50 protein-coding genes and 1 tRNA gene (2 of these 51 only partly in view) are annotated in these 57671 nt (G+C 52.3%); 32 read left to right on the top strand and 19 right to left on the bottom strand.

Translation table 11 applies throughout. The features are described 5' to 3' along the window. The 6 genes from SH668x_RS11145 to SH668x_RS11170 form a co-directional block, all read left to right on the top strand. Positions 1-177, top strand: the 3' portion of a protein-coding gene (locus SH668x_RS11145) for an IS110 family transposase (RefSeq protein ID WP_437185134.1). It extends 891 nt beyond the left edge of the window; the window shows 177 of its 1068 coding nt (coding positions 892-1068); the start codon falls outside the window, past its left edge; the stop codon is at positions 175-177. An 867-nt stretch (positions 178-1044) separates the two neighbouring features. Further along, the gene (locus SH668x_RS11150) at positions 1045-1272 is read left to right on the top strand and encodes a hypothetical protein (protein ID WP_437185135.1); all 228 of its coding nucleotides are present in this window, start codon (positions 1045-1047) and stop codon (positions 1270-1272) included. 84 nt (positions 1273-1356) lie between these two features. Continuing rightward, the gene (locus SH668x_RS11155) at positions 1357-2106 is read left to right on the top strand and encodes a DDE-type integrase/transposase/recombinase (protein WP_437185136.1); all 750 of its coding nucleotides are present in this window, start codon (positions 1357-1359) and stop codon (positions 2104-2106) included. 61 nt (positions 2107-2167) lie between these two features. Further along, positions 2168-2323 (top strand): hypothetical protein, encoded by a 156-nt coding sequence (locus SH668x_RS11160; protein ID WP_437185137.1) that lies wholly within the window; start codon positions 2168-2170, stop codon positions 2321-2323. Between the two features lie 20 nt (positions 2324-2343). Continuing rightward, the gene (locus tag SH668x_RS11165; protein ID WP_437185138.1) at positions 2344-2475 is read left to right on the top strand and encodes a hypothetical protein; all 132 of its coding nucleotides are present in this window, start codon (positions 2344-2346) and stop codon (positions 2473-2475) included. A gap of 96 nt (positions 2476-2571) precedes the next feature. Continuing rightward, the gene (locus SH668x_RS11170; RefSeq protein WP_437185139.1) at positions 2572-2889 is read left to right on the top strand and encodes a hypothetical protein; all 318 of its coding nucleotides are present in this window, start codon (positions 2572-2574) and stop codon (positions 2887-2889) included. Positions 2890-3342: 453 nt separating this feature from the next. On the opposite strand, the gene SH668x_RS11175 is transcribed toward SH668x_RS11170, so the two are convergent. From SH668x_RS11175 to SH668x_RS11185, 3 genes are read right to left on the bottom strand one after another with little or no spacing between them, the layout of a single operon-like run. Continuing rightward, positions 3343-4611, bottom strand: a complete 1269-nt coding sequence (locus SH668x_RS11175; RefSeq protein ID WP_437185140.1) for an SUMF1/EgtB/PvdO family nonheme iron enzyme — start codon at positions 4609-4611, stop codon at positions 3343-3345. A 57-nt stretch (positions 4612-4668) separates the two neighbouring features. Beyond that, positions 4669-5355 (bottom strand): type II secretion system protein, encoded by a 687-nt coding sequence (locus SH668x_RS11180; RefSeq protein ID WP_437185141.1) that lies wholly within the window; start codon positions 5353-5355, stop codon positions 4669-4671. After that, positions 5352-6200, bottom strand: coding sequence for an EF-hand domain-containing protein (locus SH668x_RS11185; RefSeq protein ID WP_437185142.1), 849 nt, complete (start codon positions 6198-6200; stop codon positions 5352-5354). Before SH668x_RS11185 ends, SH668x_RS11180 begins: the two co-directional genes overlap by 4 nt. A gap of 370 nt (positions 6201-6570) precedes the next feature. Here SH668x_RS11185 and SH668x_RS11190 point away from each other — a divergent pair, with 370 nt between their 5' ends. From SH668x_RS11190 to SH668x_RS11200, 3 genes are all read left to right on the top strand, one after another. Beyond that, the gene (locus SH668x_RS11190) at positions 6571-7380 is read left to right on the top strand and encodes an IS5 family transposase (RefSeq protein WP_437185075.1); all 810 of its coding nucleotides are present in this window, start codon (positions 6571-6573) and stop codon (positions 7378-7380) included. Positions 7381-7465: 85 nt separating this feature from the next. Next, entirely contained in the window at positions 7466-8569 is a 1104-nt protein-coding gene (locus SH668x_RS11195) for a hypothetical protein (RefSeq protein WP_437185143.1), read from the top strand. A 376-nt stretch (positions 8570-8945) separates the two neighbouring features. Next, positions 8946-9134, top strand: a complete 189-nt coding sequence (locus SH668x_RS11200) for a hypothetical protein (RefSeq protein WP_437185144.1) — start codon at positions 8946-8948, stop codon at positions 9132-9134. Between the two features lie 199 nt (positions 9135-9333). Here the strand turns inward: SH668x_RS11200 and SH668x_RS11205 are convergent. Beyond that, positions 9334-9420, bottom strand: a tRNA-Ser gene (locus SH668x_RS11205). A 254-nt stretch (positions 9421-9674) separates the two neighbouring features. Next, positions 9675-10256, bottom strand: a complete 582-nt coding sequence (locus tag SH668x_RS11210; protein ID WP_437185145.1) for an anthranilate synthase component II — start codon at positions 10254-10256, stop codon at positions 9675-9677. A 129-nt stretch (positions 10257-10385) separates the two neighbouring features. Here SH668x_RS11210 and SH668x_RS11215 point away from each other — a divergent pair, with 129 nt between their 5' ends. The 4 genes from SH668x_RS11215 (at position 10386) to SH668x_RS11230 (ending at position 13941) form a co-directional block, all read left to right on the top strand. Further along, positions 10386-10787: a hypothetical protein gene (locus SH668x_RS11215; RefSeq protein WP_437185146.1), complete on the top strand. Its 402-nt coding sequence runs from the start codon at positions 10386-10388 to the stop codon at positions 10785-10787. 192 nt (positions 10788-10979) lie between these two features. After that, positions 10980-11810, top strand: a complete 831-nt coding sequence (locus tag SH668x_RS11220; RefSeq protein WP_437185147.1) for a transketolase — start codon at positions 10980-10982, stop codon at positions 11808-11810. A 98-nt stretch (positions 11811-11908) separates the two neighbouring features. Then, positions 11909-12877 (top strand): transketolase family protein, encoded by a 969-nt coding sequence (locus SH668x_RS11225; RefSeq protein ID WP_437185148.1) that lies wholly within the window; start codon positions 11909-11911, stop codon positions 12875-12877. Positions 12878-13101: 224 nt separating this feature from the next. Then, a complete protein-coding gene (locus SH668x_RS11230; RefSeq protein WP_437185149.1) occupies positions 13102-13941 on the top strand; it encodes a GNAT family N-acetyltransferase in 840 nt (279 codons plus the stop codon). Between the two features lie 52 nt (positions 13942-13993). Here SH668x_RS11230 and SH668x_RS11235 read toward each other — a convergent pair whose 3' ends face one another. Next, positions 13994-15394, bottom strand: coding sequence for a phage portal protein (locus tag SH668x_RS11235; RefSeq protein WP_437185150.1), 1401 nt, complete (start codon positions 15392-15394; stop codon positions 13994-13996). 84 nt (positions 15395-15478) lie between these two features. Between SH668x_RS11235 and polA the strand changes: the two genes are divergently transcribed. Then, entirely contained in the window at positions 15479-18322 is a 2844-nt protein-coding gene (gene polA / locus SH668x_RS11240; RefSeq protein ID WP_437185151.1) for a DNA polymerase I, read from the top strand. Between the two features lie 446 nt (positions 18323-18768). Then, positions 18769-19344 (top strand): sigma-70 family RNA polymerase sigma factor, encoded by a 576-nt coding sequence (locus tag SH668x_RS11245; protein ID WP_437185152.1) that lies wholly within the window; start codon positions 18769-18771, stop codon positions 19342-19344. A 128-nt stretch (positions 19345-19472) separates the two neighbouring features. Here the strand turns inward: SH668x_RS11245 and SH668x_RS11250 are convergent, their stop codons facing one another. Together SH668x_RS11250 and SH668x_RS11255 are read right to left on the bottom strand one after the other, a co-directional pair. Then, a complete protein-coding gene (locus tag SH668x_RS11250; RefSeq protein ID WP_437185153.1) occupies positions 19473-20474 on the bottom strand; it encodes a M14 family zinc carboxypeptidase in 1002 nt (333 codons plus the stop codon). A 110-nt stretch (positions 20475-20584) separates the two neighbouring features. Continuing rightward, on the bottom strand, positions 20585-21271 hold the full coding sequence (locus SH668x_RS11255) for a hypothetical protein (RefSeq protein ID WP_437185154.1): 687 nt from the start codon (positions 21269-21271) through the stop codon (positions 20585-20587). An 835-nt stretch (positions 21272-22106) separates the two neighbouring features. Here SH668x_RS11255 and SH668x_RS11260 point away from each other — a divergent pair. After that, positions 22107-26189, top strand: a complete 4083-nt coding sequence (locus tag SH668x_RS11260) for a hypothetical protein (RefSeq protein ID WP_437185155.1) — start codon at positions 22107-22109, stop codon at positions 26187-26189. A 234-nt stretch (positions 26190-26423) separates the two neighbouring features. On the opposite strand, the gene SH668x_RS11265 is transcribed toward SH668x_RS11260, so the two are convergent. Together SH668x_RS11265 and SH668x_RS11270 are read right to left on the bottom strand one after the other, a co-directional pair. Next, positions 26424-28145 (bottom strand): flotillin family protein, encoded by a 1722-nt coding sequence (locus tag SH668x_RS11265; protein ID WP_437185156.1) that lies wholly within the window; start codon positions 28143-28145, stop codon positions 26424-26426. A gap of 104 nt (positions 28146-28249) precedes the next feature. Beyond that, positions 28250-28849: a hypothetical protein gene (locus tag SH668x_RS11270; protein ID WP_437185157.1), complete on the bottom strand. Its 600-nt coding sequence runs from the start codon at positions 28847-28849 to the stop codon at positions 28250-28252. A gap of 367 nt (positions 28850-29216) precedes the next feature. Here SH668x_RS11270 and SH668x_RS11275 point away from each other — a divergent pair, with 367 nt between their 5' ends. Beyond that, positions 29217-30641, top strand: coding sequence for a hypothetical protein (locus SH668x_RS11275; protein ID WP_437185158.1), 1425 nt, complete (start codon positions 29217-29219; stop codon positions 30639-30641). A gap of 94 nt (positions 30642-30735) precedes the next feature. Here the strand turns inward: SH668x_RS11275 and SH668x_RS11280 are convergent, their stop codons facing one another. From SH668x_RS11280 to SH668x_RS11295, 4 genes are all read right to left on the bottom strand, one after another. Continuing rightward, complete coding sequence (locus SH668x_RS11280; protein WP_437185159.1) at positions 30736-31695, bottom strand: tetratricopeptide repeat protein; 960 nt, start codon at positions 31693-31695, stop codon at positions 30736-30738. Between the two features lie 444 nt (positions 31696-32139). Beyond that, on the bottom strand, positions 32140-32868 hold the full coding sequence (gene rnc, locus SH668x_RS11285; protein ID WP_437185160.1) for a ribonuclease III: 729 nt from the start codon (positions 32866-32868) through the stop codon (positions 32140-32142). 463 nt (positions 32869-33331) lie between these two features. Continuing rightward, positions 33332-33778, bottom strand: a complete 447-nt coding sequence (locus SH668x_RS11290; RefSeq protein ID WP_437185161.1) for a response regulator — start codon at positions 33776-33778, stop codon at positions 33332-33334. Between the two features lie 72 nt (positions 33779-33850). Continuing rightward, a complete protein-coding gene (locus tag SH668x_RS11295; protein WP_437185162.1) occupies positions 33851-35095 on the bottom strand; it encodes a DEAD/DEAH box helicase in 1245 nt (414 codons plus the stop codon). A gap of 223 nt (positions 35096-35318) precedes the next feature. Here SH668x_RS11295 and SH668x_RS11300 point away from each other — a divergent pair, with 223 nt between their 5' ends. From SH668x_RS11300 to SH668x_RS11350, 11 genes are all read left to right on the top strand, one after another. Further along, complete coding sequence (locus SH668x_RS11300) at positions 35319-36575, top strand: hypothetical protein (protein WP_437185163.1); 1257 nt, start codon at positions 35319-35321, stop codon at positions 36573-36575. A gap of 289 nt (positions 36576-36864) precedes the next feature. Beyond that, the gene (locus SH668x_RS11305; protein WP_437185164.1) at positions 36865-37335 is read left to right on the top strand and encodes a universal stress protein; all 471 of its coding nucleotides are present in this window, start codon (positions 36865-36867) and stop codon (positions 37333-37335) included. A gap of 224 nt (positions 37336-37559) precedes the next feature. Continuing rightward, entirely contained in the window at positions 37560-38606 is a 1047-nt protein-coding gene (locus SH668x_RS11310) for a M42 family metallopeptidase (protein ID WP_437185165.1), read from the top strand. 185 nt (positions 38607-38791) lie between these two features. Further along, on the top strand, positions 38792-39874 hold the full coding sequence (gene rlmN, locus SH668x_RS11315) for a 23S rRNA (adenine(2503)-C(2))-methyltransferase RlmN (protein ID WP_437185166.1): 1083 nt from the start codon (positions 38792-38794) through the stop codon (positions 39872-39874). Positions 39875-39941: 67 nt separating this feature from the next. Further along, the gene (locus tag SH668x_RS11320) at positions 39942-41720 is read left to right on the top strand and encodes an adenylate/guanylate cyclase domain-containing protein (RefSeq protein ID WP_437185167.1); all 1779 of its coding nucleotides are present in this window, start codon (positions 39942-39944) and stop codon (positions 41718-41720) included. Between the two features lie 222 nt (positions 41721-41942). Beyond that, positions 41943-42245, top strand: a complete 303-nt coding sequence (locus tag SH668x_RS11325; protein WP_437185168.1) for a hypothetical protein — start codon at positions 41943-41945, stop codon at positions 42243-42245. Between the two features lie 51 nt (positions 42246-42296). Continuing rightward, positions 42297-42917 (top strand): thermonuclease family protein, encoded by a 621-nt coding sequence (locus SH668x_RS11330; RefSeq protein ID WP_437185169.1) that lies wholly within the window; start codon positions 42297-42299, stop codon positions 42915-42917. Positions 42918-42950: 33 nt separating this feature from the next. After that, the gene (locus tag SH668x_RS11335) at positions 42951-43820 is read left to right on the top strand and encodes a carbon-nitrogen hydrolase family protein (protein ID WP_437185170.1); all 870 of its coding nucleotides are present in this window, start codon (positions 42951-42953) and stop codon (positions 43818-43820) included. 221 nt (positions 43821-44041) lie between these two features. Beyond that, positions 44042-45439: a Si-specific NAD(P)(+) transhydrogenase gene (gene sthA, locus SH668x_RS11340; RefSeq protein ID WP_437185171.1), complete on the top strand. Its 1398-nt coding sequence runs from the start codon at positions 44042-44044 to the stop codon at positions 45437-45439. 235 nt (positions 45440-45674) lie between these two features. Further along, the gene (locus SH668x_RS11345) at positions 45675-46538 is read left to right on the top strand and encodes a S1 family peptidase (RefSeq protein ID WP_437185172.1); all 864 of its coding nucleotides are present in this window, start codon (positions 45675-45677) and stop codon (positions 46536-46538) included. 96 nt (positions 46539-46634) lie between these two features. Beyond that, complete coding sequence (locus SH668x_RS11350; protein WP_437185173.1) at positions 46635-47447, top strand: class I SAM-dependent methyltransferase; 813 nt, start codon at positions 46635-46637, stop codon at positions 47445-47447. Positions 47448-47594: 147 nt separating this feature from the next. Here the strand turns inward: SH668x_RS11350 and argJ are convergent, their stop codons facing one another. Beyond that, positions 47595-48788 (bottom strand): bifunctional glutamate N-acetyltransferase/amino-acid acetyltransferase ArgJ, encoded by a 1194-nt coding sequence (gene argJ, locus SH668x_RS11355; protein ID WP_437185174.1) that lies wholly within the window; start codon positions 48786-48788, stop codon positions 47595-47597. 540 nt (positions 48789-49328) lie between these two features. Between argJ and SH668x_RS11360 the strand changes: the two genes are divergently transcribed. From SH668x_RS11360 to trpA, 4 genes are all read left to right on the top strand, one after another. Next, positions 49329-49556 carry a hypothetical protein gene (locus SH668x_RS11360; RefSeq protein ID WP_437185175.1) on the top strand — a complete coding sequence of 76 codons (228 nt, stop codon included), beginning with the start codon at positions 49329-49331 and terminating at the stop codon, positions 49554-49556. 59 nt (positions 49557-49615) lie between these two features. Then, on the top strand, positions 49616-50524 hold the full coding sequence (gene xerC / locus SH668x_RS11365) for a tyrosine recombinase XerC (RefSeq protein WP_437185176.1): 909 nt from the start codon (positions 49616-49618) through the stop codon (positions 50522-50524). A gap of 185 nt (positions 50525-50709) precedes the next feature. Further along, complete coding sequence (trpB, locus tag SH668x_RS11370) at positions 50710-51915, top strand: tryptophan synthase subunit beta (protein WP_437185177.1); 1206 nt, start codon at positions 50710-50712, stop codon at positions 51913-51915. Positions 51916-52027: 112 nt separating this feature from the next. Next, positions 52028-52846 (top strand): tryptophan synthase subunit alpha, encoded by an 819-nt coding sequence (trpA, locus tag SH668x_RS11375; protein WP_437185178.1) that lies wholly within the window; start codon positions 52028-52030, stop codon positions 52844-52846. Positions 52847-52931: 85 nt separating this feature from the next. Here trpA and SH668x_RS11380 read toward each other — a convergent pair whose 3' ends face one another. The 4 genes from SH668x_RS11380 to wbaP form a co-directional block, all read right to left on the bottom strand. Next, complete coding sequence (locus tag SH668x_RS11380) at positions 52932-53363, bottom strand: response regulator (RefSeq protein ID WP_437185179.1); 432 nt, start codon at positions 53361-53363, stop codon at positions 52932-52934. Between the two features lie 387 nt (positions 53364-53750). Then, positions 53751-54464 (bottom strand): PAQR family membrane homeostasis protein TrhA, encoded by a 714-nt coding sequence (trhA, locus tag SH668x_RS11385; protein ID WP_437185180.1) that lies wholly within the window; start codon positions 54462-54464, stop codon positions 53751-53753. A 245-nt stretch (positions 54465-54709) separates the two neighbouring features. After that, on the bottom strand, positions 54710-57118 hold the full coding sequence (locus SH668x_RS11390) for a polysaccharide biosynthesis tyrosine autokinase (RefSeq protein ID WP_437185181.1): 2409 nt from the start codon (positions 57116-57118) through the stop codon (positions 54710-54712). 282 nt (positions 57119-57400) lie between these two features. Next, on the bottom strand, positions 57401-57671 hold the 3' portion of the coding sequence (wbaP, locus tag SH668x_RS11395) for an undecaprenyl-phosphate galactose phosphotransferase WbaP (protein ID WP_437185182.1). Its footprint extends 1109 nt past the window's final position; the window shows 271 of its 1380 coding nt (coding positions 1110-1380); its start codon lies off the right edge, out of view — the gene reads right to left on this strand; its stop codon occupies positions 57401-57403.

Below are 57671 nucleotides of genomic sequence, written 5' to 3' on the forward strand. Positions count from 1 at the left end.
ACGTATCAGGTGCTCCGCAAAGACGGACGTCTTCGGGAATGGTACAAGAAGCTCAAGAGACGACGGGGAAGTGGCGTGGCCCGGGTGGCGGTGATGCGGAAGCTGGCCACGGTGATCTGGCACATCCTCAGCAAGCAGCAAAGTTACTTTGAGTGTCGAGCCATTGCCACAGCCTGAGCAGACAGAATCGATGCGTCATCATCCTTCCAACCTGAATCAAAGGAGACCAATTACTTCCAGGTCCACCCCGGTTGTTCGATCCAGGTGAGTGACATCGCCTGAGATCCCTCCCGATCAGTCCAACTCGTACGGAACCGTGGATGTCGCTGCTGATCACGAACAGGTCCAGCAGGCAGGCACGTCCCTTTGAATGGAGTAGGCTTTTCGGAGAGGAATTCGCATCTCGATAATTTTGCGTCTGCTCAATGCAGCAGAGCGATCCATGATTCTCATGGATCGTGCCTCGCGAAGGAATGTGTGTGGAGCAATCGCATCCGACAAGAACGATTGCAACATCCCGTAGCAACGACAACCGGTGAGATGATCACTCAAGACAAAACGCAATCCAGCCCACAGAACATGAACTTCGAAACAAAGCCCAGAACTTTGCCGCTCGATTTACAGACTCACACCAGGAAAACTCTCTCCCGCTTGACAATCTCTTTCAGGAACGGTTCCGTAGGTCTTCCAACGTTTCACTTGAAAAACCGCTGGATGTCGACGGAAGTCGTTGGTGCCAAAGAGCGTTGCAAGATCGAAAGGAAGCGGCGATTGATCGCCACAATTTCCAGATTTTACAGAGTTTTATGAATGATTACGAATCATTCTCGGACAGTTTTCGGACAACCATTTCAATATTCGGTCTCATATCCTCTGCTACTTTACACGCCGTCTCTGACGGCTTTTTCTGTTTGTAGCGACACCCGATTTCGGGTCTCTCAAATGGACGTATTTAGGTCGTCTCTGGCTGCTGTTTTCAGGAACAAGGCGCTGTACAAACAAACTGTAAATCCAGTCCAGATTACAGATTTAGACAATAGCGGAATGTCGACCATTTTCCACCCACTCTTGGCCCTCATTGCCTCTGTGACCGATCGTGAATTGGCCCGGTATGTCGAGTTCCTGAAGGAAGAGAACAAGATTCTGCGAAGCAGGGTGCCCGGACAGGTGCATACGAAGCCACATGAGCGGGAACGGCTGCTGACACTGGGGAAGCAGCTGGGGCGGGCCATTGATTCACTACTGACGATCGTCAGTCCATCCACGTTCTAGCGCTGGCTGCGGGAGGAGGGGGAGCCCAAGCGAAAGAAGAACCCCAAAGGAGGACAGCGGAAACCACGAGAACTTCGAGAGCTGGTGATCCAGATCGCGAAAGCGACAGGCTTTGGGTACACGCGGATCATTGGTGAACTCCGGAAGCTGGGCATCAAAAAGATCAGCCGCCAGACGGTTCGCAACATCCTGAAGGAGGAGGGAATTGTCCCCGGTCCGGATCGGACATCCGATAGCTGGGACAACTTCATCGAGAGACACGCGAAGACATTGTGGGCAGTGGATTTCTTCAGCGTGAAGACCGTGACCACACGAGGGTTCAAAGAGATGTATGTTCTGGTGTGGCTGTGCATGACCACCCGGGAAGTCATCGTGTCGGAATCGACACAGCATCCGAATTCCGCCTGGGTGACCGAGCAGACCGGCCGGTTCCTGGACCAGACGCTCAATCGTGACGATAAGCCCAGCATTGTGATGCATGATCAGGACACGAAGTTCACCAAGGAATTCGCGGAAAAACTCAAGCAGCACGGTGTGCGGACCAACAAATTGCCGAAGGCATCCCCGAATTTGAACGGACGCTGTGAGAGGGCAATTTTTACCCTAAAAAACGAGTGCTTGCGCAGGTTCATTATTTTCGGCAAGCGGCATCTGGACCATTTACTGACCGAGTTTACCGAATACTACAACACGACCCGTTCGAGTATGGTCCGGGATCATCTACCGCCGGTCCGCAGTGAACCGGAATCGGTCGAGACTTTGAAACTCGATCAGATTCAGGTGAAGTCCTATGTCGGCGGACTGGTGCAGGGGTTTGAGAGGCGGGCTGCATAAGCCATTGACGGCGGGAAATGGCTCAGGCATGCTCAACGCCATCTTTTAATAGAGTGATGCCATGAGCGATCAAGATGATGTTTTTGCCGGAAAATTCCGAACGGGTTCTCCATCCGTGATGAAGCCAATGCTCTTGTCGCTCTCGCGTTCCGGAATGGTCCGCTGGAAAATCTGCATGCCGGAAAGCATTCCGAGCTTCTGGATGATCCGTCGCTGAGCCGGATCACCGACACCGAGATGAAGGTTCTGGTGATCAATGCCTGCGAGAAAGTCGAGCAGCTTCTCCGGCTCAAGCAGACCGATCCCGTGGATTACGACCGCACGGTCAAATCGGCCAGTTTCATCTACTGCCGAAGCTGGAACCGGTAACCTGTTTCCTTCGGAGTGAAGGTGGCTATCAACTTCCGTGATCTTGACTCTTCAGCAGGAATCGTGGCATGGGATTCGGGAACAAGGAGAACCGTCATGGCCAAACGACCACAATCCCCAGCGAAAGAAACAGCACCTGCCCATCATCAAGGCCGCGCTGCCACGATCCGTCAGGGGAACCTGAAATGTGTCATCTGGCGGAACGAAAGCGAAAGAGGGGCGTGGTACAATACAGAGCTGGTTCGGACATTCCGGGACGAGAGCGGCTATCACGATACGAACAAGATCCCGGCTGAAGACCTGCTCCGCGTCGCGTTTCTGGCCCAACAGGCGTTCGGCAAGGTTCAGGAGCTGAGAGCAGGCGACCGCGACGCGGCGAATACTGATGGCCCGGATGAACCCGCTCCGTACTGAGCTGGCCTAGTTCACCTGCTCGACACCGTGGTTCCGGCACAGCTTCAACAGAGCGGTGATCTACACTGAAGGCATTTGGATCATCTGGTTGCCGAGTTCGCCGAGAACTATACCCAGCGCCGAAGTCACATGTGACGCGGGCACTTGCCACCGGTGAGAGAAGAGCCAGAAGAAGTGGAGACGCTGCGTCTGAACGAGGTCGAAGTGAAATCCTTCGTCGGTGTGCTGGTGAAGGGGTTCGAACGCAAGTCCGCTTAAAGGGCGTCTCTCATCGTCAATCACGACGAGATACAAGCCCTCCCGCCAAACTGCCACTCAGAATTCCGACAACGAGTTGTCGGGGTACGGCCCCTTCGTGTACTACGATTCGCTAAGCGGATGGGCCTGCTCACTTTTCTGAGGTTATTTTCCGTCACAACTGCCAAGCAAGAACGAAAATTCTCACGGTTCACATCAATTGGACAGCAGGCCCGCATGAACTGTCTCGACTTTGACGCCTGAAAAATCGCCTGTGTTGTTCGTTGAATATTGTTCAGGACGCGAGTCGTGGAGTGTGCAGACCACTCGGAACCCAACGAAAGGATTGGCCTTCCAAGGCGGGAGGTTGGGGTAATCGATATGACACACTTCACCAACGAAGCGCCAATTAGAACCTCGTACCACTTTCAGAAAACCTCGTTCTGGCCCCGGTGGATTGACCTCCGGACTTCTCGAATAGTATCCGCGTGAAAACCAGTCCGCGGTCCACTCCCATGCGTTTCCGCGCATGTCGTAAATTCCATATCGGTTCGCGGGATACGAGCCAACGGGTTGGAGGGGGAGCGGTGGATTGATTCCGGCTGCATTTCCCGAACTATCTCTGGGCTGACGCACCGCGTTGAACTGATATGGTCCCTGCCGTTGTTCACGGCAGACGTACTCCCATTCGGCCTCTGTTGGAAGTCGGTAGGACCGTCCTGCCTTAACCTCGTCAGGGTTAGTCGACAGGGTTCTCGCAAATTCGTCGGCCTCGTACCAAGTGAGATTGGTCACCGGGAAGGCGCCATCGGTCTCTGAAGTAAGGACGGGTTCGGCAGAGTCCGCATTGCCGGGGAGTCGCCCCATGACTTGGCGGTACTGGCTGCGGGTGACCTCATGAATGCCCATCAGGAAGTCCCGATCGAGCGTGACGCGATGGGGGGGAACGTCAGCTGGTGCCCTCCCCATTCCAGTGTCTTCGATTCCCATCTCGAACGTCCCGGCGGGAATTCTTTTGAGTGTCATCCCGATTGAGTTCACGACTATCTCAGGAGGGGCCCCCATAGGGCTCTTCTTTGCGGCGTACTGGCTCCCCTCACCATCGAAGTGGTTGCGTTTGAGGTCGTCGTCAAAGGTTCTAGCGAGGACTTCAGGAGGCGTGTCACGCGCATGCATGACGTGCCAAAGTCCACTGTCGATCTGATCGGAGACAAATCTCACAGATCCATCCATGAACGAGAGATTCGCTCCGCCGGGATGTTGGCTACGCGCTGTCGCCTGGTCGTTCACATCGATGTAGTGGACACACGGCATCCTCTCCCGAGCCAGGTGTTCTGGCCCCAGAATTTGGTGCAGAGCACCGCACCCCATGATGTCGTCGGCTCGTTCCCATTGCTGGTTCGGTCCGTAATCATCACCTCCGGCTCCATGAGCGTAGGTGATACTCCCCCCGATCTGTCCAAGTGCCCATACCCCCCCGTGCATCAAGTGGATGAATTCCAGCTCGAATTTCTTCCAAGGCCACTAGATTGGCTCTTCCGTTCAAGAATGACTTACTGGAGAAGTTCGTATTAATACCTGCGATGCCATTATGCCATTATTCCATTTCTGGTATCGTCGAGTTGAGATATCAGTGATCGTTACGTGCTGGTCCCCTCTTGGCGAAATCGTCGACGGGGGGTATGGGTGGGGATTCTGTGTTCCTCCGTTAATCGCGTAGCTTCCACGTGCAAATTGGATCGCCTCCAAAGACCGGCCGGGGGGCAGAAAATCGTATTTGTTCTCGGCGGTTGAATATGAGTCGCTACTGCAGGTCATGACGGGAAGCGACGTGGTGCGAATCGCGAGATTTTTCGCCGATCCGATGGAGGAGGTATGATCTTGGATCGCAACCATTTCCGGCTGCGAAAGAAACGGAAGAAGGAGAATTGCCCAATTCTCCATTGTGATGAGGTCAATGTGCTTTGACTCGTGAAGCAACATCGACTCGCCCACTTGCTCATTCCATCGCGCCGCCACCGGCAAGAATTGATGGACCTCTTCATATTGGTGTAAGGCCATCGTCAACGTACGCAGGTGGTCCCGACAAGCGGCCTGTCGAGACTGCTCTCTCAACGACTGCAACCACGGAAAGCCCAGACAAGCCAGCAGGGCCAATATCGACAGCACGATCAGAACTTCGACTAACGTCAAACCACTCCGAGGTGCCGTTGGAAAGCGATTGTTCATTTGGCCCTGTCCTCGGGTTGTGGGGGATTACTTGACATTGCAATGCTCGGGGATGACGTAGTTTTCTTCGGCATCAATAGCCAGATGGCGATCAGCACCCACATGGCGGCGTTGACGGCGCCGATGATGTACCACTTGCGGTTGGGATCGACCGGTTTGGCAGGTTCCTTCTTGGGCTTGTACTTGGCGACGACAGCAGGATCGACCTGACGCTCTGCGGGCTTGGTCATCCCCAGCGAGGCCTGCGAATCACGGAACTCATCGTAGTTGAGATGCCCGTCCCGATTCCGGTCAGCGTACCGCACCGCTTCTTCCAGCTTCATCACTAACGACTGTTTGTCGTATTCTGACAGGTTCGCAGGGAATGACTTCAACGATTCAGCCACGAACTCTGCCGGTTCGACCACGCTATCCCGGTTCTTGTCGAACAGATTGAACGCCAGATTGGTCGGCACTTTGCTGATGTTGAGCTGGAATCGGAATTCTTCTGTGTCTAGACGGCCATCGTGGTTTTTGTCGAGCTTGTCGAAGAAGACCTTCGAGACACCGATGAATGCCAGCCCCTCTCGCGGATGGAACTCTTCTAAACTCAAGAACCCATCTTGATCCCGATCCTGCTGATCCATCCAGATCAGTGTGTGATTCCCCAACGGTGAACCCCGGAACTCGACGAATGAGATTTTGCCGTCCCCGTTGGTGTCATAAGCGGGGAACAGCGATTCGTTGTACTTCTGCTCCCAAGGGACAACGCGGCTCATCGCGTCGTCGGCGCTCACAAATCCATCCTGATCCGCAACGGTTTCCATGAACTTTGAAAGCTGATCCCTCCAGCTGTTGAGCAGCACCTCGTTCCCCGCTTCGGCAAGTTCGGCAACGCTGAGCGATCCATCGTGGTCGGTATCCAGCTGCGTGAAGTGCCTGTCCGCTTCCTGCGGAGTGCGTGGGACATAGGGGCGACGGGCATTCTCTTCAAGGTTATTACGATGGTCCCGGTCCCCGTCGATCTCCTCAATATTACCACGCCAGTTGAAGAGGTCTCCGTTCTCTTTGCGCAGCCGCGTGCCGTCGAGGTAGGCGACGCCGTAGGCGAACAGGATCCCTCGCTCCAGCTAGAGCTGACTGACGAAACCATCGTGGTCGTAATCGAACTCGTTAATATAAGGAGCCTAGAGTCTGTTATGGACTTAAGTGTTGGTTTTGAAGTAGTTTCCGTGGATGAGCAAGCCCCGGATGCCTTACCCCAGTGACGTCACGGACGACGAATGGGCCTTTTTAGCCCCCTATTTGGCGCTGGTGAAAGAGGACTCGCCGCAGCGGGTTCACTCCCTTCGAGCCGTGTTCAATGCCATGCGGTGGCTGGTACGCACCGGGGCGCAGTGGCGGTTCATGCCCCATGAGTTCCCGCCTTGGCCCGTGGTCTATCAGCAGGCTCGCCGTTGGCTGGAGGCTGGCGTGTTTGAGCACATCGCTCATGACCTGCGGGAAGTGGCTCGCGTGGCTCAGGGACGCGATGAGCCCCCCTCAGCAACGATCTTAGATGCGCGAGTCATCCAATCCACTCCCGAGAGTGGTGCCAGAGCCGGTTACGATGGCGGCAAACGGCGGAAGGGCTCGAAGGTTCACGTGGCCATTGACACGCTCGGGCACCTTCTCGCCTTGAAAGTGACCCCAGCCAATGAACAGGAGCGAGCCCAGGTTTCCGACTTATGTGTCGCTGTGCAGGAGGCGACTGATCAGGCCATTGAAGTCGCCTATGTGGACCAAGGTTATACTGGCGAGAACGCGGAAGAGGCTGCCGCTGAGCAGGGAGTGGAACTGCGCGTCGTGAAACTCCCTTATGCCAAGAAAGGATTCGTATTATTGCCACGTCGGTGGGTCGTGGAGCGGACCTTTGCCTGGCTAGGACGATCACGGAGGCTGGCACGTGACTACGAACGACTGGCAGAAGTCTTGGCCGGATGGCACTGGGTGGCCATGGTCGCACTGCTGCTCAAATACACGCCGATCGTCGTCCAGAGTTCATAACAGGCTCTAGTGAATTGAAGAAAATCAACGAGTGCCCTTGCACTACTGCACCTAGGTCTACTCTTCTGCAAAGGATTATTTAAAAATGATAGTGACAGTTAGATTTGCATCTGTGCTCCTCGCTTTAGTCGCGACACTATCCGCATCAAGTGGAATATCAGCAGCCTATTCGATGCAGCCCGATCGTTCGAGCGCGATTCGCGGCTTCATCAAGAAAGAACTACAACAAACGCGGTTTGTAGACGAGCAGCAGGATCAGATCCTTGCATCCGTAGCGAAGCTTCTACAGGAAGAGGAGATTTCGACGAGCTTACTTCAGATCTCCGAAGACCGATTTACTTATTTGCTTCAAACAATTGAGGAGTGCAGAACCACAGCGAACGGAGGGCTTGAGGAACTCCTAAAAATTCCACCTTCGCGATTGACACTCGAGGTTTACGTGTCCAGTGTCAGATCATCGATCAGATATTGTTGCCTCATGCCAAACTTCGGTGCACCTTCGGAAGAAGCTGTCAGGCAAGTTGACGAATTAAGCGGCCTTCTCAGAACCCGGATGCTCACTCAATTTCCCGGCATAGACCAATGTGAGAACTGGTCAAAATATTGTGAGCCAAAGATTTCACAAATCACTCAATGGCAACGGTTCGATATTTCGCCGATTCTCAAAACCGAACTACCCGACGACAAATATCAACAGCTCAAAAACCAAATTCTCCCGACCGATGGAGTAATTGCGGACGAACAGTGGAGCGACCTCTCTGAGAGTGAGAAGAATAAAGCTATTATATCCGGAGCTCCAAATCGAGCGGTGCACGAGTTATCGGACACGATAACTTCCTGGTTCTCTGAGGAAGTTCCTGAAGCAGTTTTAGCTCAAGCCAATACCGAAGCGGAAGATCTGGTTGATCCTAAACACGCAAAGCTTGTCTCACAGCTGCAGGATGAGCGAATGCAGTTGACAAAGGAGTGGAGGCTGGAGCAATTAGAACGAGTGGAAGACCTTGTGGCAGAGCAGCGAAAACGGGTGGAGGAGTCGGCGGGGCTTCCAGTTGAAAAGTTTCAGCCAGGCGAAGAACGAGACCCAACCGGATTTCGCTGGCTCATTGTTGGAAACATAGTATTCATACTCGTGATTGGACTCCTCGCCATTCTTCGTAATCGTTTCCGTCGAAGTGAGTCTTTAAATTGAATTGCCGAATTCTTTCTACCTCATTCTTTGTGGGAGCGATGTGCGCTGCATTGCTGGTCGCTCTAATCCCAAGAAATCCTCAGCGGCCCAATGTGGCAAGGAGGGACGAATTTGCAGCTGCGCCGAATTCCATGCATGTGATTTCAGCAGGGTTCGATGAGTTTGATGGGTTCGAGAAATCGACGTACGACATGTTGCTGGAGTCAGAAATGATGAGGTCTCCATTTGCTGCCTCGTTAGACGCAAAAGAGGCCACTGACTTCCTTGTTCTGTTGTCACTTGTCGCAAAGCAGCACGCAGCAGGCGACGAATTTATTATCATTCCTCCACGAGCGCATTTCATAACCCCGTGCGGGACGCCTGAATACATGACATTTTGATCACCATTGAGGGTTGTGAAACCGGCTCAGGAGAAACGATCGAAGTCGCTTATGTGGATCAGGGCTACACCGGTGAGAAGGCGGAAGATGCTGTTGCCCAACAGGGTGTCGAACTCCGAGTGATCAAGCTGCCTTACAACAAAAGAGGGTTCGTGCTGCTTCCGAAACGCTGGGGTGTTGAATGAACGTTTGCCTGGCTCGGAAGATCTCGAAGGCTTGATCGAGACCAAGAACGACTGACGGAAGTCCTGGCTGGATGGCTGCGTCGCCCCGTATCTCTGCCAAAAGGTTGACATGATCAATGGCGAAATCGACAGTGCCAAACGAAATCGCTGCCGTAAACTCTTCGTTAAGAGGAGATTACGGCAGCGAGTAAATCATCAGCGGAGAGGGGGGGATTCGAACCCCCGGTACCGTTTCCGGCACTCCGGTTTTCGAAACCGGTACATTCGGCCGCTCTGCCACCTCTCCGTTTGAGCGAAACTGTTCAACTCTGATTCTGTCAATCAGACAACAAACTTTCGAAGGTCGTCTGAGTTCTGAACCGATCACCACACAAAGGCTGGATTGGTCGAATCAATCGCTGGGCGAGGAGCATACCAAACCGCCAAAATTAAGCAAACCTTCACAACAAACACATTGCTGAGGGACCAGACATAAATTTGCACCCGTTTAGCGGATCTTCTGGACATGAGGAGGCTTGGCGGCGGATGGAAACATCGCGTTTATAACGTCAAAAAGTTGCGAAGGAGTTGAATGCCGTAGTCGGAAAGAAAGCTTTCAGGATGGAATTGAACTCCGTGGATTGGAAATTCTCGGTGACGCAGTCCCATCAACTCGGCTGGATGGTCGTTGTCTCGCGTCCATGCGCATCCGATCAGTTCGGGGGGGAGCGTCTCCTCGGGGACAACGAGGCTGTGGTATCGAGTGAAGGTTGTTGGGCTGGGGATGTCAGCGAAGACCCCCTGCCCGTCATGATGAATGCTGGACACCTTTCCGTGCATCAGGCGTTTCGCGCGGATGACTTGTCCCCCGAAGACGTCGCTGATGGACTGGTGGCCCAAGCAAACTCCCAGCAACGGAATTTGAGGGCCGAAATGCCGGATTACCTCTCGGGAAAGACCTGCCTCTGCGGGTGTGCAAGGTCCCGGGGAAATAATGATGCGATCAGGGGCAAGCTCAGTGATTTCGTCGATCGTCGTTTGATCGTTGCGGCGCACCACGATCTCAAGTGACGCGTCGATTTCACCAAATCGCTGCACGATGTTGTATGTGAACGAATCGTAGTTATCGAGAACGAAAATCATGGAGGCTCAGAATGATGAGGCTGAAAGGGTGGTCACTGCGTGGATGACTCATTCGAGACGGTTTCAGAGCGAACAGAATATCGATTTGCAGTCCATCAGGCACCAAAGTAATAGGGAATTTCATTGCTGATGGCGCGATTGGAAGAGACCAGCGGACGATTCGAAGTAGCGACTTTGACGGTTGATGCTCTCCGACGAAGGTCGCTGCGACTGTTTCAAATCGTCCAGATTGGCAATACAGAAGCGACATTTGACAACATCAATGTGGAACTTGATGTAATCTTCGAGGTCATCGGGGGCAATCTGCAGCAAGTAGCTTCCGAGTTGCGTCCTGGTGGGACAACTCAATCTGGACCGGCTCCAGATTTCTCCAATAGTGTGCCCTCCCTGGTCCCTTGCGCTGATCAGTTTGGCAACCCGTGGGTGAAGGCTCAGGTCTTCCCTGAGAAGGGTCTCGATTTGACTCGATCTTTCTACAGAAAGAGTCTCGTTGAGATAGGCCAGAAGTTCATGGTCGGTAGGTGTCGCTGAAGGGAGCAACTGACTGATCCGTTTAAGGTTTCGTAAAATCCACTTCCAGGAATTGGTTGCGATGCCGTTGGACGCTCGGTAGCATACCTTCACCAGTTGAAAGAAGACAATTTTGATCTGGTGTCGATTGTACACATGCCGTCGATTTGTGCGGTAAAAACTTGCAAGTAAACTAATTCAAAGGGATGTAACGTGGCTGAATTGAGCGTCGAACAGCTGAAGACGAAGGCCCTGAGTATTCGTCGCGACATCATTCGGATGACGACAGAAGCGGCCAGCGGCCACCCCACGAGCAGCCTCTCGGCTGCCGATATGGTGACAGCGCTGTACTTCGGCGGGTTCTTGAAAGTCGATCCAAAAAATCCAAAAGACTCAAATCGGGATCGATTTATTCTGAGCAAAGGCCATGCTTGCCCTGTGCTTTACGCAGCGATGGCTGAACGCGGCTATTTCCCAATCGAAGAAACAATGACACTTCGTAAGCTCGGCAGCCCATACGAAGGACATCCAAACGTTCGCCGTCTCCCAGGAATTGAAGCGAGCACAGGATCACTCGGCCAAGGTCTCTCCTTGGGGGTTGGTCACGCTTTGGCTGGGAAAATGGACAAACTGGATTTCAACGTCTACGTCATGATGGGCGACGGTGAAATGGGCGAAGGACAGGTCTGGGAAGCGGTTGCATCCGCTGAAAAATACAAGCTCAACAACCTGACCGCGATTGTTGACCAGAACGGGTACCAGCAGACTGGCGCGACAAAAGACGTGCTCAACATGCTGGAATTCGCTCCGAAATTCGAAGCGTTCGGCTGGCACGTCCAGACGATTAACGGCAACGATATGGGTGAAGTCGTCGCCGCACTGCAAGCTGCAGCGAAGATCACTGACCGACCCAAGTGCATCGTTTCCCGTACACAGAAGGGCTTTGGAATTCTTCCATTGCTCAAGGAAGAGGGAGACATGAATTACCACGGTAAGCCACTTTCCAAGGCTCTGGCTGAGAAGGCCCTGGAGCTGTTGAAGTAGTTCACCAGTCAGATTGTAGACCGCTCCATGTGATTCTGATGGAGCGTTGACTTCGCATTCGTAATTCAAATTGCACGTTGCATATACAGGAAACAGCTATGTATCTCGGTGAATATTCAGGTTTGAAGATGGGTCCGGCGACCCGTGATGCCTTCGGCGAAGCTCTGAAGGATTTCGGTTCAAAGAATGAAGCGGTTGTGACTGTCGACGCAGACGTCGGTAACTCAACCCGTACTGAAGTGTTCGCACTCGCCTTTCCGGAGCGAGCTTTCAACGTAGGTATCGCTGAAAGTAACGTCGTCGGTGTTGCGGGTGGCCTGGCTGGCTCGGGGAAGATTCCGGTCGTCTCCAGCTTCGCCTGCTTCCTGATGAATAACGCTTTCGATCAGATTCGTATGTCGGTCGCATTTCCAAACCAGAACGTCAAGCTGGTTGGAACTCACTCCGGAATTTCGATCGGTGAAGACGGTCCATCTCAGATGGGTATTGAAGACGTTGGTTTGGCCTGCAGCCTGCCAGGTCTGATCGTCGTTGTCCCATCAGACGCAGTGTGCACCACAGCGGCCACAAACGCGATTCTGGCACACAATGGTCCTGCCTATTTGCGTGTAGGACGTGGAAAAGTTGCCACGATTTACACTTCAGGGATTGACTTCCAAATCGGCAAGGCAATTGAACTGAACGCCGGTACCGATGCGACAATCATCGCCAATGGTCTGATGGTCGGTGGTGCATTGGATGCTGCGAAGAAGCTAGCCGAGAAGGGCCTGAAGATTCGCGTTCTGGATATGCACACTGTGAAGCCTTTGGATGTCGAAGCGATCACCAAGGCCGCGAAGGAAACCGGTGCGATCGTCGTTGCCGAAGAGCACCTCCACCATGGTGGACTCGGTTCCGTTGTGGCACAGGCTGTCGTTGAGAACCACCCAGTGCCAATGGAATTCGTGGACGTTGGCGATCAATACGCTGAGAGCGGCGATCCGCAAGGTTTGTTGGACAAATATGGTCTGACAGCCGATGCTATTACCAGTGCCGTGTCGAAGGCGATTTCACGCAAAACCAAATAGTTTGGATTGCATGTAAGTTGGTCTTTTGTCCGACTGATTTGATAACTTCAGTTTAGCCAGTGGGGCGGTTTCGCTACCCCACTGGCTGATCTGTATAAAGACTGACTACCTTGGTCCATTTCCGCCCTTTCCGGAATAGCGATCCACCGCACCTGCTGAATCTTTTTAGGCAGGCGCGGCCGGGCAGAGCGTTCGCACAGCCTGATTCGACCCACGCTTTGGAGATGGCGGTCTTTGGCCTCCCCTACTTCGATCCGAATGGATTGATTATCGCGGAGCAGGATGGTCAGATCATCGGCTACGTTCACGCCGGTTTCGGATTTACCGACGATCGCAGTGGATTGGATCATTCAGTCGGTATTATCTGCTGCATCATGGTTGAAACCAGCCAGCAGCAGAAAGGGACTGGCCGAGAGCTTGTTGCCCGAGCTGAAGCGTATCTCGCACAGCATGGTGCCAAACGAATTCAGGTTGGGCAGTCCCGAGGAAGAGATCCCTTCTACTTCGGGATCTACGGAGGTGCTCGCCCCAGTGGATTCATGGAGTCCAATCCATCTGTTGGAACGTTCTTCCAGTCTCTTGGATACCTGCCGATCCAGACAATCCCCATCTTTCAAAGGGACTTGTCGGACCGAAAAGATCCGATGAACATTCGATTGATGACGATTCGTCGTCAGACCGAGCTGAGAGTTTCGGATCAACCGGATCATCCAACCTGGTGGTGGTACACCCGGTTCGGAAACATTGAATCCATGCTGTTTCAACTCGTCGATCGCAAAACAAGCTCACCGGTTGCAGCGATGACCGTCGTCGGACTCGATCACTACATTCGCTCCTGGAATGAACGCGCCATCGGGCTCGTCGACATTTATGTCGAACCTGCGTATCGCGGGCAAGGTTACGGTCAAGCTCTGGTCGTTGAAACCATCCGACGACTGCGAACCGAGATGATCACCCGCGCCGAAATCCATATTCCGCAGGATTTCCCGGATGCGATGGGAGCGATTCTTTCTTCGGGGTTCAAGCAGGTCGACACCGGGATTGTGTATGCCAAGCCATCATAAGATGGCCTGGCCGAACGCTGATTATCAGTCTCTTACTTCCTCACCTGATGGGTCATGTTCTTGCCTCGGACGGGGGAACAATGAAATCGGATGTCGATTCCATGCGGCGTTCGGATCGCATCGTTTCGGGGTCGACTCCATCGCGTCGGGCCACTTCTGATCGGGAGAGCACTCCCGATTCGATCAGGTGCACATCTGCAAGTCGTTCTTGCGCCCGATCTCGGTTGATCAGCTGTGGAAAGGTCCAACGCACATCGACATGGTCGAAGAAGTCCTCTGGAAGAAGCCCCTCTGTGATCGCATCGTTCATTACCCATCGCCAGAGCTGAGAGAATTCGTTTGAAAAGAACCCCTGCTCGCTTTGGAAGTATTTGACTGCGGGGGCCTCTGCGACCATGGTTGAAGCGAAATTGGCATTCGAAGCATCTGCTGTGAGCATGAACTCCGGCATTCCGGCTCCCGCTGCAACACTCAGCAGGAGCATGCGGCCAAGCGGAACGGCGTCGCCAAAATTCGTATTCGGCTGCAGAAACTGGATATCAGTTCCATGGTTGGTGGTCACAATTGTCCCCGGTGCAAAGCGCTCTCGCTTCCCTTCTCTTCCTGGCCCGGAGTACTGGGATGCTTGACTGGCGGGAGAGTCCACCATCTGCGCTGATCCTTGAACCTTCCTCCAGAGGACGATCGATGATTGAAGTTTGCGAGCCATCATTTCGGTTTGCATCCACTTCGCGTAGTCGTCCAAAGAGTCCAGGACTGGAGCGAAGATAGATACTCCGCGTTTTTCGTTGGAATCCGCATTGATCCTTGTCTGTAAGATCGTTTCAGCCGGAATTCTAGCGAACGACGCTGGATGAGAGGGATGAGTTTTCAGGTAGGCCACGGGGACTTCCTCATCTCCCGGCGCTGTCAGAATCCCTTGAGAATTCGGATGGGCTGAGTCTGAAGCAATGAATTCAGGGTCAATGAATCGCAATGTGGGGGGCCAGCTTTCGGATGAGAATTTTTGAATGAAGCATTCACCATCTCTCCATGTCCGTCGTGCATGCTCCCGGAATGAGTAATGGCGGGCATTCACGCGAAGAAATTCTTCCCAAAGCTTGTCAGCCTGTTTGACCAACGCTTTCGCTTCAGGTTCTTCGAGGCGATATTCATCGACTTCATGATGAAGTTTCAAGCCCGGTCCGGTGACATACGATTCCAGAAGGCGCAGCATGTTGCATGCGTAAGGATTCTCGCGAGCCAATTTGCGAGAACGCTCGAGGATCGTGCTGCGGCCAATGTCTGTCGACACGTTTTTCGTTGGCCCCGCAATCTGCCAATTGCCGGGCTCCTCAGTGTCGCCATAGTTCCGATTGGATTCGGCCAGTTCCAACAGGCGTTCGTGAACCATGCGCTGATATTTCGCACGAAGCTGAAGGGTAGCAATCTGGTCTTTCAGAAAGCGCAGCATGCAAGTCTCTCATGGGGGTGATTGTGCGAGAAATGGCGAACTCGATTCGCATCAATCGTTTCCGTTCAGGTTGCGCTCAACGAAATGCAACTCCTCCCGGAGATTCAGCTTGCTGACATAACAATGCTGGCCGGCGTCGGCTATAAATCAACCAGCAAGGTGCAAGTCTCTCAAGCTCTGCAATTCAATTCTCCAGCGTATTGCCTCAGCATGTCTGATACTCTCTATATCGTTGATACGTTCTCGCTCGTCTTTCAGGTGTATCACGCGATTCGACAGCCCATGACGGGGACTCGCGGCCAGCCGACAAATGCCGTTTATGGAATTGTTGGCGATATCGAACATCTGCTTCGCGACAAGAAGCCTTCGCATCTGATCTTCGCGATGGAGTCGGCCGATCCTGGAGAACGACTGGCGATTTACTCCGATTACAAAGCAAATCGAAGTGGCATGCCGGACGATTTACGTCCCCAGATTCCACTCATTCTGGATGTACTGGATGGTTACAATATTCCCGTTGTTTCCTGTTCCGGTTGGGAAGCTGATGACGTCATTGCCACGATGGCGACCGAAGCTGCGAAGTCCGGGCTGAATGTGCGAATCGTCAGCAGCGACAAAGATCTTCGCCAGCTCATCGAACCCCGTGTGAAGGTCTACCATATTCGCAAGAAGCAGTTTATGGACGAACAACACCTGATGGAGGAATGGGGGATCGCGCCCAATCAGGTTGTCGATTTCCAGTCACTCGTCGGAGACAGTGTCGATAACGTCCCTGGTGTGCCGGGGATTGGACCGAAGACAGCGCGCACGCTGATTGAAAAATTCGGAACACTTGAAAACGTCCTCGCGAACGCTGATCAAGCTCCCGGAAAAAAAGTGATCGAGAACCTGAAGAACTTCAAAGATCAGGCACTCATGAGCCGTGAGTTGGTTCGACTGAGAACGGATCTCCCTTTGGATCTGAACTGGGAGTCGTACCGCCTGAAGCCCCGCAACTCTCAGAAGCTTTACGAACTCTTTACTGACTTCGGATTTCGTCGTTATGCAGCAGATGTGCAGGCAGACGTGATCATGGCCGCGCCGAAGAAGTCCGAAATCGTCGTTCCGAATTTCGAAAGTCGCAAGTGGTCCAAAATTGAGACTCTCGCCCAATTCGAGAAATTCACGCAGGACCTTCAACAGCAATCGACCATTTGCGTCGACCTTGAAACGACCAGCAAGGATCCGTTGCACGCGGATATCGTCGGATGGGCCGTGTCGTGGAAGCCGGGGGAAGCCTATTACCTGGCGGTCAACGGACCGGCAGGGACTTCGGTTCTCGATCCGCAATTGGTGCAGGACGCGATGAAGCCAATTCTCGAAGATCCTGCCAAGACAATTACGAATCAGAACATCAAATACGACTGGCTCGTGTTGCGGCGAGTTGGAATTGAAATTGCCAATGTCGGAATGGATCCGATGATCGGCGACTATCTTTTGGATGCCGGTGCACGAAGCCACGGCATGGATGAACTTTCGAAGAAGTATCTTTTTCACGAGATGATTCCGATTAGTGATCTGATCGGCAAAGGGAAAAAGCAGCTAAAGATGTTCGAGGTTGAAGTCGACCGTGCTGCTGAATATGCGACGGAAGATGCGGATGTCGCGTTGCAACTTGCGACAATCATCGAGGGTAAGCTCGAGGAAGAGGGACTTTCGAAGCTGTTCTGGGAACTCGAACGGCCGCTGATTTCCGTTCTGGTCGATATGGAGTGGAATGGCGTTCGGATCAACGTCGATGAGCTCAAGCGGCAGAGTGCAGCGGCAACGCTACGTCTGCAATCGCTGATGAACGAAATCCATCAACTCGCTGGCTCAACGTTCAATATCGATTCGCCAAAGCAACTTGGTAAAGTGCTCTTTGAAGATCTGAAGCTCCCTGTTCAGAAGCGGACAAAAACAGGTCCCAGCACGGATCAGGAAGTTCTGGAGAAACTCGCTGAGATTCATCCGCTGCCAAAATTGCTCATTGAGCACCGCATGTTGACGAAGCTCAATGGAACCTATTTGCAGACACTCCCGCAACTTGTTCATCCACAGACGAATAGTGTGCACACATCTTTCAGTCAGGTGACAGCAGCAACCGGGAGACTCAGTTCCAGCGATCCGAACCTACAGAATATCCCCGTTCGCACGGAAGAAGGTCGGTTGATTCGGCGAGCCTTCGTGGCATCACGTCCTGAATGGAAACTTGTCTGCCTCGATTATTCGCAGATCGAACTGCGCATGCTGGCACATTATTGCCAGGATCCAGCGATGCTGGAGTCGTTCCGAAAAGGAGAAGACATTCACGCTTCAGTGGCGGCGCAGGTTTATGGAGTTCCGGTTGCAGAAGTTTCTCGCGAACAGCGAAGCGTAGCGAAAGCGGTAAACTTCGGTGTCATTTACGGCCAGACCTCGTACGGTCTCTCTGCGACACTCGGAATTCCACAGGCCGAAGCTGCACAGTTCATTGATGACTACTTTGCGAAATACTCGGCGGTCGATTCGTTTGTGCAGACGACGTTAAGTGAGTGCCGAAGAACAGGCTACGCGAAAACGATTCTTGGACGCCGACGTGAAATCCAAGGGATTCGCCCTCGTGTGTTCGGCAATCTGAATCTGCCAGAAAGAACAGCGGTCAATGCTGTTATTCAGGGATCAGCTGCCGATTTGATCAAGCAGGCGATGATCAATGTGCATGCCAAGTTAAAGGGCGGTGCGTTTCCCGCCCGCATGCTGCTTCAGATTCATGACGAACTCGTCTTCGAAACTCCGGGCGAGAATGTTGGGGAACTCATTCGCCTAGCGAGGCACGAGATGTCGAATGCATTGAAATTGGACGTCCCGATCGAAGTCGACGCAAAATTCGGGGATAACTGGCTGGACACACAGCCCTACCGGGACTGATCTCGCCGTCGCTCTTATCTGATTTGCACGCTTCTGGCGAAGAGTTGATTGTGCACGGTCACATCAGGCGAGTCATTCTGAAGAGCCCCTTCGAGACCTCTTCAGAGTCACTCCTGATGAAATTGGCTATGCGCGCTTCGAATGCTGTGAACTCTTCGATGCCAATGCAAGTTGAAATGATTAATGCGCGATTGCCGGTATTTTTTACGCAATGACGATGATTCAAATCGTCTACATCTAATGCGTGTTAATACTTCAAAGTTTGCTATTTGCCAATCTGTTTATGTGGCATTGTTTCGATGTATTGTTTTGATGCATTGACAGATTGTTCAGGTGAATGAACCGATCCTGATGCTCAATCAGTCTCGCATCCCGCTCGAGACATTCTCACGAGTCGTTCTCAAGGCGATTGAAATGCCTGCTATTGCTTAAAGGTTCAGCGATCTATGAATTCTCCTCGTTGCATGAAGAAGTCGTTTGTCGATCTAAGAAACGAGGTCGGTCATTGGGGCGACTTCGTTGCAGATTGTCGTCCGATGATCGTTGGTATCGGTCGCAAGCGCGGAATCAGTCCGCAGGAGCTTAAAGACTATGTTCAAACAGTGTTGACGGCGTTATTGCACTCGATTGCCACGGTCTGCCAACCCAGGCGAGGATTCATAGAAGCGTGGATCTATCGCGTGGCGGTGAACAAGGCGATTGACATCCATCGGCATCAGCGAAGGCAGCGAAGATTGTTAGAGAACATTGCCCACCAGTTGACACCCTCAATGTCAGTGGTTGAGGTCGAGAATGATACTCGACGGGCCATCCTGAAGTCTGCACTGGTTCAGGTACGCGCAGAATTTCAGGAGAAAACCTGGCAATGCTTTTTACGGCATAGCGTCCGACAGGAGCCTGCCCATCTCGTCGGGAAAGATCTGGGATTATCTGAAAATGCGGTCTACGTGAATTCGTCCCGTATCACTGCAAGGGTGCGCCAATATTGCAGGAATCGTAATGCGTCGGAACAACTGGATTAACATCGTTCAGCAGTCAAAGCCGTTAAGCACGGCGAGAGGGGCTGTTCACTCACTGGCGGAGTCATTCAGCAGAATAGCCGCAGTGTCGGCGGGTAACGCCCAACGAAAGATTCCCCGACGTCTGAACGCTATTTACGTGCAGGAGGAGCGAGTTCGAAATAGCGATTCCCTGCTCCGTTACCGCTCGACCCGCTGCTGCCGGTCTCTGACGGGATTCGTGTGGGTGTCGACGACTTCTGGAACTCGGCTGGCTTTGGAAGAAAATCCACTTTGTCCGATGAGGATTTGGGGAGAACCTCGACCTCAGGAGTTTTCGACGTCAGGGGTTCAGCCGAAGCGGGCACTGCCTGTTGTGGGACGACCGGTTTGGCGACAGTTTCAGGAGTGATCGATACAGGCGCGAGATTCAATGTCGCGAATCGCAAGAGATCATTGGGATGCAGTGGCTTGGAACCTTTTGCAGGAACAGTCAATGTCGCGACTGCTGCCTGTAGATGGGAATGTGCAAACTCTTCGAGTGACCCACTCTTGAATGTTTCGAAGTGCGTTTGCCTCACCTGTTCGGGAAGTCCGTTATTTCCACCCGCAGCGTTCCAGAGGTCATTAACACGGACAAGCGGCAGGTCGCTGACCCCTTGACGAACGTGAACAATTCGCTTCGGTTTATATTCTTCGAGCACGCGCAGCATGTACTGCGTTTCCACTTCGCTGGCAGGTGCAGGTCCCGTCACACGAGTCGGATTCAGGGTGAAATAGCGTGACGGGAAATTGCGATTGAGATCGACTCCCCGAGCGTTCGTGTAGATGTGCTCTGCGGCACCATCCGGGTTCAGCGTGCGGATGAAGAGCAGCGTCACTCCCTCTGGTGGAGGGACGGTGCTTGCAATTCGGCAGGCAGCGTCCATCAGTTCCAGACTTTCAGGATCGTTGCCTGTCAGTGAGCCGACGAACAATACGTAATTGGGGCCGCTGCCGAACCTGGCAACTTGGATAGGATGCTTTCCGCTACTAGTCGCGGTGCTGGTCCAGAGGTTTTGAGCAAAGGCAACATTCGCGATGAGCGCTGTCAAAATCATTCCACGAGCGCAAGCTGACCAGAGTGGAAAGTTGTCAGTGTTGCAGCGTTTCATGAATCGACTTTCACTTCAATCATCAGGAGAGTTCGTAGGTGAACTCTCCTGTCTCTGAACATGCTCCCGAGAAATCGTCAGTGACTTCCCTTCATCGATACGACTGCGAATTACTCGTCGTCAAGCCCGAGTCGATAGCGGAGTGAGTCGATTGACTCTTCCATTTCGTCAGTTGACGAATGGATATGCTCCGCTTCCGTGATGAACTTCAGTGTCTCGCTCTGCCAAAGCTTGTTCGCCTGCAGAATCTCTTCGAACGGCTCGAGATCGTGTCCGTACATGATCAGGAGTTTGTGTTCATCGAACTGAACTTCCATCGGAACTCGTGGGTTGAGGACGGCAATTCCCATACAACCATCATTCAGGATGCTGTTCTCATAGTCCAGTAATAAACTCTTCAGAATTGGCAGATCGATCTGTTCCCGATAGAGGTCCTGGTGCTCTCCATCTTTGTTGCGATGACTGGTTTCGAGGACCACGTCCACCACATCACCCAGAGGTTCGAGCAGATCAATGAACAGGTCGAACAGTTTATGTCGTGTTTGAGATGCGACGATGACTGGAACGTCGATCGAAGTCTCTTTGTCACGGTAGATGTCTCGACGCCATCCCGCACTCGGGACGACAGTCAGATCGAATGCAGGTCGAACTGCATCCGTTAATTGGAAGCTGCCGTATCGAGACACATTCATGTGCTCTTCGAGTTCAGCATCTGTCAGGCCAAGGAAACTGCTTGATCCTTTGGTTGAGACACCATCGCGATACGTGTTACGACTTCGGCCTTTAATGTTGCCCATGTGCGGCTCCGAATTTCTTCACTCTAACCTGCCAGCGATACCGACGAGGACTTTTTGAAAGGACGACGTGATTTTTGTAACTCTAGCACCAGTTTCAGGACGCGGCGGAAGAAGGAAAAATCTCGGTCATCTTTTTCGACGGGTCAGATTGGGTCAGACAGGACAATTTGAATCTGTAAATCAACATGACTTGGGCGTCTGCAACGAATACGCGGCTAAATTGCGAAAGATTGATTGAGAGTCGCAACATTTGATGATTTCCCGGGCGTTCAAAAAATGCACTCAAGTTCGAAGGTGCCTGCGGCTTGTCTTGAGTTGATCGTTGGCAAACACGAAACCTTTGTTCACTGATCACATAGCAACTCTCGGGCCAGTGCCTTAAAGGTTGGCAGCCGAGACGCGTGGCAGAGGCACTGCATGAGTTGCTTGCAGGAAAAGACGGTTCACCGCGTGGGAATTCGAAATAGTCGCAATAAACAGGAGGCAGTGAGGTGACTCGCGGTCGCAAATCCGTTGTCAATGAACGCCGTTGCAGCGAGCCATTTTTGCGAGGGAACTTTCCCCGAAGAGGAAGCAATCAAGGGATGAAATTTTGCAGAACTTGCAGTCGATTTTTGGCAATTATGCCGGGTTCGACTTGCTTCGATAAGATTTTGTCGACTCACATGGACAATCCTCGGAAACATGATATCAGAGTTACAAGGTGTCTTCCCTTACAGAATTGCGGTGGGTTCGCCACAATACCGAAGAACGCATTTTCGCGTGATTGTGAATGGCTGCTTAGCTGCAAGTATGCCCTTTCGGACTAGAAATGGGCGGTTTGAAGTGAGAACGAATGTCCCCAAGGAAGAAGTCAAATCACGACTGGTCTCTCCCCTCAGTGCATCAGGATGCAGTTCGGGAAGTGTTGGGATATCTGAATTTTTCAAACGGAAACCCAGAGCCGCGATTTTTGCGCAATGTCAGCCTTCTCTGGCAATGTATCCCAGAGACGGAAAATCGTAGAATTCGGCTGCGTCAGATCTTTGAAGAGACTCTCGCTTCGCTCAGTTTGACGCAACCCGCGTTCAGGGACTCACGACAGGCAAAAGCTGTTATCGAGATCGGCTTTGGTCGACTCTTCGACGCGTACCGGGAATTTCACTCCGACCTCTTGTTTCATCTCAAGGAATCGGACTTCGACCACCCGTATTTCTATGCAGTCATTTTGGAAGCGGTGTTGGCACAAGGAGGTAACTGGGATGAACCGGACCTCGTGATCGGCGGCGCACTCCAGCATCTGAACGACTATGTTGGGTATCGTCCAATCGCTGTCCTCGAAAATGGACGTCGGATGGAACTTTATTCCCACGAAAAACTTCGCCCGATTCCCATTTACTTTCAGGGAGCTGGCGTCGCTTCAGGGAAGTATCACGATCTCATCGAGCAGACGTTCCTGTTCTTCGAACAAGCTCCACAAGACATCCTTGCTGATGCTCATTTTGAACTGAGTCGTCTTCAGGAACTCGCTTTTGACCAACGTGCCTACGATCACTTGCACCCGGTTAATAAACGGACGAACTATCTCTTTGGTGAATGGGACCCTCATCGGATCAGCCCAAAAGGTTTCTACGAGCGGTTCGTGATTCGTGAGATCATTCTGGAGTCACTTCAGGATTGGATTGACGACAAAAAGTCGCGTACTTCGCGGGCAGAGCGACTGTTCGATGCCGCCGCTGCGCTTTGCGGAACGATGCTGATGGCCAGTTCCGTAAGCGGTTCTGGTCCATCGACACATGACTCGACGATTTCGCTGACCTCCCTGCTCCCCATCGTCGCTCGTCGTCGGGATGATTTTTACGCTCGCGTGATGCAGAATGTCACGGGGGATCGACTGGAACGTCTTCAAAAAGAGGAGCGGAAAACCCAGCAGCCATTCGGGCATGTTCGTCAATATTTGAATATGCGACTGGCAGGCTACGGGGCGCGACAGGTTCAACATCGCGAATTGGCACATCTGTACGCTGTAATGGGGTATCCGGAAGCGAGTAAGCGGCAGGCGATGTCCATTCCATCTGCGTCGATCCGCATGGAGACGGAGATTGAATGTATTCTGTCGGTTGCCCGCCAACATCTGGACCTCGGCGAAGTCGCAACGGCATTCCAGCAACTTCGTCTCTTGCCGGATATTCTGCGAAGAGGGGTGAATTGCGGTGCGTTGGTCGATCCTTGGAACATCCTTGGATTTCAGGGCCAGTTCCCGCTCTTTTCTTCGAGAGAGGATGCGATCCCCGATAATCGCGTCGAAACCCTCATGGCATTGATGGAAGAGATCTTCAATGTCTATTCGAGGTGTCTCAGCGAATCGGCTGCGCAAGGGTTGTCTGCCCTGCGAGAAGAAATCTCCGTGCAACATCAGGCTCTCGCGGAGTGGTGGGACCGTTACGGTAGTGACGTTATTGACGATCTCCCCGATGTCTCAGGTCAAGATAGCTGGGAGTCGGCGACTCACGTTTCGAATGTACTCGTTGAATGGCGAGGTGCTGGAGAGGCTGCCGGGGATATCTCCTTCTGGAGAAACCATATCGACAAATTCCAGTCAGCGCAGTCGTACGCTCTTGTCGTTGATGCGCTGTTGCAGCGTAAAGACCATATCGCTGCGATGGGACTGTTGATGCACTGGCTGAGTCAGCTGGATGAGATCGGCATTGAATGCCCGCAGCATTCCATTTTCTCGCTGCTGATTCGCTGGATTAAACTTGTTGGAACCAACGAAGCGACCGATTCCGAAAACGCACCACTCAGTTCGTTTCGCAGAATGTTCGATTTCCTCGAAGCGAACGCGGAAGAGTGGTGGAGCGTTCCGCGCCTGGGGGATGCGAGTGTCGCATCTTCTCCGCCAAACACAGAAGGACTGGAATTCGGACAGTCGGTCGATGGACTCGGCGATGAATCCTCCAGCGACGACGACGACGTTTTTGGGGCTGCTTATGACGGCATGGTGTTTCGCGACAGCGCGGAAGATGGAAATTGGGGGGACACTGCAGATGGTGATAGCCCTTATAGCAACACAGAATTCGAGTCGATCAATCGCGAACTCGAACCTCGCTTGAAGTTCCTGAATGCAGTCGGACAGATGTGGCAAATGGCTGCCGCGCGAGTCGCCAATGATCTGCATAAGGGAATGAACGACTGGACTACAGACTCCAGAGCCGTCGACTCCATTATCAATTGGCATCGTCAGGCCCAAAGGTGGCAGATCGATCTTGCCGAGCTCACGGAGTCGGTCTGGGACCACGAAATCTCCGAATCTTCGGGGGATCATGATTCCAATGTTGAGTACGACATCCAGTTGCAAGTGAAATGGTTCCTGCTTCATCAGATCATCGGAACGCTCATCTGTCTGAGAAATGCGGAACGGTTGCTGAACGGAATCATTCCGGAAGCGGTTGAGGTTTTTCGGGGCCCGGAAGATGATCGCCAATTGGCGCTCTTATACCGCGGAGTTGTGCAGCGAGACGTGGGAATGATTCGGGACATGTTGCCCCGACTTCTCAATCGACTGTCGCGTAATCCCCTGCTCTACGTTCCATTGGAAAACGGTGGCAATCCCAACCTGATTCTGTCGACGCAGGCGCTTCAATCCGTCATTCGATTTTTGCTGCGAGAACTTCCCAGGTTGGGGATGTTCCGCGAGACCTGGCATGTCCTGCTGACAGCGTTTCGTATGGAAAGAAAATATCGCCCCAAAGGACAGGCGATTACTGAGTTCGATCGACTGTTCGCGATTGCCCTGCGCAGCACTCTCGAAGCGTTGATTGCCAGTGCTCGAAGATGGGAACCCGGTGAACTTGATACCGAAGAGTTAATCGATGCACTTGGGCAGGTGATCGATCCGTATCAATGGATCTGGCTTGAACATAGTCGCACGATGCGAATATCCGCTGTGGACGGTGTACGAAAACATGTGGAATGGGATGAAATCAGTGAGTTCATTGGGAAATATGGAAACGATCTGTTCCATGCCAGCCAGCTGACACTCGGTAACGTCCGTGCCATCCTGCACAATGGGGTCGACTGGTTCCTGGACTATCTCGAGGAAGAACAGGATCCACTCAAGCCAATCAAGCTGTTGGATGATCTGGACTCCGGTGCGATTGATCGTGATGACGCCGAATGGTGCTTGGAGACTGTTTACTCCATCATCGTCGATCGTTTCGATCGATTCCTCGAATACAACACGACGACTACTCAGTCAGATTACGGGCAAATGATTTTCAGCCTGCTCGATTTCCTGCGTCTGGAAGCTCAATACGATCGGGACGCGTGGAATCTCACTCCTCAGGTCATCGTCCATGAGGTGTTGGTTCGTGAAGGTTTGATGGAGGCTGCAGAACTCCGTGAAGCAGCATTTGAAATCCAGACCTCTGAGTTGGCAGATCGTCATTTGGCCGATCTGCACCGCTTGCAGCGGCGCTATGGAATGCGGATGCCAACAATCGCAGATCATCTGAAAGAAAGATTCGTTAAACCACTCGCGGTGAACCGCATGGTGGCGCTGGTCAAACACGCTGTGGCTGACGCGAAACTCGGAAAGCAGAACGAGTCGGATGCCTTCGCTGTGCTTGGTGAAGAAGTCGATGAATATCTCGAAGACTCTTGGGGATCAGGTGTTGATGTTCCTGATTGGCTCCGGACCCTTGAGCGGGAAGTCTTCGCTGCTTCCCATTCCGAAGAGGGGGGACGTCCTGGGATGGAAGCAGATCTGGATGTGCAACCGATTTATGTGACACGCGAAGACTTCTTCACTCAGGCTCGCCTCTGGCGAGATGCTCTCGCAACGGAAGAGGGGCGATCGAGCAACCGCTCTGTACCCGATCCAAACGAGGACGATTTGCTTGATGAGTCTGAAAAGGAAAACGATCCTTCGGAGGACTAAGGAGGCCGGAAGTAGGTAGGTTGGCCTGCAAAATGCCCCGAACCCTGCCCCCCGGCACGTCAGTCCTGAAGAAAGTCCGAAACCTTTTCCGGGGACGCGGAAAAACGGAAACGCAGCACGTCGTGCAGTGAATGTTGAGAGAGGAGTGATTTAATAGATCACTCCTCTCTTCATTTACATTCATTCAGCCACGAGATGTGCTGCGCAGGTTCTTTGCTGTGCTCGCAGTGCGTATCAAGCCTTAGGATCGGTTTCGTGGTCGTCAACAGGATTCGAAGGACCGGCGACAGGAGGGATGACTTCTGTGACAGCGGGTCCGTTTTGTTCCAGTAGATGACTGTCCGGGTTCGAAAAGCGAATCAGGGATTCAGGGAGTTCGATCCCGCCGATATCCTTCATCACATTCATCATTGGAGGGAGTGAACGTGCCATTCCTTGAATAAAGTCCGCGGTATTATTGCGTCCATCTTTTCCGCCATTTTCCCAGACGACGATCTTATCAAACTTAATGTTCGAGATTGCTCGGGACGATGCGTCTGCCAGATGGTCAAGGTGTTCGAGCATCATCATTTGGAACGCTGCGTTTGAACCGCCGCACGCGTCAACGATCATCTTTAGACCCTCTCCCTTCTTGGCGAGAATCTCGTACTGACCGCGAGCTTCCGCTTCGAGCTTGGCGTAGATGGCATCCGCTTCTGCTTTGGCATTGATCCGCAGTCGTTCTGCTTCCGCCTCCGCATCGACCATGATTTTCGATTTCTGAGCTTTGGCAGGTGCTTCGAGTCTCGCACGCTGTTCAGCCTCAACACGCTCCGCTTCTGCCAGAGCAGCTTTTGCCATCGCGCGATTTTGAATCTCCAGAACCGCAGCTTCGGCTTCCTTCTTACGGCTTTCACCCAATTGAAAGGCTTCGGCCCGTTTCACTGCCAGTTCTGCCTGAGACGCAGCGATTTTCGCCTGAGATGCGTTTTCGCCCGTGATGGCAACAGCATCCGCTTCAGCCACTTTCACACGGCGCTCTCGTTCCGCTTCTTTTTCACCAGCGACCGCGAGAGCATCCGCTTCGGCCACTCGAACACGTTTCTCTCGTTCGGCGTCCTTGACTTTAGACTCCAGCTCGAACAGTGCAGCCTGCTGACCGATGTTCTGCTCTTTCTCAAGTTCCGCGACGCGAACGGCCTGATCTCGTTCTGCTTCACGTGTTCCAATCGAACGGTCACGTGTCGCACTTGCGACCTGGATCGCTTTGTCACGATCTGCTCCGGCGACACGGATTTCCCCCATTCGGACGTTATCAGCGACGTCTCCTCTCGCTTTCTGAATCGCTTCAGAGGCCGCTTTTTGACCAATCGCGTCAATGTATCCGGATTCGTCTGTGATGTCTGTGATATTGACGTTGATGAGCTGCAAGCCGATCTTATTCAACTCTGATTCGAGATGAATCTGAATCTGCTGCAGGAACTTATCGCGATCGCGGTTGATCTCTTCAATCCCCATTCCTGCGATGACTTGACGCAAAATACCGAAGATGATTTCTTCTGCCTGCTTGCGAATCTGATCGACGCTCAAGTCGAGCAATCGGATGGCAGCCTGTTGCATAACCGATGGTTCAGTGCTGATCGCCACTGTGAAAACGCTGGGAACGTTGACACGAATATTCTCGATCGACAGCGCCCCGCGAAGAGGAATTTCAATTTGAATTGGAGCCAGACTCAGGTATTTGTAATCCTGAATCAGAGGGATCACGAACGCTGCTCCACCGTGGATGGTGGTTGACGCCTTCCCTTTTCCAGTACGTCCATAAATCACCAGGACTTTGTTGCTTGGGCAACGTCGATATTGTCTGGCCAATAGGACGATTGTCATAAAGGCCATCGCCACGATCGCAATTACAGTGACCGTGCCCCAAAACGCGGGACTACTCAGATCAAAGGGTAGATCTTGGGCCAGGATCATCAGTCGTTCTCCGTGACGTTGAGTGAGAAGATTTAGAAGTGCGTAGCGAAATCAAGAAGATGCTTTGGGATCGATTGGCCTGGCCAATTGCTCGGCCAGTCCTTTTAGTCGCAAGGAAAGACTTCGACTTCGAGTACATTTCCTCGCTGCAACCCTACGACACGGACTTTCAATCCAGTGGACAATGTTTTGGATTGAGATGTTGTTGCTGAGAATTCTTCAAAACGACCTTGGATTTCCATTAGAACCTTACCGAGCCCTCTCTGATCGGCAGGTATCGTCAGGTTGACGGTCCCAACTTTGCCGATTGCATTAGATAGTCGCAATGTTCCGGATTGTCCCAATTGATGCATCTTTTTCATGATCCAATGGACAAGGAACATTGCACCAACTCCGGCTGCACACGCGGACAGGAGTTGCTCTGGGAGAGAAAACCCTGAGCGATTTGTGACCATTCCGATCAACCCGAAGAAGGTCAACGCAGCGACGAGGGTTCTGAAAGAGATGATTCCAAACAAAGAATTGGAGTGATGCAGATCATCACTCAGCGAATGCATCTGATCGGTGACGTCGCCGACTTCGGGAAGATCATCGGCAATTTCAAATTCGCTTCCGTCCGAACCGAGGCCGAGGACCGTGGCGAGTAACTGGCACGTCATGAACGTACCACCGATCACAGCTGAATAGAAAAAGATGTAAACCATTTCGGTTGGCCTCTTTCAGCGGACTGTTTTGATCTCAGTTTCAATTCAATCAGAGGGGCGGTGTGAATTCAATCTTTTACTGAAATTCGCTAGACACCTGCTTTTAATCAGCCAACGTGATGAAGAAACCAATGGATCAAAATCATTGCCCAAATTGAAAAATGACAGGAAATCGTAAGCTTTGCACGCTGTCTCACTCGGTCGAGGGTTGATTGGACTGGAAATTTACTGTGTGGGAAATGCTCTAGTGGCGTTCGTGAGTTCGATTTAGAATCTCTGATTGTTTGAAATCTTCAGGATCGAATTGCGGCATTGAACGTCAGATCTTCCGGTCAAGGATTGATTCGGAGTTGTCATGGAGGAATTAATGGCTGGAGAATCTTCACCTCGGTTTCGCGATGCATTCAGCTCGATCATGAACCGTCGTGCGTGGATGCTCGGTGCGATGACGATCTTGTTTGTCATCTCTTCTGCGACACCATCTCTGGCTGACGGCCCTGTTCGGATGGCGGAATCTCCGCTAGAAAAACGGGCGTTTTCGACTCAGTCTCAGATTACGACGACCGGTAAAGTGCTGGCCGCGACGGGGGCTGGCGTCAAACAAGATCTCGACCTCAAGGCTGAAGTCCAATTTGATTTTTTAAGTCGCCGACTTCCTGCTGGCGGCCGGGACGCCATGGCTCTTCGTGAAGCCAGAGAGTTCGTCGCTGCCAGTCTCAAAACGGCGGTGTCTGGATTCGAAACGAAAACAGAACTCCCTCAGAGTCGCCAGTTGATCGTGGCGAGCGGGATGAGAGAAGGGCTCGTCAGCTACTGTCCCGATGGTCCGATGACTCATGAGACGCTCGATTTACTGGAAATTCCAGGTGATCCGCTGGCGTTGCTTGCAATGCTTCCACTGACTGAAGTTCGCCCTGCAGACGAATGGACTCCCGCTGATTGGGTGATTCAGATGCTGACCGGAGTTGAAGCGGTCGAAACCTCTGAACTGAAGTGTCGACTGGAGCAGGCGACACCGACCATGGCCAAAGTGACGTTTCAGGGAAAAATCAAAGGGCAGCGTTTGGGAACGAACACCTCTGTGGCGGTCGTCGGTGTGTTCCTGTTCAATCTTGAGCAACAGTATTTGTCTCAAGCGAAGACAGTCTATACCGTCACCTCTGACGTGGGGGCAGTGAATCCCGGACTCGACATGCAAGTGACCACCGTTCTGGGGAGAAAGCCCGTCGACAATGTTGGCCGGCTGACAGATGCTTTCCTCGAATCGATCCCGTTGGAAGCAACTCCAGAGTCGCTCGCATTGGAATACGTTGCTGGTCCGTGGGGGATGACCATGCGACATGGAAGAAACTGGCATCTGTTTCAAGCTGTCTACGATGCGGCGGCGCCAGTCGCAATTCTTCGGCTCGTCGAAATGGGGAGTTTGATTGCCCAGTGCAACATCTCTCCCGTCCCCCCGGTCACGGATGGGATGATCACGCCGATCGAAAAATTTGAGGCCGATATCGAGCAGTCGCTGGGAGAGCGGTTTTCCGACATTATTTCCCGGGAAAAGATCGCCACCAACGATGGGCGGCAGATCCATCGTGTTGTCGCCAGCGGGAACGTGGTACTCAAGAGTAACTCAGGTCGTACGGACATTCCGATGAACTGGATCTACTATCTCGTGGCCGACGCAGGCGGACGTCAGGCGTCGTTCGTCTTCTCTGTTGAGCCTGATCTCATGGAGCAATTGAAAGATCAAGACAAAGATCTGGTCACCAGCTTGAAGTTTACGTCTTCCGCAAAATAGGCCCCTGACTCAGGGGCGTGGCACTGATGGACGCTGATTTTTCCAGTCGTTCTCGCGTCCACTCTGGATACGCCGACCTTCAAGGGATTGGACGTCAGCTGTGTTTTTGCAGGTTTCGGACTTCCTGCTCGTGATTGCCGATTGCCTGGAAGCTCTTCCCGGCGGCTTCACTAAGATCACGTAATTTCTGTTTCAAGCCTTGAAACGTTTGAAATGGGATTCCCCAAGAGCGGCGATCTCCTTCCAGCGTGATTCGCGAGAGTGAGTGGAGATTCGGTTCCAATTCGTTTCGGAGAAGCTGAAGCAGTTCGTTCGCGTCGATAACTGCCTGAGCAGCGAGTTTGACGATCGCCTGACGATCTTCATGCCGCTGATTGGCGGTCAAGGCCGAGACGACCGGCTGATATGAATTCGCTTTCGTCACAAGCGTTTGTTCATCGACAAGGCGCCCAAACGGACTCGCTGCACTCTTGGCTTCACCGATCTGTGATTGAGCCAGTTGGAGTCCTTCTCTTGCACGCCTGGATTCCGGCCGGATTTTCAACGCGGTTTCAAAATGTGAAATCGCTTGTTTGGGTTGAAGAAGGTCGATGTAAGTCTGCCCCTGCATGATATGGGCTTCGACCATCTGAGGGGCGATTCGAATGGCCTGGGTGAATGCACAGAGAGCTAACGGAAAATGGCGAAGGTGCTTCTCGGCGATCCCGAGATTAAAATAGGCCTGAGCTGAATTCCGGTCTCGCACGAGAGCCAGTCGCAGCGTCTTCACCGCGTTCTGGTAATCTCCCTTCTGATGATAGGCTGCTCCGAGATTGATTAGCGCGGATACCCGTTTGGGATCGATTCGAGTCACGAATCGGAAGTGTTCGATGGCCTTCGCGAAATCACGTTGCTCAAATGCAATCGCACCGAGTCCTTCGTGGCCGTCGATGCTGAACTCATTGGCCTGAATGACCTGTCGAAAATAGTTGGCAGCTTGCGGGAAGTCGCCAGCCTTTAAGTAGCGGTATGCGCTTTGAAGATGGTCGGTCGGAACTGGTTCTGGAGTCGACATACCTACCCCAAGGTCTGTGGCGGCACTTCATGATTTTACTGTATTTTATCGACAGTCTTTCTGTATATATCTTTTGTGTGTCAAGGAATGCAACTGCTGATTTCTGAATCGTGGGGGAGCTTGAAGCAAATCAGCCCCCTGCTCCTTAAGCGAATTCACCTGGACTGACACGTCACTTTCGACGCCGATATCAAAGCGGAAGGGCTATATGAGTAGAAGCGAGACGGGAGAGGAACGAGTCTGACGACGTCCAAGCCGCGTAAATGGTCCGCTCTGCGTTCGTCTTCGTAAAGTTGTCGCTCACGTAAAAACCGAGGTTTTCGCTGGTGCGGGTCTTCATGAAGAGAACGCGAAAACCAGAGAGCGTGAAATCGAGGCAGATTCCTTGTGTCTCTGGCCAGCAGGAACTCGCGGGGCACATCGCCGTAATACGTCAGTTGGCTCCTACATCAAATCTGAATGCGGAAGTGGAGTTCCGTCCAATTCGCTGAGGGCATTGTGAGCGGCTCGTTGCTCTGCGATTTTTTTGCTTTGCCCCCACGCTGGGGAATAGCTTTTTTCGCCAACGACAGCACTCACCAGAAAACATTTTGCGTGATCTGGGCCACGTTCATCGAGAACCGTGTAAAGAGGCGTTTCGCTAAACAGTCGCTGTGTTCGCTGTTGAAACAAACTCTTGTAGTTCACACCGATCGCTGATTCCGCAGCACTGGCGACATCTTCAGCAATAATCCATCGAATATAATCTCTGGCAGCGTCGTAACCGCCATCCAGATAGACCCCTCCGATAATCGCTTCGAAGGCGGTCGACAGAATGCTGGTGGGCACCTGCGAATGAGCGGAAATGCCCTTGCCAAGGACTAGAAATCCCTGCAGCTTCAGCTTGCTGATAATGCGGGCGCATGTCGAGCGACTGACGACGACAGATTTGATTCGGGTGAGTTCTCCTTCCGAACTGTCCGGGAACTGTTCGTAGAGCATTTCACACACCACCGCTCCGAGAATGGCGTCTCCGAGAAACTCCAGACGTTCGTTCGACTCAAGTCGACTTCGCGCTGCGGATGCGTGAGTGAAGCACGTTTGAAGGAGGGATTTGTCTTGGAAGGTGTATTTCAGAATGCTCTCGGCCATGGAGAGTGGCTCGAGAAATTCATCGTCGAGAATTGAGGTCATAACTATGCGGTTGCGGGTGGATCCGAATTATTCCCCGAGCCTGCCGAAGACGCATCGGGTAAATCTCGTAACGGAGTTCTCCTGAAAAGAGCCAATGAAAACACGAACTCGTTTCAGTCAAGAACTGCTGAGCAACCTCTTACCGAAAGGACAAAACTCTGAATGAGCCCGTTGGTTAACTAACTCATTCGGAGCGATGGCCTGGCAGCTCGACGGTTACTTTGCGGCAGTCATAATACTTTAAAGTGTGCCCGACTTCTGTTCAGATTGGCTTGCAGCTCAATTGTTTCGTAGCGTCATCCTGTCTGCTCGAGTTGTCTAGTTCTCATCAGGGCGTTCGTGAACGACGGTCCCAAGTTCGTTGATGCTTCGCGTGGTCCTGAATTCGCGGCAGTGAAAATCAACTCAGACTATATGGTTCGAAAGAGGTTCAAACTCCTGTCGTCTTCTCTCGAATTGAAGGTCACTTTCGTTTCACAATCATCCCGGATTTCCAGTAACCCTTCAGCTCTTCCACGATTCTCAGAAATTCTGTCAGGTCGATTGGTTTTCGTAAATACCCCTGCACATCGAGCGATTCGAATTCGGCGATGTCCTGGTCTCCTGCAGTTCCGGTCATGATGATGGCTGGACACTGCTTGAGATGAGACGATTTCCGCATCTCGCGAAGGAGGATGCGGCCATCAATTTCTGGAAGAAGCAGATCGAGCAGTACCAAATCCGGAACCGGTGCCCTTGAGTACTTTCCAGACTGCTTCAGGAAGGTTTGAGCTTCCTGCCCATTGTTCATCCATGTGAGACGGTGTTCAATTCCACTTTTTGCAAGTGCACCCATTGTCAATCTGGCAGCGACGAGGCTGTCTTCAACCAACAGTATCTCCATTGGGCGCCCAATGGCGTCTTGCGACATCTTTCACCTCAATGCCCATTGAGTTGGCGTGGTTTCGTGTTGTCCAGACGTTTCTGCTTTTGCAATCCTATCTCACAGTTCGGCAAAGATTTCGTCCCACGCGGCGTCTTCGACAGGTTTTGTTTCGAATACTGGAGTCAGCTCTTCCACACTCTCGCGGGATTTCGTCTGAAAAGCGTGGAACTCATCGACTCGATACTCATGGAGAAGCGTGTTGATCCGCATCTCAATTCGTGTGAGTTCTTCGCCCTGCTGAGGAGTGACAAAGGTAAACGCACGTCCCTCGGAATTGCTCGAGATGCGGCCGGTTCGGCCAACCCGATGAATGTAATCGTCGGAACTCTGTGGGATATCGTAATTGACGATATGCGAGATCCCGCTGATATCGATGCCGCGTCCCACGATATCAGTCGCGAGTACCAGTCGGGATTTTCCTTCCCGGAGACCCTTGATCACTTTGTCTCGCTGACGCTGCTGAAGATCTCCGTGGATCGCCGTAACCTGCGGCAGCACCTTGGACAGTCGTTCGTAAAGCTGATGGGCGCGTCGTTTCGTGCGACAGAAAACGACAACCTGCGATGGGCGCTCATTGAGTAATACACGCACCAGCAGGTCGAATTTCTTGTGCTCTTCAACGGTGCAATAGAATTGCTCGATTGTCTCGACGACAACTGCGTCTTCTGACAGGTCAATGCGCTGAGGCGACTTCATGAAGCGTTGTGCAAGACGCTCAACAGGTTCCTCGAGAGTTGCTGACAACAGCATTGTCTGTCGGTCAGGATTGCTGCCAGACAAAATTCGCTCGATATCCTTACGGAATCCAATATCGAGCATGCGGTCCGCTTCATCGAGGACGACGAAACGAACATCCTTGAGTGAAAGTGCTTTTCGTTGCAGGAGGTCGATCACTCGACCGGGAGTCCCAACGACAACTTGTGCACACCGTTGTAACGCGCGAATTTGGGGGCCAAGTGGACGCCCACCAACCGCCAGTACCGATTCGAGATTCGAACCGGCTGACACTCGTTTCAGCTCGACATCGACCTGCTCGCTCAACTCGCGAGTCGGGCACAGGATGATTGCCTGAACGGTTGTGGCAAGGGGATCGATTCCTTGAAGAATCGGCAATACAAACGATGCGGTTTTACCGGTACCGGTTCTCGCTTGTCCGATGCAGTCTTGACCTGAGATTGCGACTGGAATGAATGCAGCCTGGATTGGTGTCGGATTCTGGTAACCAATTCGATCCAATACATCGAGGATTCGTCGGTTCAATCCAAGGTCGGCGAATGTCTTCAGACCTTCTCTATTGTCCATTTAACTTAAATTTCCGGATGTTCCAGAACATGTTTGTGAGGTAAGCATCTCACAAAATTCAGCATGTCTCATTGTTGAAAGAATATGTCGAATACCAAGTTACAGCGAAATGGAGGTGCCGGTCAAGAAACTTTAATCATTCCTGTCGTTATGACGTAGATTTCGTCGGGCCACCGTTTGCTTGTGCCCTTGATACACTGGGCGCTGGAATCGAACTCGAACCATGTCATCGAATATTCAATCTTCGAGTTCAATCGACCCGTCGCAAGATGAATTGACGACGCGGGTTATGCGAATTTTGGAATTGGTCCGGCTTGAGAAGGGGCAGAGTGACCAGCAGCCTGCTGAAATCGCAGTTGAACCCGAATTGCGTCATTGTCCGTCTTGTAAAGCGCCAGCCGATTTCAGTTCCCATCTCTGGTGCACCAGTTGTTTCTACTGCCCAAAGCTGGGGCGGGTGATCAGAGATGGAGAATTGGCTGGTCAGGAGTCGGGGACTCCCCGGGCATCGATCCCATTTCGTCGTTACGGCAAGTACGTGATTTGGATCCCCCTTGCTGTTCTGTTGGTGGAATGGGTGATCGTCTGGATGGTGCCGGAATGGAGGGTCAGTCCGAACTTCTCTCGAGTTCAGGTCGGAAGCGGACTGCTCCTCTGCTCCCTTGCACACATCTACCTGTTTTCTCAGCTACGTGCAGCATTCAGCCAACTCCCGATCAGTTCACTTTGGCTAGAACCAGTTCAACTCTGGGTCGCTGCGTTTCGGCGCCCCCTCCCCAATCGACTTGCTCCGATTGCGGCGACACTGGGGCTTGTTCTCATGATGGCTGGGGGGGTGAAGTCAGGGGCGGATTTTCATTGGATGTCGAAGAATGTTCAATTGATCGCGACATCCGCGAAGTCAAAGAAAGAACTCCGCTCTACGAACACCATTTCGCATAAACTGACTTTCAAGAATGTGGACATCGCCCAATCGCAGGCGACGAGCGCGAATCGTGATTCAATTGCGGAAGTATCGAAAGGGGCGAATGCTGCTGCCTCACTTTTATCAGCAACCATGAATGCTGATTTTCCGATCGACGGCGCTGCGGAGGCAGCCATCAACTCCGGGAATCGGGCGACTTGCATCGTCTTTGGGTACCTCACGAATTCTTCGGGCGATCTGAAATCGATCTTGCTGGCGGAGCGAATGTCGAATCGGTATCGATTCGTAGCGAAGCTCTCGCTGCATCAGGTTGACGAGAAAATGATCAGCAAGCTGCAAGAAAATCTCAACGAGATTCGAACGTTGAAGCCGACTCTGAACACGCGCGTCAATGCGAAATGGGTGTTGCCGATTGTGGAAGTGCAAGTGCTTCATCAAGGGCGTGGGGCTGATGGATTACTGAGTCAGCCAGAGCTGATCGACTTTGATTACAGTGGGTTGAGTTCCTCATCGAATGACTTGGTGGATGCGAAAACACACATTGGCCAAAACTGAATGACCTTGAGTATCGCAGGCGACAATCGCTGGCAGCGGTAACGGTGATTCGTGTGCGTGAGTCGCGACGATGCGGTGGCGTATTCAGCGATTGCGATGTTCGCGAGCGATCCATTCAGTGGCCAGGTTTTACGTCAGTACTTCCTGTAATTGATTGAACTTCGTTGGAAGTATTTGGTCTAATGAGATGAATCGAAGGCTTCTTCGCCTTTCCGAAATCAGCGCGAGGAGAGGTCTGTGAGTTGTTTTCAATTCCGGAACGATCTGATGTGTGTGTCAGGAGGGATCGATGATTCAGTTAAAAAAGATTCTGATTCCAACAGACTTCAGCGACTTCAGCCTCTGCGCGATGCGATACGGATGCGAGTTCGCCAGCCGATTTGATTCTGAAATCCACGTGTTGAACGTCGTCGAAGATGTCTATCCGCTTGTTGCTGATCCAGGGACAACGTTTCCAAGCGGTGACTTCTATCCAAACGATCTGGCAAACATTGCTCGTGAGACAATTCAGAAGTTCCCCGCCAGTGACCTCGGGGCTGATCAAACGAAAGTTGTTCGCCAGGTTCGAATCGGCGTACCGTTTCTTGAAATCGTCCGATATGCCCGTGATCTGGAAATCGATTTGATCGTCATTGGGACTCATGGGCGCTCGGGATTGGCTCATGTTTTGATGGGGAGCACCGCAGAGAAGATTGTGCGCAAATCCCCTTGTCCGGTCCTGACAGTTCGGCCTGAAGGACATAGTTTTGTGATGCCGTGATTCACAACTCAATCCCACCGCTCAATCCCACGGCCGATGCTGCCTGGATCGACTGCAGCGTCAGGTTTGAGTAAGTGAATGCTTCATTTGTGCCGAAAGTCAATTGAGATTGAAGGCCGCTGAGAAATTTTCAAAAGTGAGCGTTCAAATCCATCGACGATTCGCTAGGCTCTTGGGACGTTTGTTCCAGACCCCTTCTCACTCTCGAATCTGCGGCAGAAATTATGGAATTGCTGGCCAAGCTGACTCAAACTCCTTCCGTTCCTGGTCGAGAAGATCGTGTTCGAGAAGTGATCCAAAAGCACATCACTGACGCCAAATTGTTTGATGAGATCAGTGTCGATGCAATGGGAAACCTGATCGCTGTTCGGCGTGCTCGTCCGAAAAAGGGAAAAGCTGCTGAAACGCCGCTCAAGGTCATGCTGGCTGCCCACATGGACCAGATTGGATTTCTGGTCAGCTTCATCAGCGAAGAAGGTTTCCTCCGAGTTTACCCGGTCGGTGGTTTCGATAACCGCAATCTCTTCGCCCGCAAGGTGAAAGTCTGCACGAAATCGGGGGACTTGCCCGGGATTATGAATCCATCCGGACGCCCCATTCACATTGCCAGCGAAGAAGAAAAACGCAAGATCCCTGAAATCACCGACTTCTTTATCGATCTGGGACTTCCCGGAAAGGAAGTCAAAGAGAAGGTTCAGATGGGGGATATGGTCGTCCTGGATGGCCCGTTTTCTGAAGTCGGCAACTACGTGAGCTCTCAGTGCCTCGACAACCGCATTGGCTGCTGGGCCCAGATTCGCGCGATCGAGAAGCTCAAGAATCACAACTGCGAAATTCATGCGGTCTGGACTGTGCAGGAAGAAGTTGGACTGCGTGGTGCGGGACCAGCGACATTCGCAGTCGAACCGGATATCGGAATCTCCTGTGACACGACGCTGTGCTGCAAGGTTCCGGGCGTTCCTGAAGAGCAGCGAGGGACGATTGCCGGCGATGGGGTTTGCCTGAAAGTCATCGATAGTTCAACCATCGCAGATATCAAACTGCTCGAGCAGATCGAAGAAGTGGCAGCCAAACGAAATATCAAATGCCAGCGAGGTGTGCTGCTTCGCGGTGGACAGGATGGAGCGATGATGCAACGGACCCGTGCCGGAGCACGCGTCGCGATCTTCGGTTGCCCTGTGAAGTACATTCACACCATCACTGAGATGTCTCATAAAGTCGATCTCGAGAGCTATCCGGCACTCTTGACTGCGTTTCTTGAGTCGCTGTAACTCATGAATTCGTTGCGGATTGCGTTGATGTTGACTCAGCCTCGTGCACACGGCTTGCTTGTGTGGTGCGAGGCTGAGTTCGTTTGCGTTTCCCGTCGGTTGAAGTTCTTGAGATGAGTTGGTGTTCTGCTGACAGGAATCGGGTAGAATTCTGAAATCCCCTTTTGATGGAATTGCCCGGAACGATGGTCACTCAGTCTTCGCAACGCCCTTTGATTAATGATCTTTCACGTGATGCTCTCGTGGAATATTGCGCTCAACGCGGAGGCGGATATCGCGCGGACCAGATTCGGAAATGGATCTTCGGCAAACGGGTCAACGATTTTGACTCGATGCACGATGTTCCCGCCAAGTTGCGGGAGGATCTGAAGGCCGACTTCGACTTCTTTGCATCCCGCATCGCCCGCCACCTTGTTTCGAAGGACGGAACCGAAAAGCTGCTATTGGAATTGCGAGACGGCGAGACGCTCGAATGTGTTCTGATGCGGGAAGAAGACCGGCGGACCGTCTGCATCAGCACTCAGGTGGGCTGTGCGATGGGATGCGTGTTCTGCGCCAGCGGCTTGCTGGGGGTCAAACGGAATCTGACGACTGGCGAAATCCTCGATCAGATTTTGAGAATCGACCGCCTGCTCCCTTTGAATGACCGCATCACCAATGTGGTTGTGATGGGGATGGGTGAGCCGTTGGCGAACCTTCGCAATCTTCTGCCAGCATTGAAGGCGTTGAATGACAAGGGGGGAATGGGGCTGGGAGCACGCCGGATTACTGTCTCCACCGTGGGCCTCCCTGAAAAGATCCGGGAACTGGCTGAAACCGATATTCCTTTTCACTTGGCGGTTTCGCTCCATGCGCCCAATGATACTCTTCGCACTGAGATCGTCCCGACCAACAAGAATATTGGGATCGACCAAATTCTGGCAGCAGCGGACGACTATTTCGACAAAACAGGTCGTCGTATTACCTACGAGTATGTTCTGCTGGCAGGTGTGAACGATCAGGAAGCTCATGCCATCGAGTTGGGACGGTTGCTGCGACATCGCAATGCCCATATCAACCTGATTCCCATGAACTCAGTTTCGACAATCGCGCTTGAGGCTCCTGGAAGCCCGCGTACTCAGAGTTTTGTCGAGACTCTTCGAAACGCTGGAGTCAACGTGACTGTGCGGAAACGGAAAGGAGCCGACATCGACGCAGCGTGCGGTCAGCTTCGATTGAGTGCGATCCAAGGTGAGCCCGCTGTATTGCACGAATTGCCTGTCGTGTAACGCATGACATTATTTGCTGGCGTGTGGCTGTCTCTTCAATCTCCTTCAAACGACATCTCCATCGACTATGTGGCAGATCCTTGTCGAAGGTCGCGATCCTGTACAACGTGCGAAGCATCGTCTCGATGTCGGGAAGAGTTTTACGTTGGGGCGATCTGCGGACTGCGACATCCCTGTCCCTTGGGATAACTGGCTGTCACGTGAACATGTGACCCTGAAGACGGAAAGTCGATCTGTTCTGCTGGAACAGTCGTCCCGGTCTTCGAACCCTGTCTATTTCAAGGGGGAACCTTCGAGCAAGTTTCATATTCGCCACGGAGAGAAATTTGTTATTGGCGAGACGTCATTCTTGCTGCGAGAGGTGCAGTCGATGTCTCCGCTCCCGGATCATCCGGTGCAGGAGATCTCGTTCTCCCATGCCGAATTGTTGGAAGTCGCTTTCGAAGATTCCGATCGAAGAATGGAGGCGCTCGCGCGGTTGCCGATGGTGATTGCAAAGTCATCGAACGTCGAGGAAAAATGCACCAACCTGGCGACCCTGATTCTGGCGGGAATTCGACATGCGGAAGCAGCGGCTGTTGTCAGTATCGGCAGCGATGACGAAGTGGTCGTCGTCGCGTGGGATCGTCGGAATGAAACAAACGGGACATTTCGACCGAGTGTCAGCCTGATTCGGGATGCCATGCATGCATGGCACGCTCTCCTGCATATCTGGGAAAAGAATGTCGAAGCAGAACCCGAGTACACCGTTCAGGCAGAGTTCGACTGGGCGTTCTGTACTCCCATTGCGACCTATGGCAATCACAAATGGGGGATCTACGTTGCAGGCCAACTTGATGAGCCGTTGTATGACGGCCATACGCTGCGACGAAATCTGCAGTCCGATATTCGCTTTGCCCAGCTAGTCGGTGAAGTTGTCGGATCTTCAGAACGCTCGAATCGCATGGAAGGCCAACTATCGGTTCTTCGTCAGTTTCTTTCGCCTCCAATTTTGAAGGCGCTCGAAGAGACCGGTCGCAATGGTGAATTGAACGTCGAGTTACTTCAGCCTCGTGTTTGTCAGGTGACCGTGCTGTTCTGTGACTTGCGTGGATTCAGTCAACGTGCTGAAGAAATGGGGCATGATCTTCAGGGGCTGCTTTCTCGCGTGAATAGCGCTTTGGAGGTGATGACAACCGGAATTCTCAATCACGGCGGTGTTACGGGAGACTTCCTGGGGGATGCAGTTTTAGGCTTCTGGGGGTGGCCATTCGCTTCGGATGAAGCTCCTGTGAGAGCATGTCGGGCAGCATTGGAGATCCGCAAAGAATTCCAGAGAATTCAGCAATCAAAACATCATCCGCTTGCAGACTTTCGCATGGGGATCGGTGTCGCTCATGGCCGTGCGGTGGCCGGGAAAATCGGTACTGGTGGACGTGTCTCTGTGACAGTCTTCGGTCCCGTTGTGAATCTGGCGAGTCGACTTGAGGGGATGACGAAGCGCCTGCATGTTCCCGTCATCCTTGATGCAGCCACCGCGGATCTGGCGCGACGTGGGCTCTCAAAAGCCGAAGGTCGGATTCGGCAACTTGCGACTGTGCAGCCCTATGGAATGGAGAAGCCGTTGGCTGTCAGTGAGCTACTTCCCCCTGCGGGGGAGTTCTCGGAATTAAGCGATGCGCACCTTGCGAAGTTTGAAGAGGGAGTTCAGCTTTTTTCGGACGGGAAGTGGGATGACGCCTACCGGGCGCTGCATTCTGTATCGTCCAGCGATCAGGCGCAAGACTTTTTGCTGGCGATGATCACACAGCATAATCGTGTTGCTCCTGCTGGATGGAAGGGGATCGTTGAACTCTCTGGCAAGTGAAAAATCAAGTCAGAAAATCGATGTTTCTCACACGGCGAAAATCAAAAGAATCTCACTTTCAACCCTCGAGAGATTTTGGTTAAATCAAAACAGTTGATTCAAAGTCTTTCATCTCGTCACGCGACGCCATCACATTCGAATGATTCACTGGAACGCATGTTCCTTCCGTGTGGCTGATGCCGATTCAATCTGCGACTGATTCGCAAAGGGGCTCTTAAAAACATGATCCACTACACGTGCGATCTGTGCGGTCGATCCATCGGAAAACAGCATTTTGTTGCCAAAATCGAAGTTGCTCCTACTTTTGATCCTGACGATCTGACAGAAGATGATCTCGATATCGATCACCTCGAGCAGATTGCGGATATCATCGCCGAAACTGGAACAACCGGCGACGATGACTTCGAAGAACTGACTCCGAAACAGTTCAAGTTTGAACTTTGTTCCCAGTGCTGCCAGCAGTACCTGAAGGCCCCGCTTGGTAAAGTGCGGACAGCCACACGTCTCAAGTACAGCCAGAACTAGGTCGGCCGACCTTTGGTCGGAGTTGCCTGACTGGCGAGACCAGCAGTTCACATGAATCGCATCTCAGTTTTTTTAATCTGCGTACTCTTTTTGGTTCTGCTCCGTACTTGGAGTGGAACCAAAAATCGTATAGGGCCCGCCGAAAAGCTCGACTCAACGGTGAGCCAATCTGCGGAATCTGTGACTGTCAGCGTTTTGCGAGTCGTCGATGGCGACACCCTGCTCCTGACGACCCGAGAACGGGTCAGACTTCTCGGGGTCGATACTCCAGAAACTAAAAAGGAAGGGACTCCAGTACAGTCCTACGGGTTGGAGGCCGCTGAATTCACTCGCCAGTTCTGTGAAGGAAAGACAGTGACTCTCGTGTTCGATCGCGAACGCTTCGATAAGTATCACAGGCTTCTCGCCTTCGTTTTTGTCGGTGATCGTTGTCTGAATGAAGAATTGATTCTCAACGGACTGAGCCCCGCGGTTTTGCAGTACCCGCTTCGCAGTGATATGAAGAGTCGCTTTCAGCAGGCAGAGCGAATTGCGAAAGCGAATCGTCGTGGACTGTGGTCGACTCAAGCCGGGTCACGGAGTGTGGAGCGCTCACCGGAGTTCAGTCCACCCCCTGCGGAGACCGTCCCGCAAACCCGAGACATCGAGCAGGACGCTCCTTATCTGCAGTAGGTTCCGTTCACTCTCCTCATGTTGTGATTCGCCATGAAAATTGCTTTGGTTCAAATGGATGTGAAGATTGGCGAGAATGAGCGAAATCTCTCATTCATGATTGAGAGATTTCGGACCGCCAGAGAGAACTCCGCCGAGTTGGTGATCTTTCCGGAATGTGCGCTGACGGGGTACTGCTTCGACGGAATCGAAGAGGCTGCTCACTATGCCGAGTCGATTCCAGGTAAGTCGACTGCCGCGTTTCAAAAAGTGGTAAGTGAGCTTGGAGGCTACGCGCTGTTTGGAATGATCGAGGAAGATCAAGGGGCCCTGTACAACGTTGCCGTCCTTCTGGGGGCGACGGGAATCGTGACCACCTACCGCAAAATTCATCTTCCGAAATTGGGGGTCGATGTCTTTGCCACTTATGGTGAGAGACCTTTTGAAGTCGTTGAGATCGCCGGTGTTCGACTCGGCATCGGGATCTGCTATGACTGCGCATTTCCTGAATCGATTCGATCCTTGATGCTGATGGGGGCCGATTTAATCGCCTTGCCAACCAATTTTCCATCGGGTGCTGAAGGGATGGTCGATCATCTCATCCGAACCAGAGGGATGGAAAACACCGTCTACTTCGCTGCGTGCAATCGGATCGGCGAAGAGCGAGGATTTCGATTCATTGGAAAGACTCAAGTTGTGGATCCATCTGGAAAGTGGATTGCACTGGCCTCTAGCGACGCTGAAGAAATCTTGTACGCGGATGTCGACCCACTGGTTGCACGGCAAAAGAAAATCGGTCGGCTTCCACAGAAGGAAGCGTTGGACCGCATCGGTGATCGACGACCGGAAATGTACGGGATGGTGACCAATCCGCACCCTGCACCGGGACCTGATCGGGATCGGCCTGTGATCAAAAAGTATTGATGCAATGCCGCGATGGGGATGCGAAATTGGCGTTGATTGCTGAATAGGCTTGCGTTGATCTGCCAATGCAATCAGATTGTGTGGTAAGGGGATGAGAGTGACGCTTCGCATCCCAATTCGAAACAGACCGATTCTGCAAAGCCTGATCATCCGGATCGCTCGAGATTACCTTTGCGGATTCGGAGACCGAAATCCGGTCTGGAAATGGCAGTGATTGATCCATGAGTGAGCAGACTTTTGATGTCGTTGTGATTGGAACCGGCCCCGGAGGAGAGGGGGCGGCAATGCAAGCGACCAAATTGGGCAAGTCCGTCGCAATCATCGAACGACATAGTTCCATCGGTGGAGGATGTACGCACTGGGGAACAATCCCAAGTAAGGCGCTGCGTTTCGCCATCTTTCAGGCGACACAGATCTTCCACAACAAAGTCTTTCGGGAAACTCCGTCATTAAGCATGCCGGACTTCCCTGCTCTTCGACGCAGTGCAGCGTCTGTGATCGAGAAGCAAGTCGACATGCGAAACAGCTTTTATGATCGCAATGACGTCCCGATTATTTTTGGTCACGCTGTCTTTCTTGATCCCCACACTCTCGAGGTGCGCGATGAATATGGGGGAAAGCGACGGCTGCATGCCAGCAATTTCATCATCGCGACTGGATCTCGCCCCTATCGACCCGATGACATCGATTTCAATCACCCGCTGATTTGTGATAGCGATACGATTCTCAATTTGAACCATACGCCGAAGTCGATCACCATTTATGGTGCAGGCGTCATCGGGTGCGAATATGCGTCCATGTTTCGAAATCTCGAATCCAAAGTGAATCTCGTCAATACGCGCGAGAAACTTCTGGAGTTTCTGGATGATGAGATTATCGATGCCCTCAGCTATCACTTGCGAGAGCGTGGCGTACTGATTCGTCACAACGAAAGTTATTCCAAAGTCCAACCGATGGACGATGGAGTCATTTTGCACCTGAAATCGGGTAAACAGATCAAGACCGACATTCTCTTCTGGGCGGCAGGTCGTACCGGGAATACGGAGAACATCGGGTTGGATTCGCTTGGGATCGACGTCGATAAGCGTGGCTATGTCCGTGTAAATGAAGACTTCCAAACGAATGTTCCACATATCTATGCGGTTGGAGATGTCGTTGGTATTCCATCATTGGCCAGCGCAGCTTATGTCCAGGGAAGATACTCTGCTTACCATGCGATCACCGGAAGTTGTGAACGCGCGATGATTCGGGACATTCCCGCGGGGATTTATACCTCACCTGAAATCAGTTCCATCGGTCGAACCGAACGAGAATTGACTGCGGCCGGCGTCCCATATGAAGTGGGGCATTCCATGTTCAAGAGCATGGCACGCGCTCAGATCACCGGCCAGACGACCGGGATGCTGAAAATCCTGTTTCATCGTGAAACCCTCCAGATTTTGGGGATTCACTGCTTCGGATCGACCGCTTCGGAAATTATTCACATTGGTCAGGCGATCATGTCCCAGCCTGGCGAAAACAATACTCTCATGTATTTCGTGAACTCGACGTTCAACTACCCCACGATGGCGGAAGCCTACCGGGTCGCGGCACTCAACGGCTTGAATCGCCTCTTTTAATTGTCGCTGGAGACCTGTGCTTCCAGACATCTCGAAGTGAACATGGTAGCATCTCGAACAGCTTCGCAGATGTGACCATGTTTTTTTTCGGACAGTCGTTTGTGAACGTGACATGTTCCGTTCGCGATCAGAGTCGCGATCGAAGTCACGGTGAGAGGACTAAACGACTGCGAATCACAGAGAAGCAGCCATGGACTTCGTCGTGATTTTTGTTTTCGAGTTGTGAAGGGTGAAAATGCTTCAACTGAAAACGTTGGGTCTGAAGAGATGTCTCAGCCTGATCGCTGCAGTTCTGACGCTCGGATTCTACGCAGAGTTACGCGCTGACGACTTTGGGAATCGCATTCTTGCCGCCACTTACAAGCTGTTTAATCCGACCTCGACTGCCACCTGCATTCTTGTCAAACGCGATGAATCGGATCCAGCGGTCTACGTGGTGACAGCTCAACATGTGCTTGAGAAGGCGAACGGTGATGTGGCGCAACTGGTGCTACGCCGCGAAGAGGATGGTCAATCTTACGTGAGAGTGGATCACCCTGTAACGATTCGCAAGGACATGCAACCACTTTGGACAAAGCATCCTCAGCAAGACGTCGCGTCCTTGAAAGTCACGGAGCCGTTTCCGTTTCCGATAGAGCCATTGCTTCTCAGCGACCTTGCCGATCAGGTCCGGTTGAATGAAGCGAATCCACAAGTGTGCGACCAATTGTATTTGCTAAGTTTTCCCCAGCGGTTCGAAGGGAATCATGTCGGTTTTCCAGTGGCACGTGCGGGAATTTTTTCGACTCCTCCCCTGCTCGATTCAGATGAGTTTCCAACGTTCATCGCGGATTACACGACGTTTGCAGGTGACAGCGGCGGCCCGGCCTTTATCAAATTGGAAGACGGTCGCCCCTTGGTTGTCGGGCTTGCGATCGGCCAAATTTGGCATGGTGAGCGTTTTGGGAGTGAAACCATGGAAACAAATCTCCGCCATGCCATGGGGTTGGGAATTGTTTTGCACAGCCGATTTCTCATCGAGGTCATTGAGCAGAGTGCAACTCAGCCGGTTCCTTCTACGGAAGGGGTGATGAAGCAGGAAGCAACTGTGGAGCGATGAAGCGTCCAATAGCAGGAGCCAAGAAATCGTTTCCTGCGAGCGGCGATGATCAGTCAGATTTTCCAATAGCAATATCCATCGAGCGGTTCCGTCAGGATGAATGCCAAAGACGAGATTGAACAGGGAGTTCGTTTTTCTTTCGGGAAAAACTGGGCGTCATTTCTGACCACGATGGATGAGTCCCGTATTCAGATTGCGATGCAGTCTCTCCGGGATCAGCTAAAGGTCGACACTCTGGAGGGGAAGACCTTTCTTGATGTTGGATGTGGCAGCGGCCTGTTCTCTTTGGCTGCCCGTCGACTCGGGGCCCGGGTGACCTCGTTTGATTACGACGCTGTCTCTGTGGCCTGTGCGCGGGAACTGCGAAAAAAGTACGACGATCACGAAGATCAATGGGTGATCCAATCGGGTTCCGCACTCGATCTTGCCTATTTGAAATCGCTCGGGACGTTTGACGTCGTCTACAGTTGGGGCGTGCTACATCACACGGGCGCAATGTGGGACGCCCTTGAGAACGTGATCGGGAATGTGAACGCCCAGGGAAAACTTGTCGTCGCGATCTATAACGATCAGGGGATTCGTTCGAAGCTCTGGAGAATTGTGAAGCAGATCTACTGTTCGAATTTTCTCGGCAAATGGCTCATCCTTTGGATGTTCATCCCCTGGTTTCTCGTGAGAACGGTCCTTGTCAGTCTGATCCGAATGCGGAACGAGTTCGCGGCCTATCGACGTAATCGAGGCATGTCGATCATGCACGACTGGTTCGACTGGCTCGGTGGCTATCCCTTTGAGGTGGCCACGTTCGATAAGATTCAGAAATTTTATGAATCGCGCGGGTTCACATTGCTGACAAGTAAACGAACTCATCGACTCGGCTGCAACGAGTTCTGCTTCGTTCGTTCGAACTGAAATCCAGAAAAAAAGAGAGCCGCATCCCGTAGAATGCGGCTCTTTAGCTTTTCTCTTGTGCGGCGAACCAAAGTGATTTTTGGCGTCCGGATGATGGTCAATTCATCGATCAGTCGAACTTCGACTCCGCTCACTCCTGTGAGAGAGTTATGTCGTGTAGTCGGCGTTCAGGTGGATGTACTCTGCAGTCAAGTCGCAGGTCCAGTACGTCACTTCCGATTTACCGAGTTTGAACTGCAGATCGATGGTGACTTCCCCGGATCGCATCGAGTTCGAAAGTGCAGCCTCGTCGTAAGAACTGGGGCGGCCAGATTCGTAAATGCTGACACCATTTAACACGAGTGACAGATCCTGTTCCTGAAACGCGACTCCTGCGTAACCTGCGGCGGAAACAATTCGTCCCCAGTTTGGATCATTCCCTGTGATGGCTGTTTTCACGAGTGGGCTGTCGCAAACAGCCTTGGCGACGAGGCGAGCGTCGTGTTCCGTCGGAAGACCTTGAACATTTACTGTGACGAAATGCTGGGCCCCTTCCGCATCGCGAATGATCTTCTTGCAAAGCTCGGTGCAAACATCGTTGAGTACCAACTGGAATGCTTCCAGATCAGACTCGGATGAACAGCTCACACCAGAAGCACCATTTGCAAGCAGCAGTACGGTATCGCTGGTGCTGGTATGCCCTTCGACGGTGACACAGTTGAAGCTCTTGTTCACTGCGTGACGCAACATATCGGTTGCCAATGTCTCCGGAATGGCGGCATCGGTCATGACCACTGCGAGCATCGTCCCCATGTTGGGAGCAATCATCGCTGCCCCCTTGCAGACACCTGTTACTGTGACGCTGACTCCGTCGATCGTGCATTCTCGCGTCACGATCTTCTCGACAGTATCTGTCGTCATGATGGATCGGGCAGCGGTTTCAAGATGTGTGAGCTCTTTTCCGAGTTGACCGGAGACCTCTCGGATTCCTGACTCAATTTTGTCGAGGGGCAGGAATTTTCCGATCACGCCTGTCGAGCAGATCAACACATTTTCTTCGACCGATCCAATTCGTTCGGCGACGAGCGATGTCATCTGCTTGGCGTCCGAGATTCCTCGTTCCCCGGTGCAGGCGTTTGAATTGCCTGAGTTGATGACAACTGCTCGAACCGAGCTGGAAGGAACTCGCTCCCGAGACACAATGACGGGTGCCCCGACCACACGGTTTCTTGTGAAGACCCCAGCGGCCACAGCCGGTTCCTCGCTTGTGAACAAGGCCAGGTCCAGCTTCCCTGATACTTTGATTCCGCAGCAGACACCTGCAGCCTGAAACCCACGAGGGAGGTGTGCATCATTCGACATTGTGAATCCTGCGGTCATGTTTAACTTTGATGGTAAGGAAATCACTCAGGTTTTGACTTGAGCGCAAGTGCAAACTCTTCTCAGTTCTTGGGAGAGAATGCAAGTGAATCGACGTCCAGATCGCCCGCTTACACAAATGTGGCGATCTGACGCTTCGCTGTTCCTCAGGTCAGCGTCGCCAGACCTCCCGTGTTGCTTCAGTTGAAGTCAGCACTGACCCCGCGATTTGTTGGGGGTGACGAAAAATGTCGCAAGATTCTTTCTGAAATGAATCCGGATTGAATTTTAAGGATTTTAACGTGTGAACAAGAGTGACAATTTGCGGGACATTACCGACCAGTGGATTTGTTCGATTCGCGATACTTGCCGGTTGAATCGATGTCTTCCTGATGAAGAGTTCTGAAGATACCAGATCAACCAGTCAGATCCCTGAAATTCTCTAAAAGTGTCAGTAATTCGGAGTATTCAAGAACTTCCTCCGATGAGGCTCGACGATAACCCCGGTGGGTAGCGTTGTGATCACGAGCGAGGTGAACAGGGATGGACCGAAATGTGAATGTGATTGCACTGGTCAAGGACGGAGAACGCTACGTTTTTCTCTACGACGAGGCGAGCGTCGCTCAGCTTTTGCAGACATTGGGCAAGTACGCAGCCGACCCCGAGCTGAATTTCACTTGGTATGACGCCGCGGTCTTGAGCCAGAAAGTGCGCCGTCTTCAAAACGACACGGTGGATTCGACGGACAAACCGTTTCGTCGCACTGCCTGAGTGTCACGAATTGTGAGTCCAATTCATTTCTGCAGAAATCAGCATCGGCAAACTCTGAAATGATTGAAGCAGTTGACCAGTTCCTCCGCCATCTGAAACTCGAACGAAACGCTTCTGAACTCACTGTGAAATCGTACGGCGACGATTTCGCCAGCTTCCACGACTACCTCGAAGATCGTGTCGGAGGAATTACCCACCCCGACCAGATTACCATTCCGATATTGCGAGGATACATCTCCTATCTTCACGAGTGTCAGTACGCCAAAACGACAATCGCCCGCAGACTTGCTTCGCTTCGCAGCTTTTTCCGCTACACGACGCGAGAGGGGCTTACCGCTTCGAACCCTGCCAAAGTCATCAGAACTCCCAGAACGGGCCGCAAGCTTCCGCATTTCCTTTCTACCGAACAGGTTGCTTTGCTGTTAGAGGCTCCGCCAGCGAACGAGCCGGCTGGATTGCGAGACCGAGCGATTCTCGAAACGCTCTATTCCGCCGGGCTGCGTGTCGCTGAGCTGGTCGGATTGAACGTTGGAGACTGGGATCGAGGGGCAAACATTCTTCGTGTCTTCGGAAAAGGTAAGAAGGAGCGTATCGCGCCCGTCGGTTCGTATGCAGCGAAGGCACTCGATGCCTGGTTAGCGGTCCGCTCAGTCGATCCGCATGCGCCGCCGGATGAATTTGATGCGATGTTCCTGAATCGTTTTGGGCGGCGTCTCACCACCCGAAGTATCGGAAGAATGCTGGAAAAGCATCTTCAAGATACTGGACTTGATACAATCACCTCCCCGCATACATTGCGACACAGTTTCGCGACCCATTTGCTGGACGGAGGCGCCGATTTGCGCGCTGTTCAGGAGCTTCTTGGTCACAAGAGTCTCACGACGACGCAGATTTATACTCACGTCAGTACACGCAGGATGCGAGAGACCTACCAGTCTTCGCATCCCCATTCTCAACGTACTGAATAGGTGAACCGGTGTTCGTCGGCACGTGTCACCGGGGACGTGACGTGATTGAGCCGTCGGAATCTCGCAAAACGCGATTCAGGGAATCCAGTTCGGCATGTTCCTGGCCAGATTCGTTGACTCCTGCGGTACGGAACGAATACCCTCGCTGCTGACTTGGAATTCGGTTAGATCTAAGGTGCCCTGTCATGTGTGCTGCTAATAAAAGTGTCCCAGATATCACGGGACGATTTGGTGAGTTCGGACGACGTTTCGTGCCGGAAACACTGACGCAGGCGCTAGATGAGCTGACGGCGGAATATGCCCGCGCTCAGAAGGATCCCGAGTTCCATGCTCAGTTGAGCCATCTCCTGAAAACGTACGTCGGTCGACCCAGTCCGTTGTACTTTGCTGAGCGGCTGACCGAAGAAGTCGGCGGAGCAAAAATCTACTTTAAGCGTGAAGACCTCAATCATACCGGGGCTCACAAAATCAATAACACGATCGGGCAAGCGTTACTCACCTTGCGGATGGGCAAGAAACGAGTGATTGCAGAAACAGGTGCCGGGCAGCATGGAGTCGCCACTGCGACTGCGTGTGCTCGCTTCGGGCTGGAGTGTGTTGTGTTCATGGGCGAAGAAGATATTCGCCGTCAACGGCTGAACGTATTTCTGATGAGGAGCATGGGGGCAGAAGTTCGCCCAGTCACTTCAGGCTCACGAACACTGCGGGACGCTGTGAATGAAGCTCTTCGGGACTGGATGGGGACTGTTGAAACGACTCACTACATTCTCGGTTCAGTCGTCGGGCCGCATCCGTTCCCGATGATCGTTCGCGACTTCCAATCGGTAATTGGCAAGGAAACTCGTGAACAATGCCTGGAGATCACAGGGCGACTTCCTGATGAAGTGGTCGCGTGCGTCGGAGGGGGCTCCAACGCTGCCGGGATGTTTTACCCGTTTGTAGAGGATTACGGAGTTGCGTTGACTGGTGTTGAAGCAGGCGGTCGCGGGAGCGGTCCCGGAGACCATGCAAGTGCCCTGTCCTACGGTGTTCGCGGAATTCTACACGGCAGCTACAGCTATGTACTTCAGGATGAAGATGGACAGACTCAGGATGTTCACTCCATTTCAGCAGGACTCGATTATCCGGGAGTGGGACCTGAACACGCTTACTGGAAAGACACCGGACGTGTGACATACACGACGGCAGAAGATCACGAAGCATTGGCGATGTATCAGAAAGTGGCACGGCTGGAAGGGATTCTCCCAGCGGTTGAAAGCTCACATGCGATGGCACAAGCCATCAAATCCGCCGAGAAACGCACCAAGGATGAAACCGTTGTGGTTTGCCTATCGGGACGTGGTGACAAAGACGTCAATGAAGTCGCAAGATTACTGGGACTGGAGATTTGATTTTGAATGGGAATGACCAATCGAAAATGGCCAGGTGGCTGGATTGGTCCCCGTTAATTTTACAGCTCATCGTCAGTTCGCCAGGATCACCAGGAAAATTCAGGAGTCTCCATTGTCGTCTCGCATTGCCAACACATTTGCTCAGTTGAAGTCGCAAAATCAAATGGCGTTTATGCCATTCATTACGGCTGCCGATCCCGATCTTGAGACGACCAAGGAGGCGATTCGAACTCTGGCCTCCGCGGGAGTTGATTTGATCGAAATCGGATTTCCTTACAGCGACCCTGTTGCTGATGGGCCGGTGATTCAGGCCAGTTATTCACGGGCGCTGGCAAAGAAGTCGAAGGTTGCGGACATCTTTGTCGCGATCAAGGAATTAAAAGCCGAATCCGTGCCACCGCTTGTGGCAATGGTTTCCTATGCAATTATTTTTCGAACCAGCATCGACAAGTTTTTGAGTGAATGCGTCGAGAGCGGCATCAGTGGCTTGATTGTGCCTGACCTGCCCGGAGCTGAAGCTCAGGAATTATTTGAAGCGACGAAAGCTGTCGGCCTCGATCTCATTCAATTGATTGCCCCAACGACACCGCGCGAACGCGTTAAGGACATTTTGAGCGTCTGCTCTGGGTTCGTTTACATCGTCGCTGTCGCTGGGACAACAGGAGAGCGTTCAGAAGTTGCGGACGCCCTGCTCAAACAACTGGCATGGCTGAAAGACGAAACGACTCTGCCGTTGGCAATCGGTTTCGGGATCAGTCGGCCTGACCACGTCGATCCGCTCCGAGGACTTGCTTCCGGGGTGATTGTCGGAACCGCTGCTGTTCGGTTCTTCGAAAAGATCGCCAACGAGCCGGAGAAGAAGGCAAGTCATCTCGAAGGCCTGAAAGATCTTGCACAACAGATGGTGGCTGCAACCCGAGTGACTCAGTAGCCCGCCAGCAGTCTTGTTCTGCGATTGTCGAAATTGCCCAATCGGGCCGAGTGATCATGCTTCGCAGTTGAATGCAGCGACGACATCATCGTTCAGGTGTCGAATCGCTCACGGTTTCCGATGATGCGCGAGCAAGCTGATACACCAGATCAACCAACTTTTCGCCGTCGAGCGGCTTTTTTAGATAGGCGTTGAATCCCGCCTCAAAGCTCTCGTTCCGATGTCCCTCTTCTCCTCCTGCAGAGAGGGCGAGAATTGGGGTATCGATCCCTTGCCGACGAAGCTCCGCGGCAGCTTCCAATCCATTCATGATCGGCATCTGGACATCGAGGACGAGGACGTCAAACTGCATCGGGGACGCGTAAAACTTCCGCACCAGTTCCACCGCCTGTTGGCCGTTCTCCCCTGCCGTGACGACAGCCCCAGCATCTCTCAGAATGTGCTGGACGACAAATCTGGCATCTCGCCGATCATCAACAAATAAGACGTTCAGACCATTTAATCGTGTTGAGTTCATTGTTCGGTCGACTCTTCTGTTAAAAGAAAGAGCACTTCTATTTCGACGCTGCCCCCTGAGATCGATTCTGTTCACGGGGCGCATTTCAAATCGCGTGCGATGATTGGTGCTTTTTTGATTTTAAGGAAGAATTCTCAGAGGTGTGTCGAAAATGCCATACTTTGTGTAAGTCGCCTCCCAATAAATGGTTAACGTCGCTCAGAGAGTCCTGTGGATATGCGGAGCTGATGGCAATCCGGAAACGTTCTTCTTATCGCAATCATCCCCAGTCGCTTACCTCAATGGATGACGGGAACCGCTTAGCTCGATTCAGGATGCGATGTCGACAGGGAACACTCTGGAAATGACGGAAGAATCCGGCCAACGCAATACAAATGCCGGCAGGTGCTAAACGATCATCGAGATTGCAATGAAGTGTGCTGCGCTGCCAGCGACAACGAACATGTGCCACACAGAATGCAAGTATCTCGCTCGATTGTCATACCAAAGGAAGAGGGAGCCGAAAGAATATAGTAGCCCTCCTGCGACGATCCACAGAACGGCGTCCAGGTTGGCTTGAGGAGCGATCACAAACAGGCTCATCGCAGGAAACCAGCCGAGGAGCAGATAGAGTTTTTGTCCGGTGGCAGAGAGATAACCCGTTTTCAGAATTGAGTAGGCACCTGCAGCCGCTAAGCACCACATGGAGATCGTCAGTATCGGCCAGTAACCGTGCCTGAGATAAACCGCAGCGAAGGGAGTATATGTCCCGGTGATCAGAAAGAAGATGCAGATCTGATCGATCTTGCGATAGAAGTGTCGACGTTTGACGTCATAGAACGCGTGTGAAAGCATCGACGCAGCATAGAGGGCAACAAGGCTCACACTGTACGCCACGCACGCAACAACGATCCAGGGATCGGGTGATCTCCACGTGTGCCGGATGAGCCAAGCCGCTGCGAGTAGGCTGCCGACGAATCCTAATCCATGAGTTAGGAAGTTGGCGAACTCATCGGGAGGGCGGATTGCGCGCTCGATCCCTTTTATCTGCGGCGTGATTTTCCCAATGTTCTCAGTCGAATTGGAAACCACGCTTGGGGGAGATGAATCAGTCGTCGCCATTTTTGAAATTTAATGGATCTAAATAGATGAGTCTATATTGGAACGGACACGATCAATTTTGCATTCGCTGAATGCACTTCATGTCAGTAAGGAATGGGGCGACGCCAAGTTCGTCCAGTGGACTTCGTTCAGGGAAGATCCTGAGTGCCTGACTCGCCAATGAAGACTCCCCGATTTGAAGCACCATCACGATGATCAAACCGGGGAGTGAATTTCAAATTAACTGAGAAGTGACTCGTTCGGTATCAGCCGTTCTTGTGAGCTGCTCCGTTGGATTTGGCTTGATTCCGCTCGGCCTCCATCATGCGGTTCGCGCCGTAGACACGGTTTCCATAGGAGTTGCCGTACCCGTACCCATACCCATAGCCATAGTAGTAGCCACCGGATCCATCCCCGGTTGCACGAGTGAATTCCTTCGGACTTCCGAATGTATTCACGATACAACCGCGGAGATTGGCGGATGCTGATCGCAGTCGTCGGACAGCTTCGGCGCACTTTCTCTTCGTGTCAGCGGAAGCGCGGATCACCAGAAGTGCAATGTCACATTTCTGCGAGACGATCGCCGGGTCTGAGACCATCAGCACTGGCCCGCAGTCGACCAGAATCAGTTCGAACTGTGTTTTTAATGTCGCCAGGAGCTTATCGAACTTCTCTGACTGGAGGAGTTCGGCTGGATTGCGAACTGAGCCACCAGCGGTCAAAAGCGTGAGCCCGTCGAGTTTCGTGCTAAGCAGGCAGTCGTTTACTTCTGCTTCACCCTTCAGAATGTCCGAAAGGCCTGTGCCGATCTCAAGATTGAAGAACCGGTTTTGTGTCGGTGCCCGCATGTCAGCATCAATGATTAGAGTCTTAATGCCGAGCTCCGAGAACGATGCTCCGAGGTTTGCCATAATCGTCGACTTACCGTCTTTGGTTTGGCAACTCGAAACCATTGCTGTCCGAAGGTTCCCCTCTTTCACCTCTCGCAAAAAATAAGTCCGAAGCAAACGGAAGGATTCCGCTTCTGGGGCAAGAGCATTCACGATCATGCGGGATGCATTTCGGTTGCTACCTGATCCACGAATTCGCCCAACTTGCCCAATGACCGGCAGCGACAAGACTTGGTCGATTTCGATTGGTGATCGGAACCGGTTGTCCATCTGATCAAGAACGATCGCTAAACAGACTCCACCGAGAAGGCCCAAAATGAGACCACCGGCACCACAAATCGGAAGTGAAGGCCAAACAATCTCACCTTCTTCTGGAGCATCCAAAACTTCATGAGCGTAACCACTCAAACCGCTTGCAGTGTCCATCTTACGCAGCTGATCGACTGTCCCGTCGAACAGAGCCTGTTTCCTGGTAATTTCGCCTAGAAGCATTTTGTCTCTGAGCTCGAACTCAATCAGCTCCTTGGACTGTGCTTCAGCAGCGGCCGCCTGTGCTGTGAGTTCGTCTTTCCGTGCAGAGAGAGACACCAACTCGTGTCGAAGATAGCCCAGGTAGGTTTGAGCAATCTTGCTCGGAGTCATTTGATCGAAGATTGTCGTAAATTCCGATTCCTTGCGGGCGTTCTTGATGACATCTTCCACCATCTGAATTCGCTTTTTCAGATTGATGACGTCCGGGTGGCCCTGTCGGAAATTGGACTCCAGTTCCGCGAGTTGTGCTCGCAATGAAGTCAGAAGGTCATATTGAGCAGTCGCCGCCGCCAGACGGTCTGGTTGATTCTTTAGAAAATCTGCCGACTGCCCTGAGGAGAAGCTGACATAGGTCGTCAGACGCTGAAGGCTCTCTGAATCAATCAGAGACATCAGTTCGAGAGGCTCGAGATTGTCCAGGTCAATGTCAGCGAGGCGCTCTTCGATTTTCTGAAGACGCGTCAACGCGGTAGTATATTGAATGTCGATAGAAAGACGTTCGTCTTCCAGTCGCTTGAATTTGTCCATGTAGACGTTTCCGCTCCCATCTCCGGCGTAAAGAACTGGAGCGGACCGACGAGCAGCGACGTATTGGTCTTCAGATTTTCTCAATTCGAGAGCGAGCTTATCGCGTGCCTCGTTGATGAGAATATAAGCTGCATTCATGGTTTTGGAGATCTGCTCATCCAAAAACGATTCGTACTCGAGGACAATCGCTTGCAGGATTTTGAGTGAATCTTGCGGATCTTCGTGACGGAATTTGATTGTCAGACTTCTCGCATCGCGTGCCGAGCCACTTCCCCCCTTGGCGAGCTTTAGCTGCTTGATGACATATTTGCCTGGTGAAAATGTCGGATCGGAAGCAAGTTTGTCCTGAAAGAAAGGCATCTCCTGCCAGTTGGCACGATCCAGTGCTTTAGAAATGATGCTTTGACTTTGGACAATCTCAATATGGTTAGCGAGCGTTTCGGCGTTAATTCTGTCCTCTGACCACGCGCCACTGGTATTGTCGTCCTTAGGGCGAACGTCTTTGAGAGTGATTAAAACCTTCGCTTTAGACTCGTAGACTTCCGTTGCGTTTGCCCAGTAAACAACACCTAGCAGAACGCCAATTGCTGCGCAGCAGAGAATGACGGCGGATCGACCCTTGATGATCCCAACGATGTCCATTGCCGGCGCAGATGCGGGAGCTGGTGGAGCGTTAGGATTTTTGCCCGGAGTGAGATTTTCCGGGATGTTTACGTAATCGTTCATGTTTTCGGTAATCTGAGTTCGAATTCCAACCGTTAGCAACCGAATCTTGATCTTGGATGAGAATTGAAGACCAATTGACGACGAGGCAGCTCTCGACTTTAGAGTTTCTTGGGCTGGAAGGAAAGTTTTTATTAAGTGAACACTCTGAGATTGCCCAAATGCACCTTGTGCATTCATTCAATTACATTAACACGCCCAGCTTTTCCTCAGTCTCCAATTTGACTAAGTGCTTCATTTAGAACGATTGCCAAAAACCGATTCAATGTTCGATGTTGGGTTGCTTTAGAAAGCTCCCTCTCTCAGTAGTACCGTTTTCACGGTTCTTCCAAGAATGAAGATGTCCAACCAGAACGACCAATTCCTGACGTAATATGCATCGAATTGGCTACGCCGCTCGAATGTCGTGTGATTCCTGCCTGAGATTTGCCAGAGCCCGGTGATGCCGGGGCGAACTCGCTCGTACAATGCAAGCCGCTCTCCGTATAACACTGTCTGCTCAGTCATAAAGGGGCGGGGCCCCACAAGGCTCATGTCGCCGCAGAGAACGTTCCAG

The sequence above is a fragment of the Planctomicrobium mucosum genome (genome assembly GCF_051466335.1).
In the GTDB taxonomy this organism is placed as follows: domain Bacteria; phylum Planctomycetota; class Planctomycetia; order Planctomycetales; family Planctomycetaceae; genus Planctomicrobium.

Bases quoted from the DNA above. Each gene is read 5' to 3' on its own strand.
- SH668x_RS11150 (WP_437185135.1), top strand. From the start codon at position 1,045: ATGTCGACCATTTTCCACCCACTCTTGGCCCTCATTGCCTCTGTGACC.
- SH668x_RS11160 (WP_437185137.1), top strand. From the start codon at position 2,168: ATGAGCGATCAAGATGATGTTTTTGCCGGAAAATTCCGAACGGGTTCT.
- SH668x_RS11165 (WP_437185138.1), top strand. From the start codon at position 2,344: ATGAAGGTTCTGGTGATCAATGCCTGCGAGAAAGTCGAGCAGCTTCTC.
- SH668x_RS11170 (WP_437185139.1), top strand. From the start codon at position 2,572: ATGGCCAAACGACCACAATCCCCAGCGAAAGAAACAGCACCTGCCCAT.
- SH668x_RS11175 (WP_437185140.1), bottom strand. From the start codon at position 4,611: ATGCACGGGGGGGTATGGGCACTTGGACAGATCGGGGGGAGTATCACC.
- SH668x_RS11180 (WP_437185141.1), bottom strand. From the start codon at position 5,355: ATGAACAATCGCTTTCCAACGGCACCTCGGAGTGGTTTGACGTTAGTC.
- SH668x_RS11190 (WP_437185075.1), top strand. From the start codon at position 6,571: ATGAGCAAGCCCCGGATGCCTTACCCCAGTGACGTCACGGACGACGAA.
- SH668x_RS11195 (WP_437185143.1), top strand. From the start codon at position 7,466: ATGATAGTGACAGTTAGATTTGCATCTGTGCTCCTCGCTTTAGTCGCG.
- SH668x_RS11210 (WP_437185145.1), bottom strand. From the start codon at position 10,256: ATGATTTTCGTTCTCGATAACTACGATTCGTTCACATACAACATCGTG.
- SH668x_RS11215 (WP_437185146.1), top strand. From the start codon at position 10,386: ATGGCGCGATTGGAAGAGACCAGCGGACGATTCGAAGTAGCGACTTTG.
- SH668x_RS11225 (WP_437185148.1), top strand. From the start codon at position 11,909: ATGTATCTCGGTGAATATTCAGGTTTGAAGATGGGTCCGGCGACCCGT.
- SH668x_RS11230 (WP_437185149.1), top strand. From the start codon at position 13,102: ATGGCGGTCTTTGGCCTCCCCTACTTCGATCCGAATGGATTGATTATC.
- SH668x_RS11235 (WP_437185150.1), bottom strand. From the start codon at position 15,394: ATGCTGCGCTTTCTGAAAGACCAGATTGCTACCCTTCAGCTTCGTGCG.
- polA (WP_437185151.1), top strand. From the start codon at position 15,479: ATGCAACTCCTCCCGGAGATTCAGCTTGCTGACATAACAATGCTGGCC.
- SH668x_RS11245 (WP_437185152.1), top strand. From the start codon at position 18,769: ATGAATTCTCCTCGTTGCATGAAGAAGTCGTTTGTCGATCTAAGAAAC.
- SH668x_RS11250 (WP_437185153.1), bottom strand. From the start codon at position 20,474: ATGAAACGCTGCAACACTGACAACTTTCCACTCTGGTCAGCTTGCGCT.
- SH668x_RS11255 (WP_437185154.1), bottom strand. From the start codon at position 21,271: ATGGGCAACATTAAAGGCCGAAGTCGTAACACGTATCGCGATGGTGTC.
- SH668x_RS11260 (WP_437185155.1), top strand. From the start codon at position 22,107: ATGTCCCCAAGGAAGAAGTCAAATCACGACTGGTCTCTCCCCTCAGTG.
- SH668x_RS11265 (WP_437185156.1), bottom strand. From the start codon at position 28,145: ATGATCCTGGCCCAAGATCTACCCTTTGATCTGAGTAGTCCCGCGTTT.
- SH668x_RS11270 (WP_437185157.1), bottom strand. From the start codon at position 28,849: ATGGTTTACATCTTTTTCTATTCAGCTGTGATCGGTGGTACGTTCATG.
- SH668x_RS11275 (WP_437185158.1), top strand. From the start codon at position 29,217: ATGGCTGGAGAATCTTCACCTCGGTTTCGCGATGCATTCAGCTCGATC.
- SH668x_RS11280 (WP_437185159.1), bottom strand. From the start codon at position 31,695: ATGTCGACTCCAGAACCAGTTCCGACCGACCATCTTCAAAGCGCATAC.
- rnc (WP_437185160.1), bottom strand. From the start codon at position 32,868: ATGACCTCAATTCTCGACGATGAATTTCTCGAGCCACTCTCCATGGCC.
- SH668x_RS11290 (WP_437185161.1), bottom strand. From the start codon at position 33,778: ATGTCGCAAGACGCCATTGGGCGCCCAATGGAGATACTGTTGGTTGAA.
- SH668x_RS11295 (WP_437185162.1), bottom strand. From the start codon at position 35,095: ATGGACAATAGAGAAGGTCTGAAGACATTCGCCGACCTTGGATTGAAC.
- SH668x_RS11300 (WP_437185163.1), top strand. From the start codon at position 35,319: ATGTCATCGAATATTCAATCTTCGAGTTCAATCGACCCGTCGCAAGAT.
- SH668x_RS11305 (WP_437185164.1), top strand. From the start codon at position 36,865: ATGATTCAGTTAAAAAAGATTCTGATTCCAACAGACTTCAGCGACTTC.
- SH668x_RS11310 (WP_437185165.1), top strand. From the start codon at position 37,560: ATGGAATTGCTGGCCAAGCTGACTCAAACTCCTTCCGTTCCTGGTCGA.
- rlmN (WP_437185166.1), top strand. From the start codon at position 38,792: ATGGTCACTCAGTCTTCGCAACGCCCTTTGATTAATGATCTTTCACGT.
- SH668x_RS11320 (WP_437185167.1), top strand. From the start codon at position 39,942: ATGTGGCAGATCCTTGTCGAAGGTCGCGATCCTGTACAACGTGCGAAG.
- SH668x_RS11325 (WP_437185168.1), top strand. From the start codon at position 41,943: ATGATCCACTACACGTGCGATCTGTGCGGTCGATCCATCGGAAAACAG.
- SH668x_RS11330 (WP_437185169.1), top strand. From the start codon at position 42,297: ATGAATCGCATCTCAGTTTTTTTAATCTGCGTACTCTTTTTGGTTCTG.
- SH668x_RS11335 (WP_437185170.1), top strand. From the start codon at position 42,951: ATGAAAATTGCTTTGGTTCAAATGGATGTGAAGATTGGCGAGAATGAG.
- sthA (WP_437185171.1), top strand. From the start codon at position 44,042: ATGAGTGAGCAGACTTTTGATGTCGTTGTGATTGGAACCGGCCCCGGA.
- SH668x_RS11345 (WP_437185172.1), top strand. From the start codon at position 45,675: ATGCTTCAACTGAAAACGTTGGGTCTGAAGAGATGTCTCAGCCTGATC.
- SH668x_RS11350 (WP_437185173.1), top strand. From the start codon at position 46,635: ATGAATGCCAAAGACGAGATTGAACAGGGAGTTCGTTTTTCTTTCGGG.
- argJ (WP_437185174.1), bottom strand. From the start codon at position 48,788: ATGTCGAATGATGCACACCTCCCTCGTGGGTTTCAGGCTGCAGGTGTC.
- SH668x_RS11360 (WP_437185175.1), top strand. From the start codon at position 49,329: ATGGACCGAAATGTGAATGTGATTGCACTGGTCAAGGACGGAGAACGC.
- xerC (WP_437185176.1), top strand. From the start codon at position 49,616: ATGATTGAAGCAGTTGACCAGTTCCTCCGCCATCTGAAACTCGAACGA.
- trpB (WP_437185177.1), top strand. From the start codon at position 50,710: ATGTGTGCTGCTAATAAAAGTGTCCCAGATATCACGGGACGATTTGGT.
- SH668x_RS11380 (WP_437185179.1), bottom strand. From the start codon at position 53,363: ATGAACTCAACACGATTAAATGGTCTGAACGTCTTATTTGTTGATGAT.
- trhA (WP_437185180.1), bottom strand. From the start codon at position 54,464: ATGGCGACGACTGATTCATCTCCCCCAAGCGTGGTTTCCAATTCGACT.
- SH668x_RS11390 (WP_437185181.1), bottom strand. From the start codon at position 57,118: ATGAACGATTACGTAAACATCCCGGAAAATCTCACTCCGGGCAAAAAT.